56 protein-coding genes are annotated in these 55,628 nt (G+C 61.7%); 43 read left to right on the top strand and 13 right to left on the bottom strand.

Annotated features, from left to right (window positions below):
- Positions 1 to 110 precede the first annotated feature (110 nt).
- The 15 genes from secY (at position 111) to LB555_RS27345 (ending at position 14,952) form a co-directional block, all read left to right on the top strand.
- A complete protein-coding gene (gene secY / locus LB555_RS27415) occupies positions 111 to 1,451 on the top strand; it encodes a preprotein translocase subunit SecY (RefSeq protein ID WP_015317976.1) in 1,341 nt (446 codons plus the stop codon).
- Positions 1,448 to 2,044 (top strand): adenylate kinase, encoded by a 597-nt coding sequence (locus tag LB555_RS27410; protein WP_015317975.1) that lies wholly within the window; start codon positions 1,448 to 1,450, stop codon positions 2,042 to 2,044. The genes secY and LB555_RS27410 overlap by 4 nt, the downstream gene beginning before the upstream one ends.
- A gap of 200 nt (positions 2,045 to 2,244) precedes the next feature.
- Positions 2,245 to 2,613: a 30S ribosomal protein S13 gene (gene rpsM / locus LB555_RS27405; RefSeq protein WP_006205445.1), complete on the top strand. Its 369-nt coding sequence runs from the start codon at positions 2,245 to 2,247 to the stop codon at positions 2,611 to 2,613.
- A 122-nt stretch (positions 2,614 to 2,735) separates the two neighbouring features.
- Positions 2,736 to 3,125 (top strand): 30S ribosomal protein S11, encoded by a 390-nt coding sequence (rpsK, locus tag LB555_RS27400; protein WP_006205444.1) that lies wholly within the window; start codon positions 2,736 to 2,738, stop codon positions 3,123 to 3,125.
- A gap of 103 nt (positions 3,126 to 3,228) precedes the next feature.
- Positions 3,229 to 4,239 (top strand): DNA-directed RNA polymerase subunit alpha, encoded by a 1,011-nt coding sequence (locus LB555_RS27395; protein WP_006205443.1) that lies wholly within the window; start codon positions 3,229 to 3,231, stop codon positions 4,237 to 4,239.
- A gap of 104 nt (positions 4,240 to 4,343) precedes the next feature.
- On the top strand, positions 4,344 to 4,772 hold the full coding sequence (rplQ, locus tag LB555_RS27390; protein WP_140792844.1) for a 50S ribosomal protein L17: 429 nt from the start codon (positions 4,344 to 4,346) through the stop codon (positions 4,770 to 4,772).
- A 178-nt stretch (positions 4,773 to 4,950) separates the two neighbouring features.
- Entirely contained in the window at positions 4,951 to 6,444 is a 1,494-nt protein-coding gene (locus LB555_RS27385) for a DegQ family serine endoprotease (protein WP_140792842.1), read from the top strand.
- Between the two features lie 144 nt (positions 6,445 to 6,588).
- Entirely contained in the window at positions 6,589 to 7,896 is a 1,308-nt protein-coding gene (locus tag LB555_RS27380) for a replication-associated recombination protein A (protein ID WP_224587286.1), read from the top strand.
- A 29-nt stretch (positions 7,897 to 7,925) separates the two neighbouring features.
- Positions 7,926 to 8,573 carry a DUF930 domain-containing protein gene (locus tag LB555_RS27375; protein WP_411970810.1) on the top strand — a complete coding sequence of 216 codons (648 nt, stop codon included), beginning with the start codon at positions 7,926 to 7,928 and terminating at the stop codon, positions 8,571 to 8,573.
- Positions 8,574 to 8,729: 156 nt separating this feature from the next.
- Positions 8,730 to 9,560, top strand: a complete 831-nt coding sequence (locus tag LB555_RS27370) for an aspartyl/asparaginyl beta-hydroxylase domain-containing protein (protein ID WP_140619545.1) — start codon at positions 8,730 to 8,732, stop codon at positions 9,558 to 9,560.
- 182 nt (positions 9,561 to 9,742) lie between these two features.
- Positions 9,743 to 10,117, top strand: coding sequence for a fluoride efflux transporter CrcB (gene crcB, locus LB555_RS27365; RefSeq protein WP_140664338.1), 375 nt, complete (start codon positions 9,743 to 9,745; stop codon positions 10,115 to 10,117).
- Between the two features lie 63 nt (positions 10,118 to 10,180).
- Positions 10,181 to 11,161, top strand: coding sequence for an RluA family pseudouridine synthase (locus LB555_RS27360; RefSeq protein WP_015317967.1), 981 nt, complete (start codon positions 10,181 to 10,183; stop codon positions 11,159 to 11,161).
- A gap of 47 nt (positions 11,162 to 11,208) precedes the next feature.
- Positions 11,209 to 12,081, top strand: coding sequence for a DMT family transporter (locus LB555_RS27355; protein WP_051041371.1), 873 nt, complete (start codon positions 11,209 to 11,211; stop codon positions 12,079 to 12,081).
- Between the two features lie 12 nt (positions 12,082 to 12,093).
- Positions 12,094 to 12,885: an ATP12 family chaperone protein gene (locus LB555_RS27350; protein ID WP_224684193.1), complete on the top strand. Its 792-nt coding sequence runs from the start codon at positions 12,094 to 12,096 to the stop codon at positions 12,883 to 12,885.
- 177 nt (positions 12,886 to 13,062) lie between these two features.
- On the top strand, positions 13,063 to 14,952 hold the full coding sequence (locus LB555_RS27345; protein ID WP_140664349.1) for an MFS transporter: 1,890 nt from the start codon (positions 13,063 to 13,065) through the stop codon (positions 14,950 to 14,952).
- A 74-nt stretch (positions 14,953 to 15,026) separates the two neighbouring features.
- Here the strand turns inward: LB555_RS27345 and LB555_RS27340 are convergent, their stop codons facing one another.
- Positions 15,027 to 15,221, bottom strand: a complete 195-nt coding sequence (locus tag LB555_RS27340) for a DUF2735 domain-containing protein (protein ID WP_140823554.1) — start codon at positions 15,219 to 15,221, stop codon at positions 15,027 to 15,029.
- A gap of 313 nt (positions 15,222 to 15,534) precedes the next feature.
- On the opposite strand from LB555_RS27340, the gene LB555_RS27335 reads away from it, so the two are divergent.
- Positions 15,535 to 16,575: a glutamine synthetase beta-grasp domain-containing protein gene (locus tag LB555_RS27335; RefSeq protein WP_015317962.1), complete on the top strand. Its 1,041-nt coding sequence runs from the start codon at positions 15,535 to 15,537 to the stop codon at positions 16,573 to 16,575.
- 663 nt (positions 16,576 to 17,238) lie between these two features.
- Here the strand turns inward: LB555_RS27335 and glnA are convergent.
- On the bottom strand, positions 17,239 to 18,648 hold the full coding sequence (gene glnA / locus LB555_RS27330) for a type I glutamate--ammonia ligase (RefSeq protein WP_015317961.1): 1,410 nt from the start codon (positions 18,646 to 18,648) through the stop codon (positions 17,239 to 17,241).
- A 67-nt stretch (positions 18,649 to 18,715) separates the two neighbouring features.
- Entirely contained in the window at positions 18,716 to 19,054 is a 339-nt protein-coding gene (locus tag LB555_RS27325; protein WP_006205430.1) for a P-II family nitrogen regulator, read from the bottom strand.
- Between the two features lie 357 nt (positions 19,055 to 19,411).
- Between LB555_RS27325 and LB555_RS27320 the strand changes: the two genes are divergently transcribed.
- A complete protein-coding gene (locus tag LB555_RS27320) occupies positions 19,412 to 20,941 on the top strand; it encodes an NAD(P)H-hydrate dehydratase (RefSeq protein WP_224684192.1) in 1,530 nt (509 codons plus the stop codon).
- Positions 20,942 to 20,974: 33 nt separating this feature from the next.
- Here the strand turns inward: LB555_RS27320 and LB555_RS27315 are convergent, their stop codons facing one another.
- A complete protein-coding gene (locus LB555_RS27315; RefSeq protein WP_140619559.1) occupies positions 20,975 to 22,507 on the bottom strand; it encodes an acyl-CoA carboxylase subunit beta in 1,533 nt (510 codons plus the stop codon).
- A gap of 409 nt (positions 22,508 to 22,916) precedes the next feature.
- Here LB555_RS27315 and LB555_RS27310 point away from each other — a divergent pair, with 409 nt between their 5' ends.
- Complete coding sequence (locus tag LB555_RS27310; RefSeq protein WP_015317958.1) at positions 22,917 to 24,338, top strand: DEAD/DEAH box helicase; 1,422 nt, start codon at positions 22,917 to 22,919, stop codon at positions 24,336 to 24,338.
- 103 nt (positions 24,339 to 24,441) lie between these two features.
- On the opposite strand, the gene LB555_RS27305 is transcribed toward LB555_RS27310, so the two are convergent.
- Together LB555_RS27305 and LB555_RS27300 are read right to left on the bottom strand one after the other, a co-directional pair.
- Entirely contained in the window at positions 24,442 to 25,416 is a 975-nt protein-coding gene (locus LB555_RS27305) for an alpha/beta hydrolase (protein ID WP_224530752.1), read from the bottom strand.
- Between the two features lie 91 nt (positions 25,417 to 25,507).
- Complete coding sequence (locus LB555_RS27300) at positions 25,508 to 26,329, bottom strand: SDR family oxidoreductase (RefSeq protein ID WP_140619562.1); 822 nt, start codon at positions 26,327 to 26,329, stop codon at positions 25,508 to 25,510.
- Positions 26,330 to 26,553: 224 nt separating this feature from the next.
- Between LB555_RS27300 and LB555_RS27295 the strand changes: the two genes are divergently transcribed.
- The 5 genes from LB555_RS27295 (at position 26,554) to LB555_RS27275 (ending at position 30,517) form a co-directional block, all read left to right on the top strand.
- A complete protein-coding gene (locus tag LB555_RS27295; RefSeq protein WP_140717259.1) occupies positions 26,554 to 27,588 on the top strand; it encodes a cysteine synthase A in 1,035 nt (344 codons plus the stop codon).
- A complete protein-coding gene (locus tag LB555_RS27290; protein WP_224684191.1) occupies positions 27,588 to 28,331 on the top strand; it encodes an alanyl-tRNA editing protein in 744 nt (247 codons plus the stop codon). Before LB555_RS27295 ends, LB555_RS27290 begins: the two co-directional genes overlap by 1 nt.
- 37 nt (positions 28,332 to 28,368) lie before the next feature.
- The gene (gene sseA, locus LB555_RS27285; RefSeq protein WP_224684190.1) at positions 28,369 to 29,280 is read left to right on the top strand and encodes a 3-mercaptopyruvate sulfurtransferase; all 912 of its coding nucleotides are present in this window, start codon (positions 28,369 to 28,371) and stop codon (positions 29,278 to 29,280) included.
- A gap of 4 nt (positions 29,281 to 29,284) precedes the next feature.
- Complete coding sequence (locus LB555_RS27280; RefSeq protein WP_140720514.1) at positions 29,285 to 29,848, top strand: GNAT family N-acetyltransferase; 564 nt, start codon at positions 29,285 to 29,287, stop codon at positions 29,846 to 29,848.
- A 207-nt stretch (positions 29,849 to 30,055) separates the two neighbouring features.
- On the top strand, positions 30,056 to 30,517 hold the full coding sequence (locus tag LB555_RS27275) for a DUF1203 domain-containing protein (RefSeq protein ID WP_224684195.1): 462 nt from the start codon (positions 30,056 to 30,058) through the stop codon (positions 30,515 to 30,517).
- Between the two features lie 232 nt (positions 30,518 to 30,749).
- On the opposite strand, the gene LB555_RS27270 is transcribed toward LB555_RS27275, so the two are convergent.
- Positions 30,750 to 32,054: an outer membrane protein gene (locus LB555_RS27270; protein WP_224684189.1), complete on the bottom strand. Its 1,305-nt coding sequence runs from the start codon at positions 32,052 to 32,054 to the stop codon at positions 30,750 to 30,752.
- A gap of 216 nt (positions 32,055 to 32,270) precedes the next feature.
- Complete coding sequence (gene ald / locus LB555_RS27265) at positions 32,271 to 33,386, bottom strand: alanine dehydrogenase (protein WP_140793731.1); 1,116 nt, start codon at positions 33,384 to 33,386, stop codon at positions 32,271 to 32,273.
- Positions 33,387 to 33,543: 157 nt separating this feature from the next.
- Between ald and LB555_RS27260 the strand changes: the two genes are divergently transcribed.
- A complete protein-coding gene (locus LB555_RS27260) occupies positions 33,544 to 34,017 on the top strand; it encodes an Lrp/AsnC family transcriptional regulator (protein ID WP_015317948.1) in 474 nt (157 codons plus the stop codon).
- Between the two features lie 4 nt (positions 34,018 to 34,021).
- On the opposite strand, the gene LB555_RS27255 is transcribed toward LB555_RS27260, so the two are convergent.
- Positions 34,022 to 34,681, bottom strand: coding sequence for a 5-formyltetrahydrofolate cyclo-ligase (locus LB555_RS27255; RefSeq protein ID WP_015317947.1), 660 nt, complete (start codon positions 34,679 to 34,681; stop codon positions 34,022 to 34,024).
- 164 nt (positions 34,682 to 34,845) lie between these two features.
- Between LB555_RS27255 and LB555_RS27250 the strand changes: the two genes are divergently transcribed.
- The gene (locus LB555_RS27250; protein WP_015317946.1) at positions 34,846 to 36,111 is read left to right on the top strand and encodes an NAD(P)/FAD-dependent oxidoreductase; all 1,266 of its coding nucleotides are present in this window, start codon (positions 34,846 to 34,848) and stop codon (positions 36,109 to 36,111) included.
- A 150-nt stretch (positions 36,112 to 36,261) separates the two neighbouring features.
- Positions 36,262 to 38,241, top strand: a complete 1,980-nt coding sequence (locus LB555_RS27245) for a bifunctional 2',3'-cyclic-nucleotide 2'-phosphodiesterase/3'-nucleotidase (protein WP_015317945.1) — start codon at positions 36,262 to 36,264, stop codon at positions 38,239 to 38,241.
- 122 nt (positions 38,242 to 38,363) lie between these two features.
- Here the strand turns inward: LB555_RS27245 and LB555_RS27240 are convergent, their stop codons facing one another.
- Positions 38,364 to 39,620 (bottom strand): SAM-dependent methyltransferase, encoded by a 1,257-nt coding sequence (locus tag LB555_RS27240; RefSeq protein ID WP_015317944.1) that lies wholly within the window; start codon positions 39,618 to 39,620, stop codon positions 38,364 to 38,366.
- Positions 39,621 to 39,955: 335 nt separating this feature from the next.
- Here LB555_RS27240 and LB555_RS29365 point away from each other — a divergent pair, with 335 nt between their 5' ends.
- The 6 genes from LB555_RS29365 (at position 39,956) to LB555_RS27215 (ending at position 43,149) form a co-directional block, all read left to right on the top strand.
- Positions 39,956 to 40,090, top strand: coding sequence for a hypothetical protein (locus LB555_RS29365; protein WP_023773660.1), 135 nt, complete (start codon positions 39,956 to 39,958; stop codon positions 40,088 to 40,090).
- 169 nt (positions 40,091 to 40,259) lie between these two features.
- A complete protein-coding gene (locus LB555_RS27235; RefSeq protein ID WP_015317942.1) occupies positions 40,260 to 40,550 on the top strand; it encodes a Dabb family protein in 291 nt (96 codons plus the stop codon).
- Positions 40,551 to 40,697: 147 nt separating this feature from the next.
- Positions 40,698 to 41,579 carry a VOC family protein gene (locus LB555_RS27230; RefSeq protein WP_015317941.1) on the top strand — a complete coding sequence of 294 codons (882 nt, stop codon included), beginning with the start codon at positions 40,698 to 40,700 and terminating at the stop codon, positions 41,577 to 41,579.
- Positions 41,576 to 42,418 (top strand): 3-deoxy-8-phosphooctulonate synthase, encoded by an 843-nt coding sequence (gene kdsA / locus LB555_RS27225; RefSeq protein ID WP_015317940.1) that lies wholly within the window; start codon positions 41,576 to 41,578, stop codon positions 42,416 to 42,418. Before LB555_RS27230 ends, kdsA begins: the two co-directional genes overlap by 4 nt.
- Positions 42,419 to 42,495: 77 nt before the next feature.
- Positions 42,496 to 42,699 (top strand): dodecin family protein, encoded by a 204-nt coding sequence (locus LB555_RS27220; protein WP_015317939.1) that lies wholly within the window; start codon positions 42,496 to 42,498, stop codon positions 42,697 to 42,699.
- 84 nt (positions 42,700 to 42,783) lie between these two features.
- Positions 42,784 to 43,149, top strand: a complete 366-nt coding sequence (locus LB555_RS27215; RefSeq protein WP_015317938.1) for a PRC-barrel domain-containing protein — start codon at positions 42,784 to 42,786, stop codon at positions 43,147 to 43,149.
- 58 nt (positions 43,150 to 43,207) lie between these two features.
- Here the strand turns inward: LB555_RS27215 and LB555_RS29360 are convergent, their stop codons facing one another.
- Positions 43,208 to 43,333: a hypothetical protein gene (locus tag LB555_RS29360; RefSeq protein ID WP_015317937.1), complete on the bottom strand. Its 126-nt coding sequence runs from the start codon at positions 43,331 to 43,333 to the stop codon at positions 43,208 to 43,210.
- 197 nt (positions 43,334 to 43,530) lie between these two features.
- Between LB555_RS29360 and eno the strand changes: the two genes are divergently transcribed.
- The 11 genes from eno to LB555_RS27160 all read left to right on the top strand — a co-directional run bounded on the left by eno (position 43,531) and on the right by LB555_RS27160 (position 53,810).
- A complete protein-coding gene (gene eno, locus LB555_RS27210) occupies positions 43,531 to 44,805 on the top strand; it encodes a phosphopyruvate hydratase (protein ID WP_015317936.1) in 1,275 nt (424 codons plus the stop codon).
- 150 nt (positions 44,806 to 44,955) lie between these two features.
- Positions 44,956 to 45,279 carry an FtsB family cell division protein gene (locus LB555_RS27205; protein ID WP_015317935.1) on the top strand — a complete coding sequence of 108 codons (324 nt, stop codon included), beginning with the start codon at positions 44,956 to 44,958 and terminating at the stop codon, positions 45,277 to 45,279.
- A 191-nt stretch (positions 45,280 to 45,470) separates the two neighbouring features.
- Positions 45,471 to 46,508, top strand: a complete 1,038-nt coding sequence (gene pdhA / locus LB555_RS27200; protein WP_015317934.1) for a pyruvate dehydrogenase (acetyl-transferring) E1 component subunit alpha — start codon at positions 45,471 to 45,473, stop codon at positions 46,506 to 46,508.
- Between the two features lie 14 nt (positions 46,509 to 46,522).
- Positions 46,523 to 47,953, top strand: a complete 1,431-nt coding sequence (locus LB555_RS27195) for a pyruvate dehydrogenase complex E1 component subunit beta (RefSeq protein ID WP_015317933.1) — start codon at positions 46,523 to 46,525, stop codon at positions 47,951 to 47,953.
- An 18-nt stretch (positions 47,954 to 47,971) separates the two neighbouring features.
- Positions 47,972 to 49,348, top strand: coding sequence for a pyruvate dehydrogenase complex dihydrolipoamide acetyltransferase (locus tag LB555_RS27190; RefSeq protein WP_224684188.1), 1,377 nt, complete (start codon positions 47,972 to 47,974; stop codon positions 49,346 to 49,348).
- Between the two features lie 14 nt (positions 49,349 to 49,362).
- A complete protein-coding gene (locus LB555_RS27185; RefSeq protein WP_015317931.1) occupies positions 49,363 to 49,776 on the top strand; it encodes a hypothetical protein in 414 nt (137 codons plus the stop codon).
- A 4-nt stretch (positions 49,777 to 49,780) separates the two neighbouring features.
- Positions 49,781 to 50,416, top strand: coding sequence for an SGNH/GDSL hydrolase family protein (locus LB555_RS27180; RefSeq protein ID WP_015317930.1), 636 nt, complete (start codon positions 49,781 to 49,783; stop codon positions 50,414 to 50,416).
- Between the two features lie 16 nt (positions 50,417 to 50,432).
- Positions 50,433 to 51,881, top strand: a complete 1,449-nt coding sequence (gene lpdA / locus LB555_RS27175; RefSeq protein WP_015317929.1) for a dihydrolipoyl dehydrogenase — start codon at positions 50,433 to 50,435, stop codon at positions 51,879 to 51,881.
- A gap of 99 nt (positions 51,882 to 51,980) precedes the next feature.
- Entirely contained in the window at positions 51,981 to 52,238 is a 258-nt protein-coding gene (locus tag LB555_RS27170) for a GlsB/YeaQ/YmgE family stress response membrane protein (protein ID WP_015317928.1), read from the top strand.
- 137 nt (positions 52,239 to 52,375) lie between these two features.
- Positions 52,376 to 53,341, top strand: coding sequence for a lipoyl synthase (lipA, locus tag LB555_RS27165; protein WP_015317927.1), 966 nt, complete (start codon positions 52,376 to 52,378; stop codon positions 53,339 to 53,341).
- Positions 53,342 to 53,351: 10 nt separating this feature from the next.
- Positions 53,352 to 53,810 (top strand): type II toxin-antitoxin system RatA family toxin, encoded by a 459-nt coding sequence (locus LB555_RS27160; RefSeq protein ID WP_015317926.1) that lies wholly within the window; start codon positions 53,352 to 53,354, stop codon positions 53,808 to 53,810.
- Here LB555_RS27160 and LB555_RS27155 read toward each other — a convergent pair.
- Positions 53,786 to 54,295: a CinA family protein gene (locus LB555_RS27155; RefSeq protein ID WP_224684187.1), complete on the bottom strand. Its 510-nt coding sequence runs from the start codon at positions 54,293 to 54,295 to the stop codon at positions 53,786 to 53,788. The genes LB555_RS27160 and LB555_RS27155 overlap by 25 nt on opposite strands.
- Positions 54,292 to 55,521 (bottom strand): bifunctional 2-C-methyl-D-erythritol 4-phosphate cytidylyltransferase/2-C-methyl-D-erythritol 2,4-cyclodiphosphate synthase, encoded by a 1,230-nt coding sequence (locus LB555_RS27150; RefSeq protein WP_015317924.1) that lies wholly within the window; start codon positions 55,519 to 55,521, stop codon positions 54,292 to 54,294. The genes LB555_RS27155 and LB555_RS27150 overlap by 4 nt, the downstream gene beginning before the upstream one ends.
- Between the last annotated feature and the right edge of the window lie 107 nt (positions 55,522 to 55,628).

Here is a 55,628-nt window from a genome sequence, read left to right as displayed (position 1 = left end):
GCGCCGGGGCCGCTTGCATGTTTACAGCCCGGAGCTTATCTCGTGAGCTTCGGTGAAACGCACCGCCTGACCTCACGGGCCATCAAGCGTTACCAAGCGGAGAATCAGGCATGGCTTCGGCTGCTGAACAACTAGCCTCGAATCTGAATTTCTCGGCCTTCGCCAAGGCGGAGGACCTTAAGAAACGCATCTGGTTCACCATCGGCGCGTTGCTCGTCTATCGCCTCGGCACCTACATCCCGCTTCCCGGCATCAATCCCGATGCTTTCGCCCAGGCCTTCTCCTCGCAGAGCAAGGGCGTGCTCGGCATGTTCAACATGTTCGCCGGCGGTGCCGTGCAGCGCATGGCGATCTTTGCACTCGGCATCATGCCCTACATCTCCGCTTCCATCATCATGCAGCTGATGACCTCGGTCATTCCCTCGCTGGAAGCGCTGAAGAAGGAAGGCGAGCAGGGCCGCAAGGTCATCAACCAGTACACGCGCTACGGCACCGTGCTCCTGGCGCTGGTACAGGCCTATGGCATTTCGGTGGGACTGGAGAACGGCAACGGCATCGTCAGCGATCCCGGCATGTTCTTCCGCATCTCCACCGTCGTCACGCTGGTCGGCGGCACCATGTTCCTGATGTGGCTGGGCGAGCAGATCACAGCGCGCGGCATCGGCAACGGCATTTCGCTGATCATCTTCTCCGGCATCGTCGCCGGCTTGCCGCATGCCATTTCCGGCACGCTGGAACTCGGCCGTACCGGCGCCCTGTCGACCGGCCTGATCCTGGCGATCATCGTGCTGGCCATCGTCGTCATAGCGCTTATCGTGTTCTTCGAGCGCGCCCAGCGCCGCCTGCTGATCCAGTATCCGAAGCGCCAGGTCGGCAACCGCATGTTCCAGGGCGATACCTCGCATCTGCCGCTTAAGCTCAACACCTCGGGCGTCATCCCGCCGATCTTCGCGTCGTCGCTGCTTCTGCTACCGGCCACCGTCGCCGGCTTCTCGCAGACGACCAACATGCCGGCCTGGGCCAGCACCATCCTGGCCTCGCTTGGCCACGGCCAGCCGCTCTACATGGCATTCTATGCGGCGATGATCGTGTTCTTCGCCTTCTTCTACACAGCGATCGTGTTCAACCCGAAGGACACCGCCGACCAGCTCAAGAAGCATTCGGGCTTCATCCCTGGCTATCGTCCGGGCGAGCGCACCGCCGACTATATTGATTACGTCCTTACCCGCATCACCGTCGTCGGCGCCATCTATCTGGTGCTGGTGTGCCTGCTGCCGGAGTTCCTGATCTCGGCGACTGGCGTACCATTCTACCTCGGTGGCACATCGCTTCTGATCGTGGTCAGTGTCACGCTCGATACGGTTGCGCAGATTCAGGGGCACCTGATCGCGCACCAGTATGAAGGCCTGATCAAGAAGTCGAAGCTGCGCGGGGGGAAGAAAGCCAGATGAGGTTGATTTTGCTTGGGCCGCCAGGAGCGGGCAAGGGGACACAAGCACAAAGACTGGTAGAAAAACACGGCATACCCCAGCTCTCGACGGGTGATATGCTGCGTGCCGCCGTTCAGGCCGGTACCGAGGTCGGCAAGCGTGCCAAGGCGGTGATGGATGCCGGCGAGCTGGTGTCCGACGCCATCGTCAACGCCATCGTCGCCGAGCGTATCGATCAGGCTGACTGCGCCAAGGGTTTTATCCTCGACGGCTATCCGCGCACGCTGGTGCAGGCGGATGCGGTTGAATCGATGCTTTCAGAGCGTGGCATTGGTCTCGACACCGTCATCGAACTGGTCGTCGACGACAGGGCCCTGGTTGGTCGAATCGTCAAGCGCGCCGATGATGCAAAGGCCGCCGGCCAGCCGGTGCGCAAGGACGACAATCCCGCCGTGTTCGAAGAGCGGCTGCGGGAGTACTACAAGAAGACCGCTCCGCTGACCGGCTACTATTACGCCAAAGGCAAGCTCAAGACTGTGGACGGCATGGCCAGTATCGACGCGGTAACCGCCGAGATTGAAGCCGTTCTCGCGGCGGCCGAGAAGGCGCGGTAAGGGAATTTAAAGATTAAGCTTGACGGAGACGACTTGCTGCGGTATCGCGGCCCGTCTTCCTATCAGATGCGCGCTTTGCCTGTCCGCAAGGGCAGGGCAGTCGCTTTGAACTGGAAACTCCCGCAAGGGCCGGCCTCCACCGGACGCGGGGCAATCTGAATAATGCCGGCTTGTCCGGCCCACATGGAGAAGAGAAGAACATGGCTCGTATAGCCGGCGTCAACATTCCGACCAACAAGCGCGTCGTCATCGCGCTTCAGTACATTCACGGCATTGGCAAGAAGTTCGCCCAGGAGATCGTCGACAAGGTCGGCATCCCGGCCGAGCGCCGCGTCAACCAGCTGACCGATGCGGAGGTGCTGCAGATCCGCGAGACCATCGACCGCGACTATCAGGTCGAAGGCGACCTGCGCCGCGAAGTGTCGATGAACATCAAGCGGCTCATGGACCTTGGCTGCTACCGCGGCCTGCGTCACCGCCGCTCGCTTCCGGTTCGCGGCCAGCGCACGCACACCAATGCACGTACCCGCAAGGGCCCGGCCAAGTCGATCGCCGGCAAGAAGAAGTAATAAGAGTGAGTGGTTGGTAGTGGGTGGTGAGGACGTCATCGCTACTCACTAATTCACTATTCACTTTTCCAGGTGGAGCCGCTGGCATTACGGCGGTGTAGAGATCAACTGAAAGGACTATCATGGCCAAGGAAGCCGCTCGTGTTCGCCGTCGCGAACGCAAGAACATTTCGTCGGGCGTTGCCCACGTCAATTCGACCTTCAACAACACGATGATCACCATCACCGACGCGCAGGGCAATTCGATTGCCTGGTCGTCGGCCGGTGCCCAGGGCTTCAAGGGTTCGCGCAAGTCGACCCCGTTCGCCGCCCAGATGGCTGCCGAGGACGTTGCCAAGAAGGCCCAGGAACACGGCATGCGCATGCTCGAAGTCGAGGTCTGCGGACCGGGCTCCGGTCGTGAATCGGCGCTGCGCGCCCTGCAGGCGGCCGGCTTCACCATCACCTCGATCCGTGATGTGACGCCGATCCCGCACAATGGCTGCCGCCCGCGCAAGAAGCGCCGCGTCTAAGCAATTTATCGAACGCCGCGTGAGCGCCCAAGGGCGTTCCTCCACGGTATTCCAGGTCGCCCGCCACGATTGGATGGTGGCGGGTCAACGGAAGGAAAGCATCATGATCCAGAAAAATTGGCAGGAACTGATCAAGCCGAACAAGATCGAGTTCTCGTCGAAGAAGAAGACGCTGACCACGCTGGTCGCCGAGCCGCTCGAGCGTGGCTTTGGCCTGACGCTTGGCAACGCGCTCCGCCGCGTGCTTCTGTCTTCGCTGCGCGGGGCGGCCGTCACCGCCGTGCAGATCGACGGTGTTCTGCATGAATTCTCGTCCATCGCCGGCGTGCGTGAGGACGTGACCGACATCGTCCTGAACATCAAGGAAATCGCCATCCGCATGGAAGGCGATGGCCCCAAGCGTATGGTCGTTCGCAAGCAGGGCCCGGGTGCGGTTCTCGCCGGCGACATCCAGACGGTTGGCGACGTCGAGATCCTCAACCCCGACCACGTCATCTGCACGCTGGACGAAGGCGCTGAAATCCGCATGGAATTCACCGTCGACACCGGCAAGGGCTACGTGCCTGCCGAGCGCAACCGCGCCGAGGACGCGCCGATCGGCCTGATCCCGGTCGACAGCCTCTATTCGCCGGTGAAGAAGGTCTCCTACAAGGTCGAGAACACCCGCGAGGGCCAGGTTCTCGACTATGACAAGCTGACCATGACGATCGAGACCGACGGTTCGATCTCGGGCGAGGACGCGGTGGCTTTCGCCGCCCGCATCCTGCAGGACCAGCTTGGCCTGTTCGTCAACTTCGACGAGCCGCAGAAGGAAGTCGCCGCCGAAGCCGTCACCGAGCTCGCCTTCAACCCGGCGCTGCTCAAGAAGGTCGACGAACTCGAGCTTTCGGTGCGTTCGGCCAACTGCCTGAAGAACGACAACATCGTCTATATCGGCGACCTCATCCAGAAGACCGAAGCCGAGATGCTGCGCACCCCGAACTTCGGCCGCAAGTCGCTGAACGAGATCAAGGAAGTGCTGGCGGCGATGGGCCTGCACCTCGGCATGGAAGTGCCGGACTGGCCGCCGGAAAACATCGAAGACCTCGCCAAGCGTTACGAAGACCAATATTGAGCATGAATTCCAAGGATCGGCGGCGTGAGCCGCTCGATCCGACGGTCATGCGGAAAACCCTCGGAGGCCGTGGCCTCTTGAACAACTGAAGAAGGAAAAGAGCCATGCGCCACGGTTTCAAAGGCCGCCGCTTCGCCCGCAGCATAAGCCACCGCAAGTCGATGTTCGCCAACCTGGCGGTGTCGCTGCTCGAGCACGAGCAGATCGTCACCACCTTGCCGAAGGCGAAGGACCTGCGTCCGATCGTCGAGAAGCTGGTGACGCTCGGCAAGCGCGGCGACCTGCACGCGCGCCGCCAGGTGATCGCGCAGATCGGCAATGAGGGCGTCGTCAAGCGCCTGTTCGACACCATCGCCCCGCGCTATGCCACCCGCAACGGCGGCTATCTGCGCATCATGAAGGCCGGCTTCCGTCACGGCGACAATGCCGCGATGGCGGTCATCGAGTTCGTCGATCGCGACACCTCGGCCAAGGGCGCCGGCGATCGCGCCCGCATCGAAGCCGAAGGCGCGGACGAAGCCGCGGCCGCATAAGGCTTCGCCTTTTCGGAGTGAATTAGAGGGGCCTGCTGGCCCCTTTTTCATAACTGCGTGCGCCAAGGCGTGCCAAAAACGATTGACTGCCGCGAAAATAATCGGATTTCAGCGGCTTAGCCTTTCATTTTGCACATTCGTCGGGACAATGCGCCCGAACTCGCTTGGAGGATTCGTAATGCGCGCCAAAAGACTGTCCCTTGTTCTGCTCTGCGCCTTCATGGTGTTCGCAGCTGCACCGGCAGTTCGGCAGGCGCTGGCCGAAGACGCCGCCAAGCCCGCCGATCCAGGCCTCTCCGATGTGTTGACGGACTTGCTGCATGGCGTCGAAGGCGAGAATGCCACTTCAGGTCCGGACAAGCGCGTGCCTTTCGGCCGCGAGGAGGTCCAGCTTTCGTTCGCGCCGCTGGTCAAGCAGACGGCACCTGCGGTGGTCAATGTCTATGCCTCGCAGACCGCCAAGGTGACATCGCCTTTCGAAGGCGATCCGTTCTTCGAGGAATTCTTCGGCCGTGCCCAGCCGCGTGCGCAGTCTTCGCTCGGCTCGGGCGTGCTCGTCGATCCGAGCGGTGTCATCGTCACCAATTTCCACGTCATCAAGGATGCCGACGAGGTCAAGGTGGCGACCGCCGACGGCCGCGAATTCACCAGCAAGGTGATGCTGAAGGACGAGACGCTCGATCTCGCCGTGCTCAAGATCGAGTCCGACAAGCCGTTCCCGGTCATCGCCATCGGGGATTCCGACGCGCTCGAGGTCGGCGACCTGGTGCTGGCCATCGGCAACCCGTTCGGTGTTGGCCAGACCACCACCAGCGGCATCGTTTCCGCGCTTGCCCGCAGCCATATCGGCGTTTCGGATTCGGGTTATTTCATCCAGACAGACGCCGCCATCAACCCCGGCAATTCCGGCGGCGCGCTGATCAACATGGGCGGCCAGCTGGTCGGCATCAACACCGCCATCTACAGCCGCAGCGGCGGCTCGATCGGCATCGGGTTCGCCATCCCCGCCAACATGGTGCGGGCTTTCGCCGATGCCGCCAAGGCCGGTCTCGATTTCTTCGAGCGGCCCTATATCGGCGCCGAATTCGAAGCGGTGACGCCGCAGATCGCCGAATCGCTGGGCATGGAAAAGCCGACCGGGGCGCTGGTCTCCTCGGTCGACGCGACGGGTCCCGCCGGCAAGGCAGGGTTGAAGCCGGGCGATGTCGTGCTGCAGATCAATGGCAAGCCGGTCGAGAGCATCGAGGCGCTCGACTACCGCATGGCGACGCTGTCGATCGGCACCAAGGCGAATTTCGCGATCCTGACCAAGGGTCAGCAAGCGGCGATGGACATTGCGCTGGAGCGCGCGCCGGAGGGGGCGAAAGCCTCGGAAGTGACGCTGCATGGCCGCAGCCCGTTCTCGGGCGCGAAGGTCTCGGAACTGTCGCCTCGGCTTGCCCAGAAGCTTGGCTTGCGTACCGACCTCAAGGGCGTGACGGTGATCGATATCAATCGCGATTCGCCGGCCGCCGATTTCGGCTTTCAGCCAGGCGACATCGTGCGCGAGGTCAACGGCACCACCATCGACACCGCCGCAGTGCTGGCGCAGGTAGCCCAGCAGGATACGCGCTGGTGGCGCTTTACCGTCGAGCGCGGCGGGCAGATACTGCGCCAGGTTTTGCGTTACTGAGTTCGACCCTGAAGGGATCGCGCTCCAAACTTGGAGCAGGTCGGCGTTTCACCAAAACGCCGACCTGCCCTATATCCTTGTTTTGACGCAATCCCGGACGGAAAATCGCTTCACACTTTTCCTGGAATTGCTCTGAGGGAGTGCATGGCCGATCTGTTCAGCGTTGACGAACTGGAAAAGGTGCCGCCCGGACGGCCGCTGGCCGACAGGCTGCGTCCGAAGAATCTTGGGGAGGTCGTTGGCCAGGAACATCTGACGGGACCCGATGGCGCGCTGACTCGGCTGATCGGCTCCGGTTCGCTGGGATCGATGATCTTCTGGGGTCCGCCAGGCACCGGCAAGACCACGGTGGCGAGGCTGCTTGCCGGCGAGACCAGCCTTGCATTCGAGCAGATATCGGCGGTCTTTTCCGGCGTCGCCGACCTGAAGAAAGTGTTCGAGGCGGCCAAGCTGCGCCGTGCCAACGGCCGCCAGACGTTGCTTTTCGTCGACGAGATTCATCGCTTCAACCGCGCCCAGCAGGATTCATTCCTCCCCGTCATGGAGGATGGAACGGTCGTGCTGGTGGGCGCCACCACCGAAAACCCGTCCTTCGAACTCAACGCGGCCTTGTTGTCGCGCGCGCGGGTCATGGTCTTTCATTCGCTGGGTGAGGACAGCATCGCCAAGCTGATGACGCGGGCGGAGGAGGCGGAGGGCAGGGCGCTGCCGCTTGACGATGAAGCGCGGACGATGCTCATTCGTATGAGCGATGGCGACGGACGCGCATCGCTGACACTGGCGGAAGAGGTCTGGCGCGCGGCCAAGGCTGGCGAGATATTCGATCCCGAAGGGCTTCAGCGCATCGTCCAGCGCCGTGCGCCGATCTACGACAAGGGCCAGGACGGCCATTACAACCTGATCTCGGCGCTGCACAAGTCGGTGCGCGGCTCGGATCCCGATGCCGCCCTCTACTATCTCGCGCGCATGTTCGATGCCGGGGAGGATCCGCTCTATCTCGGCCGCCGGCTGGTTCGCATGGCGATGGAGGACATCGGGCTGGCCGATCCGCAGGCCCTGGTCGTCGCCAACGCGGCCAAGGACGCCTATGACTATCTCGGCTCTCCGGAGGGCGAACTCGCCTTCGCCGAGGCCACCGTCTATCTCGCCACCGCGCCCAAATCCAATGCCGTTTACACTGCCTTCAAGGCTGCCACGCGGGCCGCCAAGGAACATGGCTCGCTGCTGCCGCCGAAGCACATTCTCAACGCGCCGACCAAGCTGATGAAGGAAGAGGATTACGGCGCCGGCTACCGCTACGACCATGATGAGCCAGATGCCTTTTCAGGCCAGGATTATTTTCCGGAAAAGATGGGCCGCCAGACCTTCTACGATCCGCCCGAGCGTGGTTTCGAGCGCGACATCAGGAAGCGGCTCGACTACTGGGCAAAGCTGCGCAAAGAGCGGGAATAGCCGACTTGCGGAGCGCGGTGGTCTTGTCGGTGCGAAACGAGGCCTCGCCCTGGGGGATTTCCACTTCGGTTCTCCTGCATGGGCTGCTCGCCGCCAGCGTCATGTTGATACCATCGCCGAAACGCCCGAGCCGGCCAGAGGAGGAGCGCGTGTCGGTCGCCATCCTGACGCCACGGCAATTCGAGGTTTCGACAAGGCCGCCCGCACCTCCCATCGAGGAGGCACCCCGCGCACCCATGCCCGAGGCACCGGCGCCTGCTCCAAGCGCTCCTCGATTTCCCGCCACGCCCGCCATGATCCGCCCAACGCGGATGCTGTCGGCCAAGACCCTCGCCGATCCGCACAGCAAGCAGGCCCGCGCCGATCTCAGGACCTTCGCATCCGATGAGCGCATGGTGCAGCTTTGCAATCTGGAGGCCATGGGCCAAATCCGCCAATGGCATGCGGATTTCCAGCCGGAGCGGGTGGTGCCCTACGCGACCGCGGAGGAGAAGATCACCGGCACGACGATCGCCGCTAATGGTGCGGCCTTTCGCAGTCGTAAAAACTGGTACAGTCTGAAGTTCAAATGCCAGCTCGCCAAGGACGGCGAAAGCGTCATTGGCTTTGAATTTCTGGTCGGCGATCCCGTGGCCAGGGACAAATGGGACGAGCTTGGCTTGCCGGCAGTGCATTGACGGCCCGGCAAACTCCACCAGGCAACCAGCCCGGCCAGACACCATGGCCGTTGTGCGGTGACCCAAAAAACCTTATCAAGGCGCACGGTCGGGCGGTGGCCGTTGCCATGATTGGGCACCTCATTCGCAACAGGATCGCGCTTCGCGCGTGGAAAAATGACAAAAACCCTTCGCAAATCCCTTCGCAAATTCGCCATTGCCATCCCGCTTCTCGCCCTTGGCTTCTATTTCATCCCGATCCTGACGACGATCTTCATCGTCTGTGGTCTGATCGACGTGTTGCGCAACGACAGGAAGGATTTGGCGCTGTTCAGCGGCTACTTCCTTGGCAACGGGCTCTTCACCTGGTTGCTGTCGCCCTTCAACCTGCTGGTCGATCTCCTGTGCTACAGAAATCCGGGCGTGTGGAAGCTGGAGCAGTTTCCCGCCGACTATCAGCGTGAGGTCAATGAGGTCCTTGATATCTTCAAGGCGCGCAAGGATGAGATCATCGCCGACATCGACGCCAATTTCGGCGCCGGCCGGCGCGGCATGTATGTCTACCAGTGGTACGGCAAGCACAGGATCGACAACGTCGAGGAATTCAACAAGGACTTCAAATACATCAAGACGATTGCCGTTTCCGTCTTCAGCAAGCGCGAATCGACCTCCTGGCATTTCGGACCGCTGCGGCTCAGCCTGCGTATCCTCTACAATCTGATCCCGGTGAAAGCGGAGATTTTCGTCGAATGCGGCAACGTCAAGAACTACTGGTACGACAATCCGCAGTTCATTTTCGACGACACGCTGCTGCATCGCTCGGTCAACGAGTATGATGGCCGCCGCTACTGCGTGTTCATGGATATTATCAGGCCGTCCCCGGTGCCCAGGCTTATCGCCGGCATGCTTGCGGTCGTCTCGGTGAGCGTCGAGCGCATCAACTCGATGTTCTACAAGAACTGGAAGATGATCGGCTCCACAAAGCCAAAGAAGGTCGAAACCACCTAAGTTGAAGATCTGTCGATACTGCCGGCGGAGCCGGCAGTATCCTGAATGCGTCATGGCAGTGATTGCGCTTCGTGAGTTGGAAGCCCGGTTCTTGATAGGTCGACTATCTCTGCCATCCCCGAAGCTGCGTCACCTCGCTCAAGGGATTGACGCCGGCGTCCTCGCGGGGGCAGTAACGTTCTATGTTCAATCTGCTTCTCGTAGCCGTCGGCGGCGGCATCGGCGCCGGCATCCGTCATCTGACCAGCATGGGCGCGCTGCGCCTCGTCGGTCCCAACTATCCCTGGGGCACGATGGCGATCAATATCGTCGGCTCGTTTGCGATGGGGCTGTTCATCGCCATCCTTGCGCGTCGCGGCGGGTCCGATGAGGTCAGGCTGTTCGTTGCTACCGGCATTCTCGGAGGCTTCACCACCTTCTCCGCCTTTTCGCTCGATTTCGCCGCCCTGTGGGAACGAGGCTCGACACTGCCGGCATTCGGATATGCGCTTGCCAGCGTCGTTGGCGCGATCATTGCCCTGTTTCTGGGACTTTGGCTCGCAAGAACCGTTTCATAATGTTATTGCCGCGCCAAGCGCAGGCCAAGAGCCCTGCTCGGGAAACGGATAAGCGAAGAAGACATGGCAGGCGTTGAACAGATCACGGTGGAGGCCGGCGAGGCGGGCATGCGGCTCGATCGGTGGTTCAAGACGCATTTCCCGGGCCTTGGCTTCGGCCATCTACAGAAGCTGCTGCGCTCCGGCCAGATCCGCGTCGATGGCGGCCGGGTCAAGGCCGACACCCGCGTCGAGCCGGGGCAGATGGTCCGCGTTCCGCCGCTCGAGGTGGACAAGAAGGGCGAGAGCGCGCTCACCGGCCACTCGATCCGGAACCAGGGCGACGCCGATGTGCTCGCCAAGATGCTGATCCACGAGGATCCCAAGGTCTTCGTCTTCAACAAGCCGGCGGGCCTCGCCGTTCAGGGCGGCTCCGGCGTTACCCGCAATGTCGACGACATGCTGGAAGCCTGGCGCAGCCAGAAAGGCGAGAAGCCGCGGCTGGTGCACCGGCTCGACCGCGACACGTCGGGCGTGCTGGTGGTGGCCCGCACCAGGCTGGCCGCGATGAAGCTTTCAGAGGCGTTCCGGGCGCGGGAAACCAAGAAGACCTACTGGGCGCTGGTCAAGGGCGTGCCGCCCAAGCGCGAGGACAAGATCTCGACCTGGCTGATCAAGGAGGCTACGCCGGACGGCGATCGCGTGCGCATCGCCGCGCATGGCGAAAAAGGCGCCGACCATGCCGTGTCCTATTATCGCATTATCGAGCAGGCGGCGCAGACCATGACCTGGCTGGAGATGGAACCTTATACCGGCCGCACACACCAGCTTCGCGTCCATGCCGCCCATATCGGCTGCCCGATCATCGGCGACCCGAAATACTTCGAGGCCGACACCAACTGGGATTTTCCTGGCGGCATTCAAAACCGCCTGCATCTGCACGCGCGCCGCATCATTATCCCGCACCCGGACAAGGGCGTCATCGACGTCACCGCTCCGATGCCGCCGCATATGCGCCAGAGCTGGAACCTGATCGGCTTCGACGACGCCAGCGCGGAGGACTAACCGTGAGCGGCGCCACCGATGCGCTCGATCGGCGCGACGCGGTCGACATGGCCGCAGCCGCCATCATGGTCGGCCTGACCTTTTCCTGGGGGCTGAACTACGTCGCCGCCAAGATCTCCTATGCAGGCTATGATCCCGTCTTCCTATCGATCGCGCGTTCGGTCATCGGTGGTTTCTGCGTCTTTCTCTGGTGCCGCTGGCGCGGCATTGCGCTGTTCAGCAGAGATGGGACATTGCCGGCGGGCATTGCGGTCGGCGTGCTTTTCGGCGTCGAGTTCCTTTGTCTCTACGTTGGCCTGGAGCATACGACCGTGGCGCGCAATACGCTGCTGGTCAACTCAATGCCGTTCTGGATGCTGATCGGCGGCCATTTCCTGCTCGGCGAACAGATCACCATGCGCAAGTTTCTCGGCCTGCTGTTGGCCTTCGCCGGTCTTGCCACGGTCTTTTCCGACAAGCTCGGCGGTAGCGGAGACATGCTGTTCGGTGATCTCCTGAGCCTCGGTTCGGGGTTTTTCTGGGCCCTGACCAATATCCTTATCAAACGATCGAAATTGGTCGAGGCGAGTGCGGAAAAACTGCTGCTCTATCAACTCGCCGGCGCGGCGATCGTTGGCATGATGGTGCTGCCTCTTGCCGGCCCACCGGTGCGCGATCCGTCCCTGTTGCCGACATTGGCGCTGCTTTTCCAGGCGGTCTATATCGTCGCTTTCACCTATGTGCTCTGGTTCTGGCTGCTGCGCCGCTATCCGGCTTCAGGCTTGTCCAGCTTCACCTTCCTGTCGCCGGTCTTCGGTGTCCTGTGCGGTGCGATCATCTTGAACGAGCCGCTGACCATTCGCATTTTTCTCGCACTTGGCTTGATTGCGGCCGGCCTGATCATCGTCAACCGGCCGGCACGCAAGCTGATACCGGTGTAAGAAAGGCACTTCATGCGTGATATCCTCAACGACCTCGAAGCGGGCAAGTATCTTTCCGATCCGGATCCGGTGCGTCGCGCCCAGATCCAGATGAAGACGCCGCTGCCCAAGCGCTTCTATAAGGAGGTCTCGGTCGCGTCGGCGGAAGGTGGCTTTGCCGTCCATCTCGACGGCAAGCCGGTGCGCACGCCGGGCAAGGCAATGCTGGCGCTGCCGACCGAGGCGGCCGCGACGCTGGTTGCCGGCGAGTTCGCGGAACAGGGCGAGACGATCAATCCGATGACGATGCCGGTGATGCGGCTGGTCAACACCGCAATCGATGGCGTGGCCAGCGATCCGCAGGCGGTGCTGGAAGACATTCTGCGTTTTGCGTCGTCGGATCTGCTCTGTTATCGCGCCGATGCACCGCAAGAGCTGGTCGAGCGCCAGAACGAGCGGTGGGATCCCGTCATCGACTGGGCCCGCGCAGCACTTGGGGCCCGTTTCAACCTTGCCGAGGGCATCATCCATATCGAGCAGCCACGCGAAACCATTGCCGTGCTGGGCAGCCATCTGGCGCAACGCGCCGAACCGCTGCGCCTTGCCGCCATCCATGTCATGACATCGTTGACCGGCTCGGCATTGCTGGCGTTGGCGGTCGATTTCGGCGAGCTCGACGGCGAGGAGGCCTGGGCCGCCGGCCATGTCGATGAGGACTGGCAGATCGCACAGTGGGGACAGGACGCCGAAGCCGTCGCGCGCCGCGCCGCTCGCAAACGGGACATGATGGCCGCCGTCAGCTTGCTCGAAGCGCTGCGGGCCTGAGGGCTTCGCTCCGCCTTCGCACTGCACCTAATACGAAAGTCATAATCCCATCGTCGCGGTGCCCTTTCCCCGCCCTTTCTGCCATTTTTCCTGTGTTGGCTGCGTCTTTGAGTCCGCGTTCGGAGGAGAACGCGGACGTCGGCGCACAGCATCGAAGTCTCACGGGAGGATAGCTCTATGGCAATGGCATCGACCGCCGGCGGAACGAGCCGCGGCATGACGCGGGAGGAGAAGAAAGTCATCTTCGCTTCCTCGCTCGGCACTGTTTTCGAATGGTACGATTTCTATCTCTACGGCTCACTGGCGGCTTTCATCGGCTCGACCTTTTTCAGTCCGACCATTCCCGAGGCAACGCGCAACATCTTCGCGCTGCTGGCCTTTGCCGCAGGCTTCCTGGTTCGCCCGTTCGGCGCGCTGCTGTTCGGTCGCATCGGCGACCTCGTCGGCCGCAAATACACGTTCCTGGTCACAATGACGATCATGGGCCTGTCGACCTTCCTGGTCGGTCTGCTGCCCGGCTATGCAACCTTGGGCATCGCGGCTCCGGTGATCCTTATCGTCCTGCGCATGCTGCAGGGTTTGGCGCTGGGCGGCGAATATGGGGGCGCTGCGACCTATGTCGCCGAACATGCACCCGATGACCGCCGTGGCTTCTACACCTCATGGATCCAGACAACAGCGACGCTCGGCCTGTTCCTGTCGCTGATCGTCATCCTGATCGTACAGGGATCGCTGAGCAAGGAGACCTACGCCGCCTGGGGCTGGCGCATTCCGTTCATCGTCTCTTTCCTGCTGCTCGCCGTTTCGATCTGGATCCGGTTGTCACTCTCGGAGTCTCCGACCTTCCAGAAGATGAAGGACGAAGGCAAGGGCTCAAAGGCGCCGCTCTCGGAAGCCTTTGGTCAGTGGAAGAACGCCAAGATCGCGCTCCTGGCGCTGCTCGGCCTCACCGCCGGTCAGGCCGTGGTTTGGTACAATGGCCAGTTCTACGCGCTGTTCTTCCTGCAGAACGTGCTGAAGGTCGACGCGCAGTCGGTCAACATCATGATCGCCATCGCGCTGGCTATCGGCTCGATCTTCTTCGTCGTCTTCGGCTGGCTCTCCGACAAGATCGGCCGCAAGCCGATCATCATGGCTGGCCTTGCGCTGGCCATCGTCTGTACATTCCCGCTGTTCAAGGCGTTGACCTGGGCCGCCAATCCGGCGCTCGCCAAGGCTCAGCAGAGCACTCGGGCAACGGTGACGGCAGCTCCCGGCGACTGCAAGTTCCAGTTCAATCCGGTCGGCACGGCGAAGTTCACGACGTCCTGCGACATCGCGACTTCGTTCCTGACCAAGAACTCGGTTCCCTATGAAGTGGTGTCGACGGCTGCGGCCGGGACGCCTGCGTCAGTCAAGATCGGTACAGAGACAGTGGCGTCCTACGATGCGGTCGCCGCCGGCGATCAGGCCAAGGCTAAGGACGCCGCCTTCGTCAAGGCAGTCAACATGTCCTTGCAGGACGGCGGCTATCCGCTGAAGCGAGCGCCGATCAAGGTCGCGGACCAGAAACTCGATGCCTTCATCGCAGCCAATCCTGAACTTAAGCTCGACGCAGCCGCCATCCGCGGCGGTGAAAAGGCAGCGGTGCCGACCGACCAGGCGGTTAAGGACAAGCTCTTGACCGCCGATGAGGCAGCGGGCGCACCCGAGGTCACCGTCTACAACATACCGGGCGGCGGTGCCTTTGCCATGTTCGCCGATCCGGCGGCGGTTAACTGGCCGATGACGATCGGCATCCTGTTCATCCTGGTCCTGTTCGTGACCATGGTCTATGGGCCGATCGCGGCGATCCTTGTCGAGATGTTCCCGACTCGCATTCGCTACACGGGCATGTCATTGCCCTACCACATCGGCAATGGCTGGTTCGGCGGCCTGCTGCCGGCGACGGTGTTCGCGCTCAGCGCCTACAAGGGCGACATCTACTACGGCCTTTGGTATCCGGTGGTCATCGCGGCGATGACGCTGATCATCGGCATGATCTTCGTCAAGGACACGCTCGGCACCGACCTGCACGCCAAGGAATAGTCGGTAGGCCAGAACGAAAAGCCCGGCGCGAGCGATCGCGCCGGGCTTTTTTATCAAGATCGACGTGGAAGGGTTCAGCCCTTCCGCTGCGGGTCTTCTTCCTCGACGGCGGCCTCGTGGTACCAGCCATCGAAATCGGCATGCTCGCCGCGAAGCGCGGCAAGCTCTGCCGCGAATTTGGCCTTGGCGCCTAAATTTAAGGCAGTCCTGCGCGCTGCCAGCGGGAACATCAGGATTTTCGCCGACGGACGCGACTGCGTGACTTGCATTGCCGGTCTCCCCGCTTTTTCAGGCGCTCGTTGATTCAGCTTTCACCAAAATAGGTCCTGCGATTCATTTAGGCAATATGCCTATGAAAAGATCATGATTTGCCTATGATTTAAGCAATATTGCTGCCTGGATCATCTGCAAGCATTGCTGAGGCGGCTCATTAACATAGTCGCCTGGGCACGATCATTTTGCCGCACCCTGCGAGAGCCGAGTGGCACACGAATTGCTTTTTATCCATCGGCAGGCCGGCCTGTTTCGGCCATGCATCGACATCCGCCTGCTTGCGGTGTCCAAGCAACGAGAGGCTCTAGAATGACCAAATACAAGCTCGAGTATATCTGGCTCGATGGATACACCCCGGTCCCGAATCTTCGCGGCAAGACGCAGATCAAGGAATTCGCTGAGTTCCCGACGCTCGAGCAGCTGCCGCTGTGGGGTTTCGACGGATCCTCGACGCAGCAGGCCGAGGGCCACAGCTCCGATTGCGTGCTGAAGCCGGTCGCGGTCTATCCCGATCCGGCCCGCACCAACGGCGTGCTCGTCATGTGCGAAGTCATGATGCCCGACGGCGTTACGCCGCATGCATCCAACAAGCGTGCCACTATCCTCGACGACGAAGGCGCCTGGTTCGGCTTCGAGCAGGAGTATTTCTTCTACAAGGACGGCCGTCCGCTCGGCTTCCCCGAGAGCGGCTATCCCGCACCACAGGGGCCGTACTATACCGGCGTCGGCTACTCGAATGTCGGCTCCGTTGCGCGCCAGATCGTCGAGGAACATCTTGATCTCTGCCTCGCGGCCGGCATCAACCATGAAGGCATCAACGCCGAAGTGGCGAAGGGGCAGTGGGAATTCCAGATATTCGGCAAGGGTTCCAAAAAGGCCGCCGACCAGATGTGGATGGCCCGCTATCTGATGCAGCGCTTGACCGAAAAGTACGGCATCGACATCGAATACCACTGCAAGCCCCTCGGCGACACCGACTGGAACGGCTCGGGCATGCATGCCAATTTCTCGACCACCTATATGCGTGAAGTCGGCGGCAAGGCCTATTTCGAAGCGCTGATGGCGGCTTTCGACAAGAACCTGATGGACCACATCGCCGTCTACGGCCCGGACAACGACAAACGTCTGACCGGCAAGCACGAGACCGCGCCGTGGAACAGGTTCAGCTATGGCATCGCCGATCGCGGCGCCTCGATCCGCGTCCCGCATTCGTTCGTCAAGAACGATTACAAGGGCTATCTGGAGGACCGCCGTCCGAACTCGCAGGGCGACCCCTACCAGATCGCCTCGCAGATCCTGAAGACGATCGCTTCGGTGCCGGCGAGCGCAGAGATTTCGGCCGCCGCCTGATCCGTTTTGCGGGCGCTTCAATGCGCGGCAGATGGATGTTCTTGCAGACAGGCCTGGGCGGAAGCGCCCGGGCCTTTCTTTTTACCGACCCGACATGACGCCACGCGCGGTCAGCGTCGTCACCGACTGCCCCGGAGCGGCGAATTCCCCCAAAAAAAGTCAGGTTGAAAAACAACGAGCGGTTTCACCAAAACGAGCGGCTTTGGCTGACGCTCCTTGCCGCTACTCGTCTCGTGCGGTTCCAAGTTTTCATTGAAAAAGCCCGGAAAACAGCCTGTTTCAGCTCGGTTCGTACGCGGCGGTCCTTTATATAAGCCACTGTTCATACATTGAAATCGGCGATTTATGCCTCCGTGTGGCGGCGTTGACAGGCTACGCCGCGGCATGCGTATTCGTGGCCTTGGGGTTACGCCAAGCGATGCTGTTCGAACGGGGCGGGGGTTTCGTGAACGACGGCATTGGCGGGGGCGCCGGACGAGCGGGCATTGCAGCCTGAGGCAGTGTGCCGCTCGCTCCTGGCGATTGATTGCGTCCCCCAAAAAAGCAAGTTGACCATCGTTGCGTGGCTGGCCGCACGCAATCCATAGATGAGCCTTTGGATCAGCAAAAAGCCCTTGAAGGGGAAAACCTTCAAGGGCCTTGAAACATTATTCGAGCGGAATCCTAGACCGAATAGTACATGTCGTACTCGACCGGATGCGGGGTCATTTCGAAGCGCATCACTTCGGCCATCTTGAGCTCGATATAGCTGTCGATCTGGTCGTCGTCGAAGACGCCGCCGGCCTTCAGGAAGCCGCGGTCCTTGTCGAGGCTCTGGAGCGCTTCGCGCAGCGAACCGCAGACGGTCGGGATCTTCTTCAGTTCCTTCGGCGGCAGGTCGTAGAGATCCTTGTCCATCGGCTGTCCCGGATGGATCTTGTTCTTGATGCCGTCGAGACCTGCCATCAGCATGGCGGCGAAAGCGAGGTAGGGGTTCGCGCCCGGATCGGGGAAGCGGACTTCGACGCGCTTGGCCTTTGGTGAGCTGCCGAACGGGATGCGGCAGGAAGCCGAACGGTTGCGCGCCGAATAGGCGAGCAGCACCGGCGCCTCGTAGCCCGGCACCAGGCGCTTGTAGGAGTTGGTCAGCGGGTTGGTGAAGGCGTTGATCGCCTTGGCATGCTTGATGATGCCGCCGATATAGAACAGGCAGCTCTCCGAAAGACCGGCATATTCATTGCCGGCGAAAGTCGGCTTGCCGCCTTTCCAGATCGACTGGTGAACGTGCATGCCCGAGCCGTTGTCGCCGAAGATCGGCTTCGGCATGAAGGTGGCCGTCTTGCCATAGGCATTGGCGACCTGGTGCACGACGTACTTGTAGATCAGCATCTTGTCGGCGTTGCGGACAAGCGTGTCGAACTTGATGCCGAGCTCGTGCTGGGCGGCTGCCACCTCGTGGTGGTGCTTTTCGACGCGAACCCCCATTTCAGCGAGCACCGTCAGCATCTCGGAGCGCATGTCCTGCGCCGAATCGATCGGCGGCACCGGGAAATAGCCACCCTTGATGCGCGGGCGGTGGCCGAGGTTGCCGGTCTCGTAATCGGTGTCGTCGTTCGACGGCAGTTCCGTCGAATCGAGCTTGAAGCCGGTGTTATAGGGATCGGCCTTGTATTTCACGTCATCGAACACGAAGAACTCGGCTTCCGGGCCGACATAGATGGTGTCGCCGATGCCTTCCGACTTCATGTAGGCCTCGGCCTTCTTGGCGGTACCGCGCGGGTCGCGGTTGTAGGATTCGCCCGAGACCGGATCGAGAATGTCGCACAGGATGACCATGGTCGACTGCGCGAAGAACGGGTCCATGTGGACGGTGTCCGGATCGGGCATCAGCACCATGTCGGACTCGTTGATGGCCTTCCAGCCGGCGATCGAGGAGCCGTCGAACATGACACCGTCGGCGAACATGTCTTCCTCGACCTCGACGACATCCATGGTGACGTGCTGCAGCTTGCCCTTCGGGTCGGTGAAGCGCAGGTCGACGAATTTCACGTCGTTGTCCTTGATCTGCTTCATGATGTCTTTGGCTGTCGTCATGTCATGTAATCCCTGTGTGCTGACGTTTTTTGATGGATGACGTTTCTTAGAGGATGGCCGGCTCGGATCAAACCGCGTCCATTCCGGTTTCGCCGGTGCGGATGCGCACCACTTCCTCGATGTTGGAGACGAAGATCTTGCCGTCGCCGATGCGGCCGGTCTGGGCCGCCTTGCGGATAGCCTCGATCGCGCCTTCCACGGCATCGTCGCCGAGCACGACCTCGATTTTCACCTTGGGCAGGAAGTCGACGACATATTCGGCGCCGCGGTAGAGTTCGGTATGACCCTTCTGGCGGCCGAAGCCTTTGGCCTCGGTCACGGTAATGCCTTGCAGTCCGGCCTCCTGAAGCGCTTCCTTCACTTCGTCCAGCTTGAATGGCTTGATGATCGCTTCGATCTTTTTCATGTAAAAAGTGGCCTCCACTGCCAAAAAAACGGGTTGTGAGCCCCCGCTTGCGCCTCAATCAAGCACGAACTGTGCCAGTCGAAGGGAACAGAAGCGGTGTCATACGATTTCAAAGTCATGTCACCCCCATATGCAAATTCGCGTCATTCGCTGCATCGGAAGCGGCATAGATGGCTGCAGCCTACCCGGCAGGACTGTGCATGTCTGCCCAATATTCGGGCAAATTGCTCATCCTGCGGGCAGATCGGTGCCTGCAATCTTCGCGCCGATCGACGTGCTCATGACAGCGCCAACTCCTCCCCGTTTGCGTCGAGCCGAAAACTGGACAATGCTTGATCGAATGCGGATCGGCAATCCATGAGCCACGAACTTCTTACCTCCGCCGAGATGGGCGAGGCGGATCGGCTGACAATTGCAGCAGGTCCAACCGACGGCGTTGGATTGATGCGCCGTGCCGGGCAGGCCGTCGCGACCGAAGTGCTCAGCCGCTATCCCTCGACGGCGCATGTCCATGTGTTATGCGGCCCAGGCAACAATGGCGGCGACGGTTATGTCGTCGCTCGCATTCTGGCCGGCAGCGGTGTCGCCACCACGGTCTGGACGTCTGGCCCGCCGAGGCTGGGTAGCGACGCGGCACTCGCCGCCGCGGAATGCGCCATCAAGCCCCGGCCGCTATCGGACTTTGATCCCGGTCCCCGCTCGATCGTGGTCGATGCGCTTTATGGGGCAGGGCTGTCCAAGCAGCTGTCCGGCGACGCCGCCAGGGCGGTCGATCTGGCCGCCAAGCTGCATTTGCCGGTTGTCGCCGTCGACCTGCCTTCCGGCATTTCCGGTGACAGCGGCAAAGTGCTCGGCACATCGTTTTCAGCAGAGCTCACCGTGACCTTCGCGCGCAAGAAGCCCGGCCATCTGCTGCTGCCGGGCCGGGAAAGATGCGGCGAGATCGTGCTTGCCGATATCGGCATCGGGGCGGAGATCATCGCAACGCTGCAGCCCCGCACGTTCGAGAACGGACCAGCGCTTTGGCAGCGCGAATTGCCGGTGCCGGCCATCGATGCCCACAAATACAAGCGCGGTCATGTCGGCGTCTTTTCCGGCGGGCCGAGCGCCACAGGCGCCGCGCGGCTCTCAGCGCTAGCCGCTGCCCGAAGCGGGGCAGGGGCGGTGACGGTTCTGTCGCCGGGCAACGCCATGCAGGTCAATGCCGCGCACCTGACCTCGATCATGCTGCGCAAGGCCGACGATGCTGCCGACATTGAAGCATTCGTCAGGGAGCGCCGGCTATCGGCGTTTGTGCTCGGACCCGGCTTTGGCATCGGTGAGAAAACCCGGGCGTTCGCACTTGCGCTACTCGCGTCGGGCAAGCCGGCGGCCGCGTCCGCCGGAATTGACGGCCTTGTCTTCGACGCCGACGCGATCACCTCGTTTCGTGAGGCGCCGGATGTCTTGTTCGAAGCCGCCCGCAGGCCGGACGCGCCCGCGCTGGTGATGACACCGCACGAAGGCGAATTCGCCAGGCTGTTCGCGGACATCGCCGATGACGACGTCTCGTCCAAGCTGGACAAGGCACGCGCGGCGGCAGCGCGCGCCAATGCCGTCATCGTCTACAAGGGCGCCGACACGGTGATCGCCGCTCCCGACGGCCGGGCAGCGATCAATGCCAACGGCGCGGCCTGGCTTGCCACCGCAGGATCGGGCGATGTGTTGTCCGGCGTCACGGCCGGATTGCTTGCCCAAGGCATGCCGGCTTTCGAAGCGGCCTGCGCGGCGGTCTGGATCCATGCCGAGGCCGGCAGTCGGTTCGGGCCGGGGTTGATCGCCGAGGATTTGCCGCTGGCGATGGTGCCGGTGCTGCGCGAACTGGTGGCTGCCAGAGGAGGGCGCTGATCAACCGCACTTGAGCGATGACCTCGACACCGTTCACAGTGGGATGTTGTCGTGCTTCTTCCAGGGGTTCTGCATATCCTTGTTGCGCAGCATGCGAAGCGCCCGGGCCATGCGGCGGCGGGTCGAATGCGGCATGATCACCTCATCGACATAGCCGCGCTCGGCGGCCACGAAAGGCGACAGGAAGCGGTCTTCGTATGCCTTTGTATGGGCCGCGATCTTTTCGGCATCGCCGATGTCCTTGCGGTAGATGATCTCGACCGCGCCTCTCGCCCCCATGACGGCGATCTGCGCCGTCGGCCAGGCATAGTTCATGTCGCCGCGCAGATGTTTTGACGCCATCACATCATAGGCGCCGCCATAGGCCTTGCGGGTGATCACGGTGATCTTCGGCACGGTCGCCTCGGCATAGGCGAAAAGCAGCTTGGCGCCGTGCTTGATCAGCCCGCCATATTCCTGCGCCGTGCCCGGCAAGAAGCCTGGAACATCGACGAAGGTGACGATGGGAATAGAAAAACAGTCGCAGAAGCGCACGAAGCGCGCCGCCTTGCGGCTGGCGTCGGAATCGAGCACGCCGGCCAGCACCATCGGCTGGTTGGCGACAAAGCCGACGGTCCGGCCTTCGACCCGGCCGAAACCGGTCACGATGTTCTTGGCAAAACTCTGCTGGATCTCGAAGAAATCGCCCTCGTCGGCGACCTTCAGGATCAATTCCTTGATGTCGTAAGGCTTGTTGGCGTTGTCGGGGATCAGCCGGTCGAGCGACATGTCATGGTCGGTGACCGACTGGAAGCATTCGATCTCGGGGATCTCCGACGTGTTGGAAGCTGGCAACAGGTCGATCAGCCGCCGCATCTGCAGGAGCGCCTCGACGTCATTGTCATAGGCGCCGTCGGCGATCGAGGACTTCGTCGTGTGCACCGACGCGCCGCCAAGGCTCTCGGCGGTCACCGTCTCATTGGTTACGGTCTTCACCACGTCCGGTCCGGTGACGAACATGTAGGAGGTGTCGCGCACCATGAAGATGAAGTCGGTCATGGCGGGCGAATAGACGTCACCGCCGGCGCATGGGCCCATGATGACCGAAATCTGCGGAATGACGCCGGACGCAAGCACGTTGCGCTGAAAGATCTCGGCATAGCCGCCGAGGGCTGCCACGCCCTCCTGGATACGCGCCCCGCCGGCATCGTAGAGGCCGATGATTGGCGCACGGTTGCGCAGCGCCATCTCCTGCACCTTGATGACCTTCTCGGCATGGGCTTCCGACAGCGAACCGCCGAACACGGTGAAATCCTTGGCGAAGAGGTAAACGGGACGGCCATTGACCGTGCCCCAGCCGGTGACGACGCCATCGCCGGCGATCTTTGTCTTCTCCATGCCGAAATCGGTCGAGCGGTGCTCGACATACATGTCGAATTCCTCGAACGAGCCTTCGTCGAGAAACACTTCGATGCGTTCGCGCGCGGTGAGCTTGCCCTTCTTGTGCTGCGCATCGATACGGGCCTGGCCACCACCCATGCGGGCGATGTCGCGCCGCCGCTCGAGTTCCTTCAGCACGTCCTTCATCGTTCGATCCCCAAAATCGGAAGCTGCGTTTGTGGTAATGATGCCGGTCGGGGAGTGCAAGCGTCGGCTTTTTGGCTGGTTTTTGCTGCACCGCAACATTGCGCCCCTTGCATTCCAGGCCGAACTCAGCCATATGCAGCCCATAGGCGCTTGGGCCGGGAGATTCCGGCCTTCTCGACAAATGAGACTGGTTGCGTCTGTTTTCCCTCTTTCCGGTATATCGGCCCTCTTCCGATACATCACAAAGTGGCGAAAAAGCCCCGTGGCATGATGCCTGCGGGCACGACAGCGCAGCCGAGTGGACGCCCGCGTCCGCCCGCCTTGTCGTTTCATATAAAATTTTCGACGGCAGGTTGCGCCCTGCCGCCATTGACGTTTGCGGCCAGAGGCCGCGTGAAAGAAGATTATTTTGACCAACGAAAACACATTGCCCGGCAACGACACCGCGGAACTCTCCGGTTTCGCGGCGCTGGGAATTACCGGTGCGCTGCTCAAGGCCACCCACAATGCCGGCTTCGCCGAACCGAAGCCGATCCAGATGCAGGCGATCCCGCCGCAGCTGGAAGGCCGTGACATTTTCGGCATCGCCCAGACCGGCTCCGGCAAGACCGCTGCCTTCGCGCTGCCGATCCTGTCGAAGATCATCGCACTCGGCACCAAGCGGCGCGCCAAGACGACCCGGGCGCTCATCCTGGCGCCGACCCGCGAACTCGCGGTGCAAATCGAGGACACCATCAAGATCCTCGCCAAGGGCGCGCATGTCTCGACGGCACTCGTGCTGGGCGGTGTATCGCGCTTCAGCCAGGTGAAGAAGGTTGCTCCCGGCGTCGATATCCTCATCGCCACGCCCGGCCGGTTGACCGACCTGGTGCGCGAGGGCGACCTCATCCTCTCCGACACCAAATGGCTGGTGCTGGACGAGGGCGACCGCATGCTCGACATGGGCTTCATCAACGATGTCAAGCGCATCGCCAAGGCGACCGCGCCCGATCGTCAGACGGCGCTGTTCTCGGCCACCATGCCGGACGAGATCGCCGAACTCGCCAAGGGCCTCCTGAAGAACCCGGTCCGCATCGAGGTCTCGCCGCAAAGCACCGCGGCGGCAGAGATCGTCCAGGGCGTCGTCTTCGCCCGCACCAAGCAGAAGCGCCAGGTTCTGTCGACGATGCTCGCCGACGAAGCGATGAAGTCCGTCATCATCTTCTCGCGCACCAAGCATGGCGCGGACCGGGTGACCAAGGACCTCGAGCGCGACGGCTTCAAGGCCGCCGTCATTCACGGCAACAAGTCGCAGAATGCCCGTCAGAAGGCACTGAACGATTTCCGTGATGGATCGGTGCGCATTCTGGTCGCGACCGACATCGCCGCGCGCGGCATCGACGTGCCCGGCATCAGCCATGTCGTGAATTTCGACCTGCCGGACGAAGCCGAAAGCTATGTCCACCGTATCGGCCGCACCGGCCGCAACGGTATGGATGGCATCGCGATCACGCTCTGCGATCCTTCGGAGAACAGCAAGCTGCGTCAGGTCGAGCGCATCATCCGCACGAAGCTGCCAATCGTTGCCGACCATCTCGGCAGCCCCGATCCCGCACGCAATCCTGCGGAAAAGAACGAGCGCTTCGAACCTGCCAACGATCGCGACCGCAATGGCCGTCGCGACGGCAGGCGGCCGGGCGGCGAGAAGAAGCCGAACAACGGCTTCGGCAAGAAGCGTTTCGGCGACAAGCCGGCCTTTGCCGGTGAGCGCAAGCCGGAAGGTGCAAAACCCTTCAAGGGCAACAACAAGCGCCGCTTCGGCGGCAAGCGTCCGGCCGCACGGGCTGCCTAACGAAACCTCGCGGCAACCGGCCAGTTCCTAACGGTTGCCTGGTGCCGACTACGAATGAAACGGCGGCTGAACATTGCTTCAGCCGCCGTTTTGTCTTCGAACCTCACTTCGCCACCGCTTCGATCCAGACGGCAATCCGTTGCGCCAGGAATGCGGTGGTGGATGGCGATAGCGCGTCGCCGGCAATGACATGGTTGTCTGGATCGCCAGTGCTTTCGATGGGCACCAGCTCATGCGCGGCACCCCAGCGCGCGGCGATCTCACGCGTGCGGTCGGGTCGCACGACCTTGTCTATATCCGAGAAGATGAACAGGGCGGGAATGGTCGCCTTCTCCACCGGCGCGCCATAGGCAAGGTCGGTCAGCGCCTGCATCGGCATCGTCGCGGCGATCGGATATCTGGTGGTCCAGAATTTCTCATGCAGCGCGTTGCGCGGCGCGAAGCTGCGTTCCTTGCCGGCGACGAGTTCGGCGATCTGCTTGCCCCAGGGCATGGTCAGGATCTCGGCGCCGGATGCTTTCACGCCGAAATTGGGCGAGATGAATGCAATGGCCGCCACACCCTCGGATGCCCCGGGCTGCGTCGCTGCCCAGGCCGCCAGCGCGCCGCCGGTCGACGTTGAGATGACGATCACCTTGTCGCCGATTGCCCGGCCGATGGCGAGCGCCTCCTCATAGTCGTTGATCCAGGCGTTGACGCTGCCTTGCGTCATCGCCGCGCCGTCCTGCCCGTGGCCGGTGAGGCGGGTGTAGAACAGGTTGGCGTCGAGCTGGTCGGCCACGTCGTCGGGCAAGGGTCGGATCTCGCCCTTCGATGCGGAAAAGCCGTGGATGTAGACGATCGACAGCGGTGTCTTTGCGTGCACCATTGGGTTGGCCCAGACGATCTCCTTCTCCAGCCCGTCGCGGATACCGGGTACGGCAGCCTCCACTTTTGCCACATAGGCCTGTGGGTCGTCGCCGATGGCGGAAGGATCGAAATGGATCGTGGTGTCGACGGGTACGCGTGGACCCAGTAGGAAGGTCAGTGCAAGGACGGCGATCAGGCCCAGCACAGCAAGCACGATCCGTCGCCCCATCGCAGACTCCACGCAACAACATTCAAACTATGGTGGTGGCCATGAACAGGCAACGGCCGTTCAGGCGGCCAAGCCACCAATCCTGTGGGCATTATTTGTTGGGCGGTTTGCGCTCATAATGCAGCGGGCGCGCTTTCCAGCTGGTCGTCAGGCTGATCACCCATCGGCATAGCGGCCTTGGCAGCATGCCGAGAATTTTCAACGGCCAGCTCGTTCTGTACGGGAACGTCACTTCGAAGCCGCCGGATTTGATTCCCCGCACCATGCGGCGCGTCGCGCGGCCGACCGGCATCAGGCCAGGCATCGGCAGCATGTTCTTTTCGGTCAATGGCGTGTCGACAAAACCGGGGTTAATCACCTGGACGCGGATGTTCATCTTGTCGAAATCATATTTCAGCGACTCGGCCAGAATGTTGATAGCCGCCTTGGTACCGCCATAGGCCGCCGTGGTCGGCCAGCCGAAATAGGCGGTCACCGAGCCGACCAGAACGACATGCCCACGCGCGCGCACCCGCATATGCTCGACGACAGGCACCAGCCCATTGATGATGCCGAAATAGTTGACTTCGAAGGAGCGGCGGAAATCCTTGACGACGAGGGACTCTCCGGGTGTCGAGATGTAATTTCCGGCATTGAAGATGGCGAGCACGATCGGCCCGAGGTCGTTCTCGATCGCCGCCACCGTTCTTGCCATGCGCGGCTCGTCGGTGACGTCGCAGGGAAAGGACACGACCTTGCCCGGCATCTGCGCGGTCTCGACGATGAGCGTGTCGATCGGATCGTCGTCCAGCGCTGTCACAGCCACCGCATAGCCTTGTGACGCCAGATCCCTGGCCAGCGAGCGGCCAATGCCGCTGCTGCCGCCGGTGACCCAGGCTACGCCGTGTTTCGGATCGGCCCGATAGAGTGTCATGCTGCGCCCTGCCGAGTTGTTATGTCTTGCTCTAGCGGTGGAGAAATCGAATGAAAAGAGTGCTTCTCGACGCCGGGTGCAAATGAACTGTCCGGTGTCCACCGGTCCCCGGCGACATCCATACACCGCAGCGCCGGAAATGCGACTGGACCAGACGAATTCTTGCCTTGAAACCGAAGCGTTGGGTTTCTAGGGTTTCGGCGCACGCATACAAGGAATCCCGAATGCCCCGTTCAGTGATCGACGCGATCGGCAACACGCCCCTGATCCGCCTCAACAAGGCTTCCGAAGAAACCGGCTGCGAGATCCTGGGCAAGGCCGAGTTCATGAATCCGGGGCAGTCGGTTAAGGATCGCGCCGGCCTGTTCATCATCCGTGATGCCGAACAACGCGGCCTGTTGCAGCCGGGCGGTGTCATCGTCGAGGGAACCGCCGGCAACACCGGCATCGGGCTGACGCTCGTCGCCAAGGCGCTGGGCTATCGCACTGTCATCGTCATTCCGGATACGCAGAGTCAGGAAAAGAAGGACACGATCAGGCTGCTCGGCGCCGAGCTGATCGAAGTGCCGGCCGTGCCTTACAGGAATCCCAACAACTACGTAAAACTGTCGGGACGGCTGGCGGAGCAGATGGCCAGGAGCGAACCGAACGGCGCGATCTGGGCCAACCAGTTCGACAATGTCGCCAACCGCGATGGCCATATCCGCACCACGGCCGAGGAAATCTGGGCCCAGACCGGCGGCAAGGTCGACGGTTTTGTCTCGGCGGTGGGGTCGGGCGGAACGCTGGCCGGTGTCGGGCTCGGATTGAAGGCCAAGAGCAAGAACGTCAAGATCGCGCTCGCCGACCCTCTCGGCGCCGCGCTCTACAGTTTCTACACCAGCGGCGAGCTGAAGTCAGAAGGCAGTTCGATTACCGAAGGCATCGGGCAGGGGCGCATCACCGCCAACCTCGAAGGCTTCACGCCTGACTTCTCCTACCAGATCAGGGATGAGGACGCGCTGCCGATCGTCTTTGACCTGATCCAGGAGGAAGGCCTGTGCGTCGGCGGCTCGACCGGCATCAACATCGCCGGCGCGATGCGGCTGGCTGCGGAATTGGGTCCGGGCCACACCATCGTGACGATCCTTTGCGACTACGGGACGCGCTACCAGTCGAAGCTATTCAACCCCGAATTCCTGCGCGAAAAGCAACTGCCGGTACCAGGCTGGATGGAATTGCAGAGCAAGATTTCAGTGCCCTTCGAGAAGGTCACGTGATGGCGCACCGGACCGAAGCGCTGTTTCGCGACGACGCCTATCTCCGCACGGCGGATGCCACGGTCGTCGCCATCAATGAGCGCGGCGGCATCATCCTCGACCGGACGATCTTCTATGCCACTTCCGGCGGCCAGCCGGGCGATAGCGGCACGTTGGAGCGTGCCGACGGCAGCCGCGTCGCAATTGCCGCCACGATCACTGGCGAGACCAAGGACGAGATCATCCATGTGCCGTCACCGAAGCAGGCCTTGCCGGAGGTGGGCGAGACGGTGAAGCTCGCCATCGACTGGGAGCGCCGGCATCTGCTGATGCGCATGCACGCGGCTTGCCACCTGCTCACCGTTGTCTGCCCGTTCCCGATCACCGGGGCGGCGGTTTCCGAGGACGACAGCCGTGTCGATTTTGACATTCCAGACGCCAGCTTCACCAAGGAAGAGGTGACCGCCGGCATGATGGATCTGGTGCGGGCGGATCATCCCATCTTCACCAGGCTGATCAGCGACGAGGAATTGGCCGCGAATCCTGGCTTGGTGAAGTCCAAGAACGTCCGACCGCCTGTTGGCACCGGCAAGATCCGTCTGGTCTGCATCGGTGACAATGCCTCGGTGGACAGCCAGCCCTGCGGCGGCACCCATGTGAGGAGCACCGGCGAAATCGGCGAAATCCACATCGGCAAGATCGAAAAGAAGGGCCGGGAGAACAGGCGCTTCCGCATCCGCTTCGGCCCGATGCCGGCGAACTGAACAGACAGACACCATCAAAAGGCGGCAGGAGAAAAGAATGGCCGAAGACAGTCCTTTTACCGTCGATGCGGACTGGCTGCAGGAACGTCTCGGCCAGCCGGGCCTGACGATCATTGACGCCTCCTGGTATCTGCCTGCACAAAGGCGCGACGCGCGCGCCGAGTATGATGCGGCTCACATTCCTGGCGCCCGTTTCCTGGACCAGGACGCGGTTTCGGATCCTGACGCTGCCTTGCCGCATACACTGCCATCCCCGCAGCATTTCGCCCAATATGTCGGCGCGATGGGCGTTTCGGCCGATGACACCATCGTCGTCTATGATGGCCCGGGCTTTTTCTCCGCACCGCGGGCATGGTGGATGTTCCGGACCATGGGTGTCTTCCAGACCTATATTCTGGACGGCGGCTTCGACCGCTGGAAGGCGACCGGCCGGCCGGCAACGGCCGAGCCGACGAAGATCGCGCCAAGCGTCTTTCATGCCGATTTCGACGCCAGTCGCGTCGTCGGTCTGGCCGATATGCGCCGGATTGTCGATACAAAGGCAGGCCAGATTGCCGATGCCCGTGGGCCGGGCCGCTTCACGGGTAGCGAACCCGAGCCCCGCGCTGGCATCCGCTCCGGCCACATGCCGGGCGCGCGCAATGTGCCGTACTCCGCATTGTCGGAAAACGGCAGGCTGCTGCCGAAGGACCGTTTGCGCAAGGTGATAGAGGACGCCGGTATCGACCTATCCAAGCCCGTGGTCACATCCTGCGGCTCCGGCGTCACCGCCGCGGTGGTCACGCTGGCGCTGGAAACGCTTGGCCATACCGACAACAGGCTTTATGACGGCTCATGGACCGAGTGGGGCGGATTGTCCGATACACCAGTCGTGACCGGCCCAGCGACCACCGGCCCTACAACGACCGGCCCAGCAACGACTGGCCCAGCAACGACCGGCAAGGAATGAATTGATGGAAAACGGCGTGCTGCAGGACATTGAGGTCACGGTGACTTTTCTCGAAATGCATGCCCCACCGCCCGTCTCGCCACCGGTACCCTACAACCGCCAGGTCGCGCTGCTGAAAACCAGGGACATTCCCTTGCATTTCTATCGCTACCTGATGGACCGGGTGGGACGCAAATGGCACTGGGTGAATGTTCTGAGGCTGAATGACGATGAGCTGTCAGCCGGAATCCACCGCGAGGATCGCGACATCAGGGTGCTCTATCTCGACGGTGCGCCTGCCGGCTTCTTCGATCTCAAGCCGCATCTGCCCGAGGAAGTCGAACTCGCCTATTTCGGCATGATGGAACATGCCACCGGTCAAGGCATCGGTCGCTGGTTCCTTGGTTCGGCGATTGCCGCGGCATGGTCGTATGGGCCGAAAAGGGTGACGGTGCAGACCTGCACGCTCGACCACCCGGCCGCGCTACCGCTCTACCAGAAGCTCGGTTTCACGCCGGTGGCGCAGAAGAAGGAAGTCGTGCATCCCCTGCCTTTCGCCGAGCGCTCGGCCAGCGTCATGCGGCCGTAAGTTCAGCCGGAATCCGCCGCCGCTTCGATGATTCATCAACGGATTGTCGAACTGATTAGCCGATTAACGATTTCGGTAGCCCTCCCGGAGCTCGAAGGGAGGATCCGACATCGGATCGGCTCATGCACGCTTGGCAGGAATCGGGTGGGAAGCACGGCGGCGAGCGCATAGTTTCCGGTCGCCAGTACCGGAGATCTTACGACGACCATCCAATTCACAGCTCTGCCGACCGAAAATGTCAGGGCGCTGCAGCGCGGCGGCCCCGATGCCTATGGCCGTACGCCCGAGCGGAAAATCTCTGACGGCGACGGGATGCCTTGCCGTCATTGTCTCAGGAATATCGCCGCCGGCGATGTCTATCTCATCCTCGCCTACCGGCCATTTCCAGACCCTCAGCCCTATGCAGAAACCGGGCCGATCTTCCTGCATGCCCAGGAATGCGAGCGTGCCGTCGGGACAAGGGAGCCGCCGGAGATCCTCGACAGCCCGGACTATATCGTGCGCGGCTATGGCGGCGATGATCGCATCGTCTACGGCAGCGGTGGCATCATCCCGACCGGAGCAATTGCCGCACGAGCCGAGACTTTGTTGGAGCGTGAGGACATTGCCTATGTGCATGTCCGCTCGGCGCGCAACAATTGCTATCAGTGCCGCATCGAGCGCGCATAAGATCAAGGGATTGGCGGCAGAAAGTCTCTGTCGCACTGCTGTCGCATAGACGCGCTAGAAAGCCAGTGTCGATCGATTGGCCGACCGCGGATGAACCGGCGGCAATCTCGATATCGAGGAAGCGGGGCTTTGGCTCCGCTTTTTTGTTGCCCGCGTTCGGCCCTAACGTCTTTCGCCGCAAAAAAGCCCGCCGGCATGGCCGACGGGCTTCGACTGTTTGCCTGGAGGGGGCTTAGTTGAACTTGTACTTCGCGCCGATACGCACGGTATGGAAGGAAGCCTTGGAAGTGATGGAGTCGTCGGGGAGGCCGAGATCCGACGAGAAATCCTTCTCGGCAAACTGCGAATAGCGGTATTCCAGACCGAGCGTGACGTTGCTCGACACTGCCGTTTCCAGGCCACCACCGACTGAGAAGCCGCTGGAACCCCAGTCGATGATATCACCGACCGGATCGGAAGCGTTCAGATCGAAATGCTGCCAGCTATAGCCAGCCAGTGCATAGGCAAGGGTCGATTCGTTCATCTTCATGCCGACGCGGCCCAGCACATCGAAGCCGTAGTCCGTATCCAGATTGATCGAGCCGCCTGGGATGTCGAGCTGGCTGGTCATGCCCGAATAACGAGCATCGACCATGACACCCGCAACCCAGCTGCCGAAGTCATGATCATAGCCGACGTTCAACTCGCCAAGCACGCCTTCACCACCAAGACCGTTGAACTTGGCACCGAGAAGCGGCGGGATTTCGAGCTGGTGCACCGATGCGCCGGCGCCCAAGCCACCACCGATATAGAAGCCGGTCCAGTTGTAGGCGGGTGTTTCAAACGAAGCGGCGGCTCCGTTCTGCGCACCGAAGCGATAGCTGGCGGCAACCTGGAATGTGTGACGCGACGTGTCGAGATTGAGTGCGCCGTCCGGCGAAGGAATGCCAGCTTCGGAAAGGAGATCGTCCTTGGTGCCGAAGCGGGTGTAGCGGTATTCTGTTTTGATCGTCCAGTTGCTGTTGATCGCGGTTTCGAGACCACCCCCGACGAAATATCCGCTCTGGTCCCAATCGAAGCCGAAACCGGCATTGGTATCGAGCTTGTACTTCTGCCAGGAATAGCCGCCCATGACGTAGCCCAGCGTAGTCGGCGTGATCAGGTAACCAGCACGCAAACCGGCATCGAAGCCGTATGTCTCCTGAATAGACGCGTCGAAAGGGCCGACATCCAGCGACGTTTCAATGTTGCCAACATGGACATCGACAAGCCCACCCAGAAGGAAGCGGGGCGACACCATATAGTCGTAACCAGCGGTAAGTTCGCCGTAGACCCCTTCACCGCCGATGCCATCCAAAGACAGACCGGGGATGAGATCGCTGCTGAGCTTGTGCGAGTTGGCTCCGGCGCCGATACCGAAGCCAACATAAACGCCACTCCAGTTAAAACCGGATGCCTCGACCGGTTGCACAACATCAGCGGCATGCGCGACCGACATAATTGCCACCGCCGATACTGCACTAAGAAGAATAGATTTCGCTGAAACGCGAAGAAACATAGCCCGTACCCCTAATCAATAAGCCCAAGATGTTCCTAGCAGGGAGTCGGCCAAGAAGGGTATGACAAAAATGCAACAATAGGGGGGTAAAGTGCCCTTACGGCACACGCTTCGATGGTCCTCTGGGAAGCGGGTTTGGCGCATCATTGCCCAAAGCAAAAAGCCCGCCGGAGTGAACCGGCGGGCAAGAGTGTGAGTTGACTTTTTCCGGGTATATTAAGCCGCCAGCACTGCTTTCGGCTCGACCAGTTCGTAGCCGAGCGCTTCGGCGACCGCGCGGTTGGTGATCTTGCCCTTGTGGACATTCAGGCCGTTGCGCAGGTGATGGTCATCGACCAGAGCCTTCAGGCCCTTGTCCGCGAGTTGCAGACCATAGTGCAGCGTCGCGTTGTTGAGCGCGTGGGCCGAGGTGACCGGCACGGCACCTGGCATGTTGGCAACGCAGTAGTGGATCACGCCGTCGACCTCGTAGGTGGGCTCGGCATGGGTGGTGGCGTGCGAGGTCTCGAAGCAGCCGCCCTGGTCGATGGCGACATCGACCAGTACCGAGCCCTTCTTCATGCCGGACAGCATTTCGCGGCTGACGAGCTTCGGTGCGGCGGCGCCCGGGATGAGCACGGCGCCGACGACGATGTCGGCCGAGAAGCATTCTTCCTCGAGCGCCTCGACGGTCGAGTAACGGGTGTGGACCCGGCCGGCGAAGAGGTCGTCAAGCTGGCGCAGGCGCGGGATCGAGCGGTCGATGATGGTGACATCGGCGCCAAGGCCGGCGGCCATACGGGCCGCGTGCAGGCCAACGACGCCGCCGCCAAGCACGGTGACCTTGCCCGGCAGCACGCCGGGTACGCCGCCGAGCAGCACGCCGCGGCCGCCATTGGCCTTCTGCAGCGCCGTGGCGCCGGCCTGGATCGACAAGCGGCCGGCGACTTCCGACATCGGGGCCAGCAGCGGCAGGCCGCCACGATCGTCGGTCACGGTTTCGTAGGCGATCGCCGTCACGCCCGAGGCGAGCAGGCCCTTGGTCTGCTCCGGATCCGGAGCCAAATGGAGATAGGTGTACAGGATCTGGCCTTCGCGCAGCTGTGCCCATTCATTGGGCTGCGGCTCCTTGACCTTCACGATCATGTCCGACTTGGCGAACACGTCGGCGGCCGTCTTGGCGATGACGGCGCCGGCAGCGCGGTAGGCATTGTCATCGGCGCCGATGCCGGCTCCCGCGCCGGTCTCGACCAGCACTTCATGGCCATGGGCGACATATTCGCGAACCGAGCCCGGCGTCAGGCCGACACGGTATTCGTGGTTCTTGATTTCCTTGGGGCAGCCGATGCGCATTTTCTTCTCCTGATCCGGGCCCTTTTGGGCTCACTCCCTGTAGTGCTGGAGTGAACCATGAATCGGCGTGCAGGTGTTTGCGAATGCGCTTGCGTGGACGGGCCAGTTTCGATATTCGTTGCAAAAAATAAACGGATTTTCGCAGGAATCACGAAAAATGCCGCTCGACAGGATTGATATCGCCATTCTTGAGACTTTGCAGAAGGACGGGCGGATGCCGAACGCGGCCCTTGCCGAGAAGGTTGGCCTGTCGCAGTCGGCCTGCTCGCGGCGGCTCGACAATTTGGAGAAGTCCGGAACCATCCGCGGCTATCACGCCCGGCTGTCCAACGCGGCCCTTGGCCACCAGATGACGGCGATCGTTCACATATCGCTCTCCGGCCAGTTCGAAAAGACGCTGTCGGATTTCGAGGCGGCGATCAAACGCTGCCCCAACGTGCTGTCGTGCCACCTGATGTCGGGCGAGTACGACTATATCCTGAGGATCGCGGCCAAGGATCTCGTCGACTACGAGCGCATCCACAAGGAATGGCTGTCGGCGATGCCGCATGTGACGAAGATCAATTCGTCCTTCGCCCTGCGCGAAATCGTCGACCGGACGGCAATGGGTCTGAAGCCGGAGATGGCCTAGAGCCCTATACCGTGGCCGCCTCCGTCACGATCCGATCCATCGGGATGTCGTGCGGCTGCGGATAAATGGTGGCGATGCGCTGCAATTCGTAGCCGACACCGATGACCAGCGGCTTGAACGGCATGGCGGCCAGCGTACGGTCGAAGAAGCCGCCGCCATAGCCCAGGCGATAGCTTGCCGGATCAATGCCGACAATGGGCGAGATGACGATGTCCGGCAGCACCGGATCACCCTCTGCCGGAATCGGGATGTTCCAGACGCCCTTTTCCAACCGGTCGCCCGGTTTGTAGGCGCGGAAGATCAGCGGTTGCCCTTTCTCGACAACGATGGGCAGCGCGGTGCGACCGCCACGCTCATTGACGGACGCCATCCAGGGCCGCAGATCCGGCTCGCCGCGAAACGGCCAGTAAAGGCTGACCATGCGGCCCGCGATCTCGCCGACAAGTGCATCCAGCCCGCCGGCGATGCGTTGCGACATTGCTGTTCGGGCGTCGGCGGAAACTTCAAGCCGGGCGGCGATTAGCCTTTCGCGCTCGGCTTTGCGCCAACGCCGCACGTCGGTCCAGTCGCTGAGTGGTGCCTGGAACGCAGGGTCGAGCTCGTGCATGAAGCAGGGCGGCGAAGAGTATTGCGCCGGGCCCTGGTTGTCATGATCGTTAGCCATGCCTCACCTCATCTCATGTTCGATGACGCTATACCTCGCGATACGATAGAACATGTGCATTCACGACATGGAACGACGAGTCTCAAGCACTGTCCTGCCATTGTTGCATTGCACAAGATACCTACATCTAGGGCAGGCAATCTTGCCCATCAGGGGTGAATCAAATGAGCGATGCCAGACATCATGTCGTCGTCGTCGGTGCCGGGTTCGGCGGTCTCGAATTCACCCGCGCACTGGCCGGTGCACCGGTGCGCATTACCATGATCGACAAGCGCAACCATCATCTGTTCCAGCCGCTGCTCTATCAGGTGGCAACCACGGCGCTGGCAACCTCGGAGGTTGCCTGGCCGATCCGCCATCTCCTGCGCAAGCGCAAGGATGTGACGACACTGCTCGCCAATGTCACGGATGTCGACCGGTCCGGCAAACGCGTTCTGCTCGACGACGGCAGCGCCGTCGCCTACGACACGCTGGTGCTCGCCACCGGCGCGCGCCATGCCTATTTCGGCCATGACGAATGGGAGCCTTTCGCGCCGGGCCTGAAGACTTTGGAGGATGCCACCACCATTCGGCGCCGCATTCTTCTGGCCTTCGAGCAGGCGGAGCGGGAATCTGACCCTGCCAGGCGCCAAGCGCTGCTGACCATTGTCATCGTCGGCGGCGGGCCGACCGGGGTCGAACTCGCCGGAACCATTGCCGAACTGGCACATGACACGCTGCGCGGCGAATTCCGCAACATCGATACGCGCCAGACGCGGGTGGTGCTGATCGAGGCCGGCGACCGCATTCTGGCCAATTTCGCGCCAAAGCTCTCCGACTACGCTCGGAAGGCGCTGGAACGGCTTGGCGTTTCGGTCGAGCTCGGCCGGGCCGTTACGCGCTGCGATGCCGACGGCGTGGTTTTTGGCGACACGATTCTGCCGGCCCGCACGATCCTGTGGGCAGCCGGCGTTGCCGCTTCGCCAGCCGCCGAATGGCTGGAAGCGAAGGCGGATCGGGCGGGCAGGGTGTTGGTCGAGCCTGATCTCAGCGTGCCCGGCAGCCCGGAGATTTTTGTCATCGGCGACGCCGCCCACGTGCTGCGGCCCGACGGGCGGCCCGTGCCCGGCGTCGCGCCTTCCGCCAAGCAGGAGGGACGGCATGTTGCCGCGACCGTCAAGGCCAGGCTTGCCGGCGACACCAGCCCGCGGCCTTTCCACTACAAGCACGCCGGCGATCTGGCGACGATCGGCAAGCGCGCCGCCGCCATTGATTTCGGCTGGATCAAGCTCACCGGTTGGCTTGCGTGGTGGCTTTGGGGCATTGCACATATCTATTTCCTGATCGGTTTTCGCAACCGGCTTGCGGTTTCGCTGAGCTGGCTATGGATCTACGTCACAGGCCAGCGCAGCGCCCGGCTGATCACCCAGGGCGACGACGACAGGACCTGACTTTCTTCACCGCGCCTTTCATCCGGCCGTCATCTGTTGCTGATGGATTGGCGTGCCGATGCGCGCGACTTCTTGAGTGGACTTGAGCTGATTTCAGCGCGAAGTTCGCTTCGGGGCAGGACTCGTCAGGTCGTTGAAGAAGGAGAAAACATGTCGCAACTGCTCCATCCCGTCTCTCGCCGTGGTCTCCTAGCCGGGGCCGCCGCCACAGGGGCGCTGATCGTGCTTCATCCCTTCTCCGCCCGGGCGCAGGCCAACCAGGCGCATCTAAGGATCATGGAAACCACCGATATCCATGTGAACGTGCTGCCTTATGACTACTACGCCGACAAAGCCAATGACACGATGGGCCTGTCGCGCACGGCCTCCCTCATCGACGCGGTGCGCAAGGAAGCCGCCAATTCGATGCTGATCGACAATGGCGACCTTTTGCAGGGCAACCCGATGGGCGACTACATCGCCTATGAGAAGGGCCTGAAGGAGGGCGATCTCCATCCGATCATGAAAGGCATGAACCTGCTCGGCTACGAGTGTTCGACACTGGGCAATCACGAATTCAACTATGGCCTGTCCTTTTTGGACAAGGTGCTGGCCGGCGCCAATTTCCCGTTCGTCTGCGCCAACCTGATCCGGGGTACCGAGCTTGCCGCCAACCCGCGCGACGACAAGCTCTACCTCAAGCCTTACGTAATCCTGGACAAGAAGATCAAGGACGGGTCAGGCTCGGAACAGCCGATCAGGGTCGGCATCATCGGTTTCGTGCCGCCGCAGATCATGGTCTGGGACCTCAAGAACCTCGAAGGCAACGTCAAGACACGCGACATTGTCGAAGCGGCGAGGGCGTGGGTGCCGCGGATGAAGGAGGAGGGCGCCGACATCGTCATCGCGCTCTCGCATTCCGGCATCGACGTCAAGCAGGGTGACATGATGGAGAATGCCTCGTTCTTCGTCGCCGGCGTCGAAGGCATCGACGCGGTCTTCACCGGCCACCAGCATCTGGTCTTCCCCGGCAAGAAAGATTTCCAGGCGCTCGAGGGCGTCGACGCACAGAAGGGGACGCTGCAAGGCAAGCCCGCCGTCATGGGCGGGTTCTGGGGCTCACATATGGGCCTGATCGACCTGATGCTGGAGCGCGACGGGTCGAAGTGGAAAGTGGTCTCGGCGACATCGGAGGCACGGCCGATCTTCGAGCGTGTCGACAACAAGAACAAGCCGACCGTCCCGGACGACAAGCGCATCATCGCCGCTCTCGAGCAGGACCACCAGGCGACGCTCGCCTATGTGCGCCGCCCTGTCGGCAAGACGTCCGCGCCGCTCTATTCCTATTTCGCGCTGGTCGCTGACGACCCGTCGGTGCAGGTCGTCAGCCAGGCGCAAACCTGGTACCTGAAGGACATATTGAAAAGCACACAGTGGAAGGACGTGCCGTTGCTGTCGGCGGCGGCCCCGTTCAAAGCCGGTGGACGCAACGGCGCCGATTACTATACCGATGTGCCGGCGGGCGACATCGCCATCAAGAACGTCGCCGACCTCTACCTCTATCCCAACACGGTGCGCGCCGTGGAAATCACCGGGGCTCAGGTCAAGGAATGGCTGGAAATGTCGGCCGGCATCTTCAACAAGATCGAGGCGGGGAAGGCTGACCAGGTCCTGATCAACACTGATTTTCCGTCCTACAATTTCGACGTCATCGACGGCGTCACCTACAGGATAGATCTGTCGCAGCCGCCGAAATACGATGCCAAGGGCGGCATCGCCAATGCCGGTTCCAATCGCATTGTTGAGCTTATGTTCGACGGAAAACCGATTGATCCGGCAGCGAAATTCGTCGTCGCGACCAACAATTACCGGGCTGGCGGCGGTGGCAATTTCCCCGACATCAATGCCGCGAAGATCATCTACGAGGCGCCGGACACCAACCGGGACGTCATCGTCCGCTACATCGTCAGCCAGGACACCATCAACCCGTCGGCCGACGACAACTGGTCGTTTGCGCCGTTGCCGGGAACCAGCGTCGTCTTCGACACCGGCGTCAAGGCAAAGGACGTCATCGCCGATGTGAAGTCGCTGAAGATCGAACCTGCCGGCGAGGGCGAAGCTGGCTTTGCCCGATATCGCATCCTTCTCTGATCAGCTGTCAAAGCTGGATGCGGTCAGCCTTGGAGGCCGGCGGCACGAATCGCCCGGCATGACAAGATCCAGCGCATCGATGGAAATGCCGCCCGCAAAAGGAAGTCGACGTGCGTACCCAGCTACGCCTTGTAGACCACCTGGCGCACATCGATGTAGCTGGCTCGGAAGCCGGCTTCGCAATAGTGCAGGTAGAACTCCCAGAGTTTCTTGAAACGATCGTCGAAACCGAGCGGTACGATTTTCTCCCAGGACCCTCGAAAACGCTGGCGCCATTCGGCAAGTGTACGGGCATAGTCTTCGGGGAAAACGCGTTCGCGCAGATGAGCAAGGCCGTGCGCGGCGCCAAGTGATTTCAAGATGGACGGCGTCGGCAGCATGCCGCCCGGGAAGACGTAGCGCTGGATGAAATCCGGCCTTGCGCGATAGGTGTCGTAGGCGGCTTCGTTGATGGTGATGATCTGCAGTCCAGCCATGCCGCCGGGCTTCAGGCAGTCCTTCATCTTGGAGAAGAACACCGGCCAGTATTTCTCGCCGACCGCCTCGAACATCTCGATCGAGGCGATGCGATCGTAGGTGCCCGTTTCGTCGCGGTAATCCTGCAACTTGATGTCGACCTTTTCGTCAAGGCCGGCCTTGGCGATGCGCGCCTTGGCGAAGTCGTGCTGCTCGCGGCTGATGGTCAATCCGGTAACCCGGCAACCGATTTCGCGTGCCGCGAATTCGGCAAAGCCGCCCCAGCCGCAGCCTATCTCCAGCACATGATCCTTCCCGCCTATGCCGGTATCCCTGGCCAGCGCCTGGTATTTGGCGGCCTGGGCGCTCTCGAGATCGTTGACGCCATTCGCGTAAAGCGCCGAGGAATAGGTCATGCTCGGGTCAAGCCATTCCTTGTAGAAGGCGTTGCCGAGATCGTAGTGCGCGGAGATATTGCGCTTCGATCCCGCGCGTGTGTTCTCGTTGAACCAGTGACGGATGCGCTGGACTGTGTTGATGAGCCAGCTGGCGCCGCCGGCAACCCTCTCACCGAAGGCGGAGTTGACCACGAATAATTCCAGGAAGCTGGTGACGTCAGGGCTTTCCCAATCGCCGTCCATATAGGATTCGGCAACACCAATTGTGCCGCCGGAAAAGGCGCGGCCCGGCAGGCGCCAGTTCTTGAGCACCAGTTCGGCATCGGGCCCCGGCGCCTTTCCGCCGACGAGAACGGCGCGGCCGTCCGGCATCCAGACTTTCAGCGAGCCGCGCGGCAGGTTCATCGCCGCCGACAGCACCATGCGCGCCTTGGCCGGCAGGCCCTTGACGATCTCGGCGAAATTGAACTCGTCGAGCCTGACCGCGTCGCCCGGTGCTATGCCATGATGTTCCCCGTGTGTCATTCCAAGCCCCTGGATCTCCGTGGTGCCGGCGCGATCGCCGAGCCGCGGTTCTCTTGGTTCATCCGCCGGGTTCGAACGCCATTGCCTGGTCCCGGTAGCTTGCGGATCCGGCGACAGGCGGGCTCGAACGAAGCGCGCGCCCCTTAGCCAGAGCTTCAGCGCTTCCCGATGAATGCCTGCGCCAATCTTCCACGCCATGAGGCGGAACTTCAAGAGGCATGCCAAGAGCTGGACTGTGCCACGCGGGCGGCTGGCATCCGCCGCCTTGCGGCAGGCTGCTGCCCAAAATCGAAAACGTCTATGGCAGCCGCGGCGCTAGTGCGATAGCTTTAGCCATGCGTTATGTGATTGTCATTGCCGCCATCGCGTTCTTCCTGATCTGGGACGGTCTCTACAATCAGGGCCGGTATCTCGACGTCACGGTCAGGGAACTCTCCCATGTCGTGCGCTACGTCACCGGAAAAGCCTGATATCCCCTCTTGAGATAGCAGCCTGGCGCCTCATTTGAGGTGCTCACCGGTGTGAGACGAGGTCCAGCCCGATCGAGGCGCGTCGCAAGGACGCGTGGCGCCATGACCGGTTGACGCAAAGAGACCGCCGTCACAAAAGACACCGACATTTCAGATCGAGGAGGCGGGATTGATCCGGCATATCGTTTTCTTCAGCGCGCGCCGCAAGGAAGATGTGGAAGCAGTTCGCACCGGACTGCTGGCGCTTGGGGACATTCCTCATTCCAGTCTCTTCGAGGTCACGTTGAACACCAAGGTCGACCCGCTGTCGGATGAAGTGGATGTCGTCGTCTACGCGGAATTTGCCGATGACGCGGCGCTGGCAGCCTACAAGTCGCATCCGCTCTATGCGCAGACCACCAGCAAGGTCAAACCATTGCGCGAGCTGCGCTATTCCGCTGATGTCGTGGCTGGAAGCTGATCCCGTGCCGGGATAGCCTCATGTCAAGTCCAGTTGCGGCGGAAGGGAAAGTCCACGACTGTTTCAGGTGGTTGTTGCGGGGCCGCCGCCGGCGGCATTGCGATCAAGTCTTGAACCGATCTTCCGAATGATGCACATCGCGCTTCCATGACCTCGTCAGGCATTCATCCGCTCGATCATCTGGTTCTGCCGACGCAGAGCCTCGATGTGGCGCGTGCCCGGCTCAACGCCCTTGGCTTCGTCGTCGCTCCGACCGGCATCCATCCGTTTGGCACGGAAAACTGCTGCGTTTTCCTCGCCGATGGCACCTATCTGGAGCCGCTTGCGATCGGCCGTGAACAGGCTGCGACAGAGGCGGCTGCCGAGGGCAATGTCTTCGTTGCGCGCGATCGCCTCTATCGCGAAAGTCGTGGCAACGAGGGATTTTCCGCGGTGGTGCTTGGCACGGACAATGCCGATGACGACCATGAACGCTATGTCGAAGCGGGTCTGTCGGCGGGAGACAAGCTGAGCTTCTCCCGAGCCTTCACCGACACGGCGGGCAAAAGCGATACGGCGTCATTCAAGCTCGCCTTTGCCGCGGCTCCCGGCCAAACGGACGCATTTCTTTTTGCCTGTCAGCGCATCAACGCGCCGAGAGTAGACCGAGGAGCCTTGCAGGCTCACCCCAATGGGGTCGACGGAATTGTCGAGGTGGTTGCAATCAGCAGCGCTTCCGCCGAGCAGCATCGGCTGATTTCAGTGGCGGTCAATGATCAGGCCGCCGATGCGCACGACGGCGTCTTTCATCTGCCGAACGCGGCCTTGACCGTGCTGGAGGCCGCCGCTTTCACGGCGCGCTTCGGCATACCGGCCGGTACGCCATCAGAATTGCACTTCGCCGCCGTGGTTTTTTCGATCCGCGACATTGGCGCCACCGCAGGCCTGCTTGCGGCCAATGCCGTCCAGCACGATATGTCGGGCAATGACATCATCGTGCGGCCGGCATCCGGGCAGGGCGCGGCTTTCATCTTTCGGGAGATCCCATGAGCAACCCCCTGGCGCCCAATTCGTCGGTAACCGTCGGCAACGTCGTCTTCGACAATGCGGGACCCCTGGCGCTGATCGCCGGCCCTTGCCAGTTCGAATCGCGCCAGCATGCCTTCGACATGGCCGGCACGCTGAAGGAGCTGACCGGCAGGCTCGGCATCGGCCTCGTCTACAAGACGAGTTACGACAAGGCCAATCGCACCTCGCTGTCGGCGACGCGGGGTGCCGGCATGGATGCCGCGCTTCCCGTCTTCGACGAGTTGCGCAAGGAATTCTCGCTTCCCGTGCTGACCGATGTCCACACCGAGGAACAGTGCGCGATCGTGGCGCCGCATGTCGACGTGCTGCAGATTCCGGCCTTCCTGTCGCGCCAGACCGATATGCTGGTCGCAGCCGCGAGGACGGGCAAGGTCATCAATGTGAAGAAGGGGCAATTCCTCGCGCCCTGGGACATGAAGAACGTCGTCGCCAAGATCACCGGCTCGGGCAATGCCAATGTGCTGACCACCGAGCGCGGCGCTTCTTTCGGCTACAACACGCTGGTGTCGGATATGCGGGCGCTGCCTGTCATGGCCGAGATCGGCGCCCCGGTGATTTTCGATGCCACCCATTCGGTGCAGCAGCCGGGCGGGCAGGGCGGATCGTCTGGCGGGGAGCGCCACTTCGTCGAGACGCTGGCCCGCGCGGCTGTTGCCGTCGGTGTTGCCGGCGTCTTCATCGAGACCCACCAAGACCCCGACAATTCGACTTCCTCCGACGGTCCCAACATGCTGCCGCTAAAGGATATGCCGGCACTGCTGGAAAGGCTGATGGCCTTCGACAGGATTGCAAAGGGCTGAAAAGCCAATGTCTTGTAGCGGATAAGCCCCGGTTGTAGGCTCGTCCGGCAAATGAGCGCTTTGGCAGGAGGAAGCCAATGTCCGTCGCCCGCGTCACCGAAATCACCTCGTCGTCCAGGAAAAGCTTTCAAGACGCCATCGAGAAGGGAATTGCGCGCGCCGCGAAGACCCTGAAGAACGTCGAAGGCGCCTGGATCCAGGACCAGAAGATCGTCGTCGAGGATGGCAAGATCGCGGCCTATCGCGTCAATATGAAGGTGACTTTCATCCTCGCGGAGTGATTGGGCAGCCGCCAAAAAAGTCGGGAACTTTCGCCCGCGCCCCTCATTGTCAAAGTGCGGATTAACGACAACGAGGAGCAAACAATGACGACGCAAACAGGCCACACCGAAGCCATTGCCGCTTCGCGAGTCATCGGCACGACCGTCTACAACACCCAAGGCGACAGCATCGGCAGCATCGAGGACGTCATGCTCGACAAGACGTCGAACGGCATCATGTTCGCGGTGATTGGATTTGGCGGCTTTCTCGGCATTGGCGAGAAGTACCACGCCATCCCCTGGGCAAGCCTCGACTATGATGAGGCAAGGGGCGGCTATGTCATACCCTTCTCCAAGGAACAGCTGAAGGCAGCGCCTGCCCATTCCATCAACGAACTGGCCGGCGCGGATGGCGAGAGCGCGCGCGACGAGTCATACGAATACTATAAGGTCGCGCCCTACTGGCATTGACGCCACAATCGAAAAAGGGGGTCGTTTCCACGGCCCCCTTTTTGATTCAAATGCAACGCTACTCGCTGATGTGCAAATCCGGCAAAGACGCAATAGCCTTTGGCGGCGACTGCTGGTTGTCGCATGACGTCAGGAACGCCGCGGCGATCAGGAACAGACTGACAATACCGCTCAACTCAGACATGGCGAACCCCTCCTGTTTCGCCCCGCGATAACATTCCTAACCCGAAATGCGCGTCCGGTGGCATGACTTATGATGACAGGAAATTGCGCTTCGTGAATCGGGCGGGCGGCACTATTCGATCAGGCCCCGATTGCCTTTTGCGTCGCTTTGGCTAAGACGGGCGCGACGTTTTCTCCAGATCAATCGAGGACATCGCAATGACCGCCATCATCGACATTGTCGGGCGTGAAATCCTGGACAGCCGTGGAAACCCGACCGTCGAGGTCGATGTTGTTCTCGAAGATGGTTCGATGGGCCGCGCCGCGGTGCCGTCGGGTGCCTCCACCGGCGCCCACGAAGCCGTCGAGCTTCGCGACGGCGGCGCCCGCTACCTTGGCAAGGGCGTGCTCAGGGCCGTCGAGGCGGTCAATGGCGAATTGTTCGAGGCGATCGGCGGCATGGAAGCCGAAAACCAGATCCATATCGATCAGACCATGATTGAGCTTGATGGCACGCCCAACAAGAGCCGGCTCGGCGCCAACGCCATCTTGGGCGTTTCGCTGGCGGTCGCGAAGGCCGCGGCCGATGCAGCCGGGTTGCCGCTCTACCGCTATGTCGGCGGCACCAAGGCGCATGTCCTGCCCGTGCCGATGATGAACATCATCAATGGTGGCGCGCATGCCGACAATCCGATCGACTTCCAGGAATTCATGATCCTGCCGGTCGGTGCGCCGACGCTGCGCGAAGGCGTGCGCTGGGGCTCGGAAATCTTCCACACGCTGCGCAAGAAGCTGAAGGATGCCGGCCACAACACCAATGTCGGCGACGAGGGCGGCTTCGCCCCGAACCTGAAGAGCGCGCCGGTGGCGCTCGACTTCATCATGGAATCGATCGAGAAGGCCGGATTCAAACCAGGTGAAGAGATCGCGCTCGGCCTCGATTGCGCCGCGACCGAGTTCTTCAAGGACGGCAACTATGTCTATGAGGGCGAGAAGAAGACGCGCGATCCCAAGGCGCAAGCCAAGTACCTCGCCAAGCTCGCGGCCGACTATCCGATCATCTCGATCGAGGATGGCCTTGCCGAGGACGATTGGGAAGGCTGGAAGTACCTGACCGACCTGATCGGCAAGAAGACGCAGCTCGTTGGTGACGATCTCTTCGTCACCAACACGGCGCGCCTGCGCGACGGCATCCGCATGGGCGTCGCCAACTCGATCCTGGTCAAGGTCAACCAGATCGGCTCGCTGACCGAGACGCTGGATGCGGTCGAGACCGCGCACAAGGCTGCCTACACCGCCGTCATGTCGCACCGTTCGGGCGAAACCGAGGATTCGACCATCGCCGATCTCGCCGTCGCCACCAATTGCGGGCAGATCAAGACCGGCTCGCTGTCGCGCTCCGACCGCATGGCCAAATACAACCAGCTGATCCGCATCGAGGAAGAACTCGGCAAGCAGGCGCATTATGCCGGCAAGTCCGTGATCAAGGGCTGATCCGGCCGCACATCGTTGATACGGAGAGGGCGGGACATCCCGCCCTTTTTCATTTCAGGCCGGCATGGCGGTCTCCCGTAACCGTCCGTTAAGCACAATCAGGCGAAAAAGACTTCGAGCCGTTTGAGTTCGCGGCACGGGGAATCGGTTATGTGGACGCGTCAGCACAAGCAGAGAAACACCGGCCGGCTGATTATTCCCTCGCTGTGCGTGCTGTTCCTGGCTTATTTCGGCTTCCACGCCTATCACGGCGAATTCGGCATCAATTCGAAATACAAGCTTGAGGCCGAGACGGTTGCGTTGCAGGGTCAGCTCGATGCGATCAAGGCACGCAGGATGGAACTCGAGCGGCGCGTCAAGCTCATGCATGACGGCACGCTGGAGAAGGACATGCTCGACGAGCAGGTGCGCAAGGCACTCAATCTGTCGCAGGCCGACGAGATCACCATCATGCTGCCGGCTCCGGCGAAGTAACCAATTTCAGGTTAATCGCCAATATTTTCAATGATTTTAATTGCTTAGGCGCATGCCAGCTATGCAATTTCGACATGGCGGAACGCCTTTCTACGTGTTAGCCTCCCATAAATCGAAGGGGAGGGCGATCTCCCCGGAGCAGTTTGATCTTGCTCCAGTGTCCGCAAAGAGACGCCAACAGGGAGTGATGCATGGCCACCGCAGCCAGAAAAGCGCCTGCCAAATCGAAATCCGACGGCAAACCCGGTCTATCAGCACCCAAGCCTGTTGACTTCACCAAGGACGAAGAGCTTGCCGCCTACCGGCACATGCTGCTCATCCGCCGTTTCGAGGAGAAGGCCGGCCAGCTCTACGGCATGGGCTTCATTGGCGGTTTCTGTCACCTCTATATCGGCCAGGAAGCGGTCGTCACCGGCATGAAGATGGCGCTGATCGACGGCGATCAGATGATCACGGCCTATCGCGATCACGGCCACATGCTGGCGATGGAGCTGTCGCCGCGTGGCGTGATGGCCGAGCTGACCGGACGCCGCGGCGGCTTGTCCAGAGGCAAGGGCGGTTCCATGCACATGTTCTCCAAGGAGAAGCATTTCTATGGCGGTCACGGCATTGTCGGTGCGCAGGTGTCGCTTGGAACAGGTCTGGCCTTTGCCAACCGCTACCGCGACAACAACAATGTCTCGCTGACCTATTTCGGCGACGGCGCCGCCAACCAGGGCCAGGTCTACGAAAGCTTCAACATGGCCTCGCTGTGGAAGCTGCCGGTGATCTACATCATCGAGAACAACCGCTACGCCATGGGCACCTCGGTGTCGCGCTCTTCGGCGGAAACCAATTTTTCGCATCGTGGCGCGTCGTTCAAGATTCCGGGCATCCAGGTCGACGGCATGGATGTGCGTGCGGTGAAGGCGGCTGGCGATCTGGCTACCGAGTGGTGCCGTGCCGGCAACGGGCCGATCATTCTCGAAATGCAGACTTATCGCTATCGCGGCCACTCGATGTCCGACCCGGCGAAATATCGCTCCAAGGAAGAAGTCCAGAAGATGCGCTCCGATCATGATCCGATCGAGCAGGTCAAGGCGCGGCTCATCGAGAAGAAGTGGGCGACCGAGGACGAACTCAAAACCGTCGACAAGGAGGTTCGCGACATCGTCGCCGACGCCGCCGAATTTGCCCAGCACGACGCGGAGCCGGATCCGTCCGAGCTCTGGACCGATATCGTATTGTAAGGGAGGGCCAGGACATGCCTATCGAAATTCTCATGCCCGCCCTCTCGCCGACCATGGAAGAGGGCAATCTTTCCAAGTGGTTGAAGAACGAGGGCGACAAGGTCGTCGCCGGCGACGTCATTGCCGAGATCGAAACCGACAAGGCGACGATGGAAGTCGAAGCCGTCGACGAAGGTACGCTGGGCAAGATCCTGATCGCCGCCGGCACCGAAGGCGTCAAGGTCAACACGCCGATCGCCGTTCTGCTGCAGGATGGCGAAAGTTCTGGCGACATCGACAAGGCCTCCAAGGCGGCTCCCGCCTCGACGCAAGACGCGGTGTCAACTGGTGGGCAGCGCGCCGACGCGGCCGAGGAAGGCTCGCAACGGGCGCCGCAGGATGCTGGAGAGGCGCCGAAAGCCTCCGTCCCCGCCGCCCCGGTGGTCAACCTCGCTGCCGATCCGGACATTCCTGCCGGCACCGAAATGGTCTCGACCACGGTGCGCGAGGCGCTGCGTGATGCCATGGCCGAGGAAATGCGCCGCGACGGCGATGTCTTCGTCATGGGTGAGGAAGTCGCCGAATACCAGGGCGCCTACAAGATCACACAGGGCTTGCTGCAGGAATTTGGGCCGCGGCGCGTCGTCGACACGCCGATTACCGAGCATGGTTTTGCCGGCGTTGGTGTCGGCGCGGCGATGGCTGGGCTGAAGCCGATCGTCGAGTTCATGACCTTCAACTTCGCCATGCAGGCGATCGACCAGATCATCAACTCCGCCGCCAAGACGCTCTATATGTCGGGCGGCCAGATGGGCGCGCCGATCGTGTTCCGCGGGCCAAATGGCGCGGCGGCCCGCGTCGCGGCACAGCACTCGCAGTGCTATGCCGCCTGGTACAGCCACATTCCAGGCCTGAAGGTGGTGATGCCATACACGGCCGCCGACGCAAAGGGCTTGCTCAAGGCAGCGATCCGCGATCCGAACCCGGTCATCTTCCTCGAGAATGAAATCCTCTACGGCCAGTCCTTCGACGTTCCGAAGCTGGACGACTTCGTGCTGCCGATCGGCAAGGCGCGCATCCACAAGGCAGGCAAGGATGTCACCATCGTCTCCTTCGGCATCGGCATGACCTATGCGGTGAAGGCTGAAGCCGAGCTGCGCGGCATGGGCATCGACGCCGAGATCATCGACCTCAGGACTATCCGTCCGCTCGATCTCGACACCGTCATCGCCTCGGTCAAGAAGACCAACCGGCTGGTCGTGGTCGAAGAAGGCTACCCGCAGAATTCGGTTGGCGACCACATCGCCAACCAGGTCTCGCAGCGCGCCTTCGATTTCCTCGACGCACCGGTCATCACCATTGCCGGCAAGGACGTGCCGATGCCTTATGCGGCGAACCTCGAAAAACTGGCTTTGCCGAATGTCGGCGAGGTCATCGAGGCCGTCAAAGCCGTCGCATATCGCTGAACCGGGTGGGAGGACAATATGCCAATCAACATCACCATGCCGGCGCTCTCGCCCACTATGGAAGAGGGCAATCTTTCCAAGTGGCTGGTCAAGGAAGGCGACAAGGTTTCGCCCGGCGACGTGATCGCCGAGATCGAAACCGACAAGGCGACGATGGAGGTCGAAGCCGTCGATGAGGGCACGGTTGCCAAGCTCGTCGTGCCGGCCGGAACCGAAGGGGTCAAGGTCAACGCGCTGATCGCGGTGCTTGCGGCGGAAGGCGAAGATGCCGGCGCCGCGGCGAAAAGCGGCGGCGCCACACCGGCGAAAGCCGAAGCTCCGAAAGCGGATGCGCCTAAAGCCGAAGCGCCTAAAGCCGAAGCGCCGAATGCTGAAGCGCCAAAGGCCGAGGCCGAGGCCCCAAAGGCGCAGGCGGCTCCGGCCGCCAATGGCAACGCGGCTGGCGACCGCACCTTTGCATCGCCGCTTGCCCGCCGTATCGCCAAGGACGCCGGCGTCGACGTCTCTGCGGTCACCGGCACCGGCCCGCACGGCCGCGTGGTCAAGGCTGACGTAGATGCCGCGATTGCCGGTGGTGGCGCCAAGGCGGCACCGGCTGCCAAGGCTCCGGCCGGCGCGCCTGCCTCCGCCCCGGCGGTAAAGGCGATGTCGGACGAGCAGGTGCTGAAACTGTTCGAGGAAGGCTCCTACGAACTCGTCCCGCACGACAATATGCGCAAGACCATCGCGCGGCGCCTGGTCGAAGCAAAAACCACCATCCCGCATTTCTATCTGACGCTCGACTGCGAACTCGACGCGCTGCTGGCTTTACGCACTCAGCTCAATGCCGCGGCACCGGTGAAAAAGACCGACAAGGGTGAGGCGCCCGTCTACAAGCTGTCGGTCAACGACATGGTCATCAAGGCGATGGCGATGGCGCTGAAGGCGGTGCCGGATGCCAATGCCTCATGGACCGAGAGCGCCATGGTCAAGCACAAGCATGCCGATGTCGGCGTCGCCGTTTCGATCCCCGGTGGCCTGATCACGCCGATCATCCGGCATGCCGACGAAAAGACGCTGTCGGTCATCTCCAACGAGATGAAGGACCTGGCCAGCCGCGCCCGCAGCCGCAAGCTGAAGCCGGAGGAATATCAAGGCGGCACGACCGCCGTCTCCAATCTCGGCATGTTCGGCATCAAGGACTTTGCCGCCGTCATCAACCCGCCGCATGCGACGATCCTGGCGGTCGGCGCCGGCGAGGAGCGGGCGGTGGTCAGGAACGGTGAGATCAGAATAGCCACCGTGATGTCGGTGACGCTGTCAACCGACCATCGTGCGGTTGATGGCGCGCTGGGGGCCGAACTGCTGGTCGCCTTCAAGAAGCTGATCGAGAATCCGATGGGCATGCTGGTCTAGGAAAGGGAAAGGCTGTGCGGATATTCTTCACCAGCCTTTTCGCCTTTTTGATTTCCGGCTTGGCCGGCGGCCTTATCGCGCAATGGTTGGCTGTCGCCACCGGCGCCGAGGAAGAATACATCATCGTCTTCATGTTCTCGGTGCTGGTGACTTTTGTCGTCACCTTCATCTTCTTCGTTGCGCAATTGACGAACGATCCGGTCGCGGCCGTTGCCAGCGCAGGCAAGTGGACGCTGATTGCCTTTGTGGCGCTTCTCGTCCTGCTGGTCGCGCTGGTCCTCTACAGCGACAGCAGCGCCGCGGTGGTCAGGAAAGACATACCGATGGTTGCCGGTCTCGGTCTGCCGGGCCTGGTGACGATCGTCATCCATTGGTTGTTCGTACGCTGGCGCGTGAAGCGCGGCGTGGCCGACACAAAGGCAGGTTGAACGGATGAAGACGGTGCTTTGTTACGGCGACTCGCTGACCTGGGGCTACAATGCCGAGGGCGGCCGTCATGGGCTCGGGGATCGCTGGCCAAGCGTCCTGCAAGCAGGCCTCGGCGAAGGCGTTCAAGTCGTCGCGGAGGGGCTCAATGGCCGCACCACCGCCTTCGACGATCATCTGGCCGGAGCCGATCGCAACGGCGCGCGGCTGCTGCCGACAGTGTTGACGACGCATGCGCCGATCGACCTGATCGTCATCATGCTCGGTGCCAATGACATGAAGCCATGGATCCATGGCAACCCGGTTGCCGCCAAGCAAGGCATCCAGCGGCTGATCGATATCGTGCGTGGCCACGACTATCCGTTCGACTGGCCGGCACCGCAGATACTGATCGTTTCGCCGCCTCTTGTCAGCCGCACCGAAAATGCCGACTTCAGGGAGATGTTCGCCGGCGGCGATGAGGCCTCGAAGCAGCTTGCGCCGCAATACGCCGCACTCGCCGACGAGGTCGGCTGCGGCTTCTTCGACGCTGGCACGGTGGCGCAAACAACACCTCTCGATGGCGTCCACCTCGATGCCGAGAATACGCGAAACATTGGCGAGGCGCTGACGCCGGTCGTGCGCGTCATGCTGGAATTGTGATTGAAGGAGAAAACCCGTGGCTGAGAACTACGACGTCATCATCATCGGCTCCGGTCCCGGCGGCTATGTCACCGCGGTGCGCTCCGCCCAGCTCGGCTTCAAGACGGCGATCGTCGAGCGCGAGCATCTAGGCGGCATCTGTCTGAATTGGGGCTGTATTCCGACCAAGGCGCTGCTGCGGTCGGCCGAGATTATGCATTATTCCGATCATCTGAAGGATTACGGCCTGAAGCTCGATGGCGGCAAGATCAGTGCCGATACCGCTGCCGTCGTCGATCGGTCGCGAAAAGTGTCGCTCAGGCTCAATGGCGGCGTCGCCTTCCTGATGAAGAAGAACAAGGTCGACGTCATCTGGGGCGAGGCCAAACTATCCAAGCCCGGTGAGATCGTGGTTTCCAAGACGGCCAAGAAGCCGATGGAGCCGCAGCCGCCGGTGCCGAAAGGCGTCAAGGGCGAGGGCACCTACACCGCCAAGCACATCATCCTGGCGACCGGCGCCCGGCCGCGCGCTCTGCCCGGCATAGAGCCGGACGGCAAGCTGATCTGGACCTATTTCGAAGCCATGGTGCCGAAGGAGATGCCGAAGTCGCTGCTGGTGATGGGCTCAGGCGCCATCGGCATCGAATTCGCCTCCTTCTATCGCACAATGGGCGCCGACGTCACGGTCGTCGAGCTGCTGCCGGCGGTGATGCCGGTCGAGGATGCAGAGGTCTCGAAATTCGCGCAAAAGCAGTTCGAGAAGCAAGGCATGAAGATCATCCTCGAGGCCAAGGTGACCAAAGTCGAGAAGGGGGCGAACTCGATTACCGCGCATGTCGAGATGAAGGACGGCAAGGTCGAGAAGATCACCGCCGACCGTATGATCTCGGCCGTTGGCGTCCAGGGCAATATCGAGAACCTCGGACTTGAAGCACTTGGTGTTAAGACCGAGCGCGGTTGCGTGGTCATCGACGGGTATGGCAAGACCAATGTGCCTGGCATCTACGCCATCGGCGATGTCGCCGGTCCGCCCATGCTTGCTCACAAGGCCGAGCACGAGGGCGTCGTGTGCGTCGAGAAGATCGCGAACTTCCCCGGTGTTCATGCCACGGACAAGCTCAAGATCCCTGGTTGCACCTACTGCAATCCGCAGGTCGCCTCGGTTGGACTGACGGAAGCAAAAGCCAAGGCCGAGGGCAAGGATATCCGCGTCGGCCGCTTCCAGTTCGGGGCCAACGGCAAGGCCATCGCGCTTGGCGAAGACCAAGGCTTCATCAAGACCATCTTCGACAAGAAGACCGGTCAGTTGCTCGGCGCACATATGGTCGGCGCCGAAGTTACGGAACTGATCCAGGGTTTTGTCGTGGCGATGAACCTCGAAACCACCGAGGAAGAGCTGATGCACACCATCTTCCCGCATCCGACGCTGTCCGAGATGATGAAGGAAAGCGTGCTCGACGCCTATGGCCGCGCCTTGAACGCATGATAGATTCCCCGCAGGAGACTCAGCTGTCAAAGCGGTGGGATCTCGACGGCGAGGCAGTTCGTTTCCGAATGCATTTTTACTGGCGCAAGGAGAAGGCATATGCACTTGAACGGCGTGGGCTGGATCGCAGCAATCATTATCGGCGGCCTGGCAGGCTGGTTGGCCGAAATGGTCATGAAGAGCAACACCGGCATATTCATGAACATTATCATGGGCATCGTTGGCGCGGTGGTGCTGAACGCAGTCTTGCAGGCGCTCAACATCGGCGTGTTCGGCGTCGGCTGGACCGCCTATCTGATCACCGGCTTCATCGGTGCCTGCCTGCTGATCTGGGTAGGTCGCCTGTTGCGCCGTTAGTCGATATCGTTTTCGGCTATGCGAAAACGGTTGTAGCGGCATGCGCCGCTGCAGCCTTTTTCTTTGTCCCGAAAAGTCCTAGATGACGTTAAGGTGACGATCGCCGACGGGCGGTCGCAAGAAAGGCCAGGGTTCAGATGGTCACTGTCCTCGACACGATCGCCAACGCGCCGCGGCTGCGGCATCCCGAGAAGGCCCACAAGCCCGACCAGGAGGTATTGCGCAAGCCGGACTGGATCCGCGTCAAGGCGCCGGTGTCGAAGGGATATGCCGAGACACGGGAGATCGTGAAATCGCACAAGCTGGTGACGGTATGCGAAGAGGCCGGTTGCCCGAACATCGGTGAGTGCTGGGAAAAGAAGCACGCCACCTTCATGATCATGGGCGAGATATGCACGCGCGCCTGCGCCTTCTGCAATGTCGCCACTGGCATCCCGACCGCACTCGACTCCGACGAGCCCGCGCGTGTCGCGCATGCCGTCAAGCAAATGGGCCTCAGCCACGTCGTCATCACCTCCGTTGACCGCGACGATCTCGACGATGGCGGTGCGCAGCACTTCGCCGATGTCATCCGTGCGATCCGGGCGGCAACGCCTCTGACGACGATCGAAATCCTGACGCCCGATTTCCTGCGCAAGGAAGGCGCACTGGAGATCGTCGTGGCGGCCCGGCCCGACGTCTTCAACCACAACCTCGAAACCGTGCCGTCGAATTATCTTAAGGTCCGGCCGGGCGCCCGCTATTTCCACTCGATCCGGCTGCTGCAGCGGGTCAAGGAACTCGATCCGTCGATTTTCACCAAGTCCGGCATCATGGTCGGCCTTGGCGAGGAGCGGAACGAAATCCTGCAATTAATGGACGATCTGCGTTCGGCCAATGTCGACTTCATGACCATCGGCCAATACCTGCAGCCGTCGAAGAAGCACCACCCGGTGATCCGCTTCGTCACGCCGGAGGAATTCAAGTCCTTCGAGACGATCGGCAAGACCAAGGGTTTCCTGCTGGTGGCATCGAGCCCGCTGACACGCTCTTCGCACCATGCCGGCGACGATTTCGCCCGGCTGCGCGCCGCGCGCGAAGCGCAGCTCCAGAAATTGATCTAACGCCGGTTTCATGCCGAAATTCGAAGCCACCCGACGCGTCGCCCACACGCCTGAGCAGATGTTCGCGCTGGTCGCCGACATCGAAACTTACCCGCAATTCCTGCCGCTTTGCGAAGCGTTGGCGGTCCGCTCGCGCAAGGAGCGTGACGGCCGCACCATCCTCGTGGCCGACATGAGCATCGGCTATAAGGCGATCCGGGAGACTTTCACGACGCAGGTGCTGCTCAAGCCCGACGAACATGCCATCGACGTGAAGTATATCGACGGCCCGTTCAAATATCTGAGCAATGTCTGGCGGTTCGAGCCGGATGGTGCCGGCTGTGCCGTGCGCTTCTTCATCGACTATGAATTCAAGAGCCGCATCCTGGGTGCGCTGATGGGCACGATGTTCGATCGTGCCTTCCGCATGTTCGCCGAAGCTTTTGAAAAGCGCGCCGACATCATCTACGGCAAGAAACCGGCGGCCTGACTCTCGACAAGCGCCTGCAAGCCGATCTCAAGTGCATGATGGACCGTTTCCCGGCGGATGAAGTCACGGCCATTGTCGGCAAACAGCTTGCGTTCAGCCGTCACGGGTCGGCCGTTCACCGCAACGCCAAACCAGACCAGCCCGACCGGCTTTTCCCTGGAACCGCCACCCGGACCGGCAATGCCGGTGACAGCCAGCGCCAGCCCGGCACGCGAACGGGCGAGCGCTCCAGCGGCCATCTCGATGGCTGCCTCGCGGGAGACCGCACCATGCACGTCGAGCGTGGCGGCGCGAACACCGAGCATGTCCATCTTGGCTTCATTGGAATAGGTGATGAAGCCGCGATCGACCACGGCGGAAGAACCGGCAATGTCGGTCAGCGCGGCGATGATCATCCCGCCGGTACAGCTTTCCGCGGTCGCCAGCATGATGCCGCGCTCCCGGCACGCCTCAAACAGGGCGATTGCCAGTTCGCTGTTGGTCATTCCGGAACCTCGCCTGGAAACACCACACTGGCGGTGGCGATCGCCGCGATACCTTCCTCGCGGCCGACAAAGCCGAGCTTCTCGTTGGTTGTCGCCTTGACCGAGATGCGGTCGGCGGAAATGCCCAGCATCTGCGAAAGGACTGATGTCATCGCCTCGCGGTGCGGGCCGACGCGCGGCGCCTCGCAGATCAGCGTGATATCGGCATTGGCGATGCGTCCGCCGCGCTCGCGCACCAGTCTTGCCGCATGTTCGACGAATATCCGCGATGCAGCGCCTTTCCACTGCGGATCGGATGGAGGAAAGTGCGTGCCGATATCGCCGGCCCCGCAGGTCGCCAGCAGCGCGTCGGTCAGGGCGTGCAGGCCGACATCCGCGTCGGAATGGCCCGACAGTTTCCTGTCATGCGGGATGGCGACGCCACAAAGCGTAACATGGTCGCCGGGCTCGAAGGCGTGGACATCGTAGCCATTGCCGGTGCGGATGTCGGGAAAGTGTGTCCGCTCGCTAGAAAGTCGCTGGTGCGCCATGGCGATATCCCGTGCCCATGTGAGTTTGACATTGTCGGGCGATCCAGGAACGAGCTTCACCGGCATTTGCATCCATTCGGCGATCGACGCGTCGTCTGTAAAGTCGGATTTGCCGCTGTCATAGGCTTGCTCATGCATCGTCATGATCGCGAGGAAGGGAAAGCCTTGCGGCGTTTGCGCCGCGTGCAGCCCGCTCCGTGGCACCGTTTCGCCGACCATGCCGGTCGCCGATTCGCGTTTCAGTGTGTCGGCGACCGGCAGGGCGGGAAGCGCGCCTTCACGTTCGCCGATGGCCGCGATGGTGCGGTCGATCAGATCCATGTCGACAAAGGGGCGCGCGGCGTCGTGGATGAGGACCTTGTCCGGCGCGTAGCTTCTCAGCGCCTGTAGCCCGAGCCGAACCGAATCCTGCCTGGTGGCGCCTCCGGCAATTGCCGTTACCCGATCCGCATCGGTTCCGACCGCTTGCTGAAAAAGCTCGCGGTCTTCGGCATGGATGGCCACGACGACCCGGCCGATGAGCGGGTGCGCCAGAAAAATGTCTATGACACGAGCGATGACGGCGCGTCCGCCAATTCGTTGATATTGCTTAGGACCATCGGCTTGTCCGGCGCGCGCGCCGCGACCGGCCGCGACGATAACCACCGCGACTTTGCCACCCGGATCCGGAGCCTGATTTTCGGTTGCGCCAGTCATGCAGTCCGGTCCTAGTCGCGGCCAAGGCCGAAGGCCAGCATTTTCCCAATTGCGCCTTAATGTGGCGTCATTCCGCGTTGCACATTTCTCTCGATCTGGCTAGAGAA

Source organism: Mesorhizobium sp. BR-1-1-10 (assembly GCF_020165595.1).
GTDB lineage: Bacteria > Pseudomonadota > Alphaproteobacteria > Rhizobiales > Rhizobiaceae > Mesorhizobium > Mesorhizobium australicum.
This window is presented reverse-complemented; position numbering and strand designations above follow the sequence as displayed.

Coding starts and splice junctions, on each gene's coding strand:
- LB555_RS27205 (WP_015317935.1), top strand. CDS start 44,956: ATGTGGACGCGTCAGCACAAGCAGAGAAACACCGGCCGGCTGATTATT.
- LB555_RS27385 (WP_140792842.1), top strand. CDS start 4,951: ATGCGCGCCAAAAGACTGTCCCTTGTTCTGCTCTGCGCCTTCATGGTG.
- sseA (WP_224684190.1), top strand. CDS start 28,369: ATGGCCGAAGACAGTCCTTTTACCGTCGATGCGGACTGGCTGCAGGAA.
- glnA (WP_015317961.1), bottom strand. CDS start 18,648: ATGACGACAGCCAAAGACATCATGAAGCAGATCAAGGACAACGACGTG.
- LB555_RS27355 (WP_051041371.1), top strand. CDS start 11,209: ATGGCCGCAGCCGCCATCATGGTCGGCCTGACCTTTTCCTGGGGGCTG.
- LB555_RS27295 (WP_140717259.1), top strand. CDS start 26,554: ATGCCCCGTTCAGTGATCGACGCGATCGGCAACACGCCCCTGATCCGC.
- LB555_RS27170 (WP_015317928.1), top strand. CDS start 51,981: ATGCACTTGAACGGCGTGGGCTGGATCGCAGCAATCATTATCGGCGGC.
- LB555_RS27335 (WP_015317962.1), top strand. CDS start 15,535: ATGACCAAATACAAGCTCGAGTATATCTGGCTCGATGGATACACCCCG.
- LB555_RS27410 (WP_015317975.1), top strand. CDS start 1,448: ATGAGGTTGATTTTGCTTGGGCCGCCAGGAGCGGGCAAGGGGACACAA.
- LB555_RS27350 (WP_224684193.1), top strand. CDS start 12,094: ATGCGTGATATCCTCAACGACCTCGAAGCGGGCAAGTATCTTTCCGAT.
- LB555_RS27320 (WP_224684192.1), top strand. CDS start 19,412: ATGAGCCACGAACTTCTTACCTCCGCCGAGATGGGCGAGGCGGATCGG.
- LB555_RS27280 (WP_140720514.1), top strand. CDS start 29,285: ATGGAAAACGGCGTGCTGCAGGACATTGAGGTCACGGTGACTTTTCTC.
- LB555_RS29360 (WP_015317937.1), bottom strand. CDS start 43,333: ATGTCTGAGTTGAGCGGTATTGTCAGTCTGTTCCTGATCGCCGCGGCG.
- lipA (WP_015317927.1), top strand. CDS start 52,376: ATGGTCACTGTCCTCGACACGATCGCCAACGCGCCGCGGCTGCGGCAT.
- rpsK (WP_006205444.1), top strand. CDS start 2,736: ATGGCCAAGGAAGCCGCTCGTGTTCGCCGTCGCGAACGCAAGAACATT.
- LB555_RS27155 (WP_224684187.1), bottom strand. CDS start 54,295: ATGACCAACAGCGAACTGGCAATCGCCCTGTTTGAGGCGTGCCGGGAG.
- LB555_RS27230 (WP_015317941.1), top strand. CDS start 40,698: ATGACCTCGTCAGGCATTCATCCGCTCGATCATCTGGTTCTGCCGACG.
- LB555_RS27160 (WP_015317926.1), top strand. CDS start 53,352: ATGCCGAAATTCGAAGCCACCCGACGCGTCGCCCACACGCCTGAGCAG.
- LB555_RS27150 (WP_015317924.1), bottom strand. CDS start 55,521: ATGACTGGCGCAACCGAAAATCAGGCTCCGGATCCGGGTGGCAAAGTC.
- LB555_RS27240 (WP_015317944.1), bottom strand. CDS start 39,620: ATGACACACGGGGAACATCATGGCATAGCACCGGGCGACGCGGTCAGG.
- LB555_RS27215 (WP_015317938.1), top strand. CDS start 42,784: ATGACGACGCAAACAGGCCACACCGAAGCCATTGCCGCTTCGCGAGTC.
- LB555_RS27380 (WP_224587286.1), top strand. CDS start 6,589: ATGGCCGATCTGTTCAGCGTTGACGAACTGGAAAAGGTGCCGCCCGGA.
- secY (WP_015317976.1), top strand. CDS start 111: ATGGCTTCGGCTGCTGAACAACTAGCCTCGAATCTGAATTTCTCGGCC.
- LB555_RS27195 (WP_015317933.1), top strand. CDS start 46,523: ATGCCTATCGAAATTCTCATGCCCGCCCTCTCGCCGACCATGGAAGAG.
- pdhA (WP_015317934.1), top strand. CDS start 45,471: ATGGCCACCGCAGCCAGAAAAGCGCCTGCCAAATCGAAATCCGACGGC.
- LB555_RS27250 (WP_015317946.1), top strand. CDS start 34,846: ATGAGCGATGCCAGACATCATGTCGTCGTCGTCGGTGCCGGGTTCGGC.
- rplQ (WP_140792844.1), top strand. CDS start 4,344: ATGCGCCACGGTTTCAAAGGCCGCCGCTTCGCCCGCAGCATAAGCCAC.
- LB555_RS27270 (WP_224684189.1), bottom strand. CDS start 32,054: ATGTTTCTTCGCGTTTCAGCGAAATCTATTCTTCTTAGTGCAGTATCG.
- LB555_RS27325 (WP_006205430.1), bottom strand. CDS start 19,054: ATGAAAAAGATCGAAGCGATCATCAAGCCATTCAAGCTGGACGAAGTG.
- LB555_RS27300 (WP_140619562.1), bottom strand. CDS start 26,329: ATGACACTCTATCGGGCCGATCCGAAACACGGCGTAGCCTGGGTCACC.
- crcB (WP_140664338.1), top strand. CDS start 9,743: ATGTTCAATCTGCTTCTCGTAGCCGTCGGCGGCGGCATCGGCGCCGGC.
- LB555_RS29365 (WP_023773660.1), top strand. CDS start 39,956: ATGCGTTATGTGATTGTCATTGCCGCCATCGCGTTCTTCCTGATCTGG.
- LB555_RS27395 (WP_006205443.1), top strand. CDS start 3,229: ATGATCCAGAAAAATTGGCAGGAACTGATCAAGCCGAACAAGATCGAG.
- LB555_RS27255 (WP_015317947.1), bottom strand. CDS start 34,681: ATGGCTAACGATCATGACAACCAGGGCCCGGCGCAATACTCTTCGCCG.
- LB555_RS27245 (WP_015317945.1), top strand. CDS start 36,262: ATGTCGCAACTGCTCCATCCCGTCTCTCGCCGTGGTCTCCTAGCCGGG.
- LB555_RS27360 (WP_015317967.1), top strand. CDS start 10,181: ATGGCAGGCGTTGAACAGATCACGGTGGAGGCCGGCGAGGCGGGCATG.
- eno (WP_015317936.1), top strand. CDS start 43,531: ATGACCGCCATCATCGACATTGTCGGGCGTGAAATCCTGGACAGCCGT.
- ald (WP_140793731.1), bottom strand. CDS start 33,386: ATGCGCATCGGCTGCCCCAAGGAAATCAAGAACCACGAATACCGTGTC.
- LB555_RS27345 (WP_140664349.1), top strand. CDS start 13,063: ATGGCAATGGCATCGACCGCCGGCGGAACGAGCCGCGGCATGACGCGG.
- LB555_RS27340 (WP_140823554.1), bottom strand. CDS start 15,221: ATGCAAGTCACGCAGTCGCGTCCGTCGGCGAAAATCCTGATGTTCCCG.
- kdsA (WP_015317940.1), top strand. CDS start 41,576: ATGAGCAACCCCCTGGCGCCCAATTCGTCGGTAACCGTCGGCAACGTC.
- LB555_RS27290 (WP_224684191.1), top strand. CDS start 27,588: ATGGCGCACCGGACCGAAGCGCTGTTTCGCGACGACGCCTATCTCCGC.
- LB555_RS27220 (WP_015317939.1), top strand. CDS start 42,496: ATGTCCGTCGCCCGCGTCACCGAAATCACCTCGTCGTCCAGGAAAAGC.
- LB555_RS27370 (WP_140619545.1), top strand. CDS start 8,730: ATGACAAAAACCCTTCGCAAATCCCTTCGCAAATTCGCCATTGCCATC.
- rpsM (WP_006205445.1), top strand. CDS start 2,245: ATGGCTCGTATAGCCGGCGTCAACATTCCGACCAACAAGCGCGTCGTC.
- LB555_RS27315 (WP_140619559.1), bottom strand. CDS start 22,507: ATGAAGGACGTGCTGAAGGAACTCGAGCGGCGGCGCGACATCGCCCGC.
- LB555_RS27190 (WP_224684188.1), top strand. CDS start 47,972: ATGCCAATCAACATCACCATGCCGGCGCTCTCGCCCACTATGGAAGAG.
- LB555_RS27260 (WP_015317948.1), top strand. CDS start 33,544: ATGCCGCTCGACAGGATTGATATCGCCATTCTTGAGACTTTGCAGAAG.
- LB555_RS27180 (WP_015317930.1), top strand. CDS start 49,781: ATGAAGACGGTGCTTTGTTACGGCGACTCGCTGACCTGGGGCTACAAT.
- LB555_RS27305 (WP_224530752.1), bottom strand. CDS start 25,416: ATGGGGCGACGGATCGTGCTTGCTGTGCTGGGCCTGATCGCCGTCCTT.